This window comes from Salmonella sp. SAL04196, assembly GCF_046550835.1.
Lineage (GTDB): Bacteria > Pseudomonadota > Gammaproteobacteria > Enterobacterales > Enterobacteriaceae > Salmonella > Salmonella enterica.
On sequence record NZ_JBGDXE010000001.1, the window covers coordinates 1 to 57,462 of the forward strand.

A 57,462-nucleotide genomic window follows, 5' to 3' on the forward strand; every position below is an offset into this window, starting at 1 on the left:
CCGGGGCGTATGCGAACGCCTGCCGCCTGGACCCGGAAAACAGCGATGCGGCGCTGGGCTACGCGGAGGCGCTGACGCGCTCGTCCGACCCGGAGGATAACCGCCGCGGCGGGGAGCTGCTGCGCCGGCTGGTGAGCCGCGACCACACGGATATCCGGGTGTTAAGCCTGTATGCGTTCAGCGCCTTTGAGCAGCAGCGCTTTGGCGAGGCGGTGGCGGCCTGGGAGATGATGCTGAAGCTGCTGCCGGCGGGTGACGCCCGGCGGGCGGTGATAGAGCGCAGTATCCGGCTGGCGCAGGAGAAATAAGACCCTGACGGCCCGGTGGCGTGGCGCCACCGGGCCTGGCTTGTTACTGCATTCCGCGTGTTTGTAAAAATAGAATGGTCGCCGCGACGCGCGAGCGCACGTTTAGCTTGCGAAGTAGATTACGAATGTGCACCTTAACCGTCTGCTCAGAAATATTCAGTACTGACGCAATCTGTTTGTTAGAAAGCCCCTGCGCCAGCTCATGCAAGACATCTAACTCTCGTTCGGTCAGGATACTAAAGGGATCTTCCTGCGCGCCAAACCGTTCGCGCTCACGCAGATATTCATTGACCCGATCGCTAAAGACTTTACCGCCGTTAGCGCCTTTGCGAATGGCCTCCAGCAGCACTTCTGGATCGCTATCTTTGAGCAGATAACCGTCGGCACCGGCGTCGATCAGCGCGTAGATGTCGCTGGCGGAATCCGAGACGGTAAGAATAATAATTTGCGCCGTCACACCATCCCGGCGTAGCGCGTTCAGGGTATCTAACCCGCTCAGACCTTTCATATTCAGATCCAGCAGGATCAGATCGGGCTCAATGCGATTCGCCAGATCGATCGCACTCGCCCCGTCACCCGCTTCGGCAACGACATAAAAAGCCGGATCCAGTTCCAGTAATTGACGAATACCTCGCCGCATAAGTGGATGGTCGTCCACAATAAGCACCTGAAAAGGTGTTACTTCAGGCATGCTATATCTCCTGAGTTTTATTAGAATGATTATTGTTTTCAGCGCGGAAATCGTCCAGATTTGCCACATTGTCAAGCGCGTAAATTTTACCCTAATTAGTGCATGGGTAAGTAGTAAAACCTGTGACAGGCGAGTAATTAGCTGAACGATAGAAAGGATAAAACAACCCGTTGTGAGAGAAAACAGAATACTCCCTGAGGTTGAATACTGGTCTGGACGCTTTTTTCGGACAATGTGACATAACAGAAATGTGGCATATGTTGCTGCGCCCTTGCACCCGTAAGTCCAGACTATCTTTACTGACAGGAAATTCCTTATTAAAAGTCATGGCGTCTAAAGCTTGTCATTATTAACAAATTATTTTAATTGAATTTATTTATTGTTTTATTAATGTCAATGAAATACATCTGAGCAGAACGAATAAACCGCGACATCTGTTAAATTAAATATCAAGTCAATAGTAGAGATATTTTTATGCGATAAAGAGATTCTGACGATATTCTTATCATAAATGAAAATGTGGTCAGGAATGAGAGTCGTTCACTTATAACTTATCCTGGATGTGCCTGAACAACACTCGCGGCGTTTTGAGCACCCATTGGGGCGACTCAAGGGGAAAGCGTAGTGAGTATGTTTCGATGTCTGCACACAGTCCATGTCCAGCCTGTTTGCATCAATAATGCTGGTTGGAGTAATTATGAAAATAATATTAATACTGGCTGCTATATCAGCCGTTTCTGTGAGCGTAAGCGTGGCGTAGAAAATTTTAAATATATTAGTCGGTTAAAAATAGCTATTGACATTGAAATGGTGATGGAGTGTATATGAAGAGAATATTTATATATCTATTATTACTTTGTGCATTCGCATGTTCTGCTAATGATAATGTTTTTTTTGGTAAGGGAAACAAACATCAGATCTCTTTTGCTGGGGGAGAAAGTATAAGGAGAGGAGGGGTTGAGCACTTATATACGGCTTTTCTGACATACAGTGAACCCAGCGATTTTTTCTTTTTACAGGCAAGAAATAATCTGGAGTTAGGAGGATTTAAGGCTAAGGGGAACGATGATTGCAGTAAACATTCTGGCAGCGTTCCCTGCAATAAATATAACCAGGGCGTATTGGGTATCTCGAAGGATGTGGCGCTGGTTCATTTCGCTGGTATCTATACCGGTATTGGTCTGGGGGCTTATATAAAATCTAAGTCGCGAGATGATATGCGTGTCAATTCTGCATTTACCTTTGGGGAAAAAGCGTTTCTTGGTTGGAACTTTGGGGCTTTTTCTACAGAAGCTTATATTCGGCATTTCTCGAATGGATCACTCACGGATAAAAATTCAGGGCATAATTTTGTAGGTGCTTCAATTAGTTATAATTTCTAAAGTTGAATAACAATTAGCGAGTTGCTGGCTGAAGGAGTAATTAATCACAGTACGTTGTCTACAAAAACGTGTTGTGACTAGCCGATCGTTATCGGCCCTATGGCGACAGGGAGGCTAATTGTTAGTGACAAAGAAGTGGTAAGCCATTTACCTTACCAGAACGTTTTATTATTGCTGCGACAGATTGCTTACTCATTTACCTGCCACTGCGAACATTTCTTCCAGCATAGGGTGTAGATGCGCTTTTTCTGTTTTAGTACAAACATGGTTTACGTTATTTGCCTGCATTGACTTTACTGTGACCACTGCACAGGAAAGATGTCCGATCAGTTCATGCAAAATCAGTTCATGCAAAATAACGTCTCTGGCATCAGCTAACTTTTTAATTGCAGGCATAAAAAAACCAGCCCTGAGAGGCTGGTTTTTAAGGGGAATTTTGGTCGGCACGAGAGGATTTGAACCTCCGACCCCCGACACCCCATGACGGTGCGCTACCAGGCTGCGCTACGTGCCGACTTGTGGGTGCTAATACTACCTCTTTCCAACGCGAATGCAAGGGGAAACGGTGCTAACTGATTTATAATTAATCAGTTAGCGATAAAACGTTTCTCTTCTGTTAGCACTTGCAGCAGCAGACTGAGCTGCGGCTTCTGATCTTTGATCTTCTCGCCGTGTAAGTCATAGGTCTGATAATGACCGTTATTATTGAGCACCAGGGTCATTTGCGGCGTCGTGATTGCCAGCGTACTGCCATCTGCCGCCGTTACCCAGTTATGGCGACGTGGAACGGTAAAGATGTCCTGGCCCTGTGAATATTCGTTCGCTGGCGTGCTGACATGTAACAGGCGTTGCATCAACGTGGTCATTACATCGGTATGATCGGTAAGCGCATTAATACGCTGCGCAGGCGTCCCCGGCCAGTGGATCACCAGCGGTACTTGCAGATGACCTTGCGACCAGTCGAAGCGATTTTCTTCCGGCGTCAACGGTATGCCGCGTCCTGCGGTAATGATCACGACGGTATTGTCGAATTTACCGGCCTCTCGCAGCGCGTTCAGAACCCGATTGATTTGCGCATCCACGTCGCTGGCGGCGCTGGCGTAACGCTTAACAAAATTCTTCTGATTACTGTCATCAATGTTAGTACCGTTAAACGATACCCATGAGAACCAGCGGTTATCTTCCTGTGCGTAGCGCCCAAGCCAGTCTATCCACTGGCTGGCCGTTTGCGCATCAGACTGCGTCTGCGCTGCCGGCATCGAGAAATCGGACAGTAATGCCTGACGGTAAAGCGGGCTGGCGAAACCATCCGAAGAAAACAGTCCCAGTTGGTAGCCTTGCTGATTCAACGCGGTAATGAGCGCCGCAGGGGTTCTGGTGGATAACACGCCATCCATATAGCCTGGCGATATGCCATAGAACAGGCCGAAAATACCGTTATCAGTGGTATTCCCTGAACTCATATGACGGGTGAAGTCGATGTTTTGTTCGGCAAATTTAGCCAGCTCCGGCATCTGCTTCTCAAAGCGAGAATAGTTCAGGCCGTCTACGGTAATGAGCAGCACATTCTGACCGGTGCCCATATCGCGATAGTGCAAATTGCTGAGCGGGTACTGAACGGAGACCGCTTCCGGATTGCCTTGCTCTACCAGACGGCGCTGATATTCCTGCGCATCCAGCAGACCGTGTTTTTCAAGAAAACGTCGCGCCGTCATCGGATAAGAGAGCGGCAGGTTTGCCCGCTGCATGGTAATCGGCCGGTAAAAATTAGCGTCTGCCCAGATGTAGATAAGATGCGATGCGATAAAGGAGACGAAAAAGAATGCCGCAAGCGGCCTTGCGAAATGGCGGCGGCGCGTGAGACTGCGCAGCTTTTGCCAACTCCATGTCGCAAATAGCATCTCAATCAATAAGATAACCGGCACGCTAATAAACATAAGCTGCCAGTCGCGCGCCGTTTCGTTCTGGTCAGGGTTGATGACCAGCTCCCAGACAATGGGGTTAAGATGCAGGTGAAAACGGGTAAAGACTTCGCTGTCGATAAGCAACAACGTCATACCCGCGGTCGCCAGAATGGCTGATAAAAACCGCATCAGCCGCTGGGACATCACGATAAACGTGAGCGGAAAAAGAATAAGCAAATAGGTGGCGAACACCAGAAAGCTAAAGTGCCCGACAATGCTCAGGTAGGAGTATATGCGACCCGCAAGCGTTGTCGGCCAGTCGGCGACAAACAGGTAACGGCTGCCGAGCAACGTAGCCAACAGTATATTGAACAGAGCGAACCAGTGCCCCCAGCTAACCATCTGGGAGACTTTTTCACGGTAGCGCTGACGATGAGTTACCATACCTGTCGCTTGTTTCTCCGGAGTCGGCTTTTTAGTGCGCGTTGTCTTCGCTAATCGAAGACTGCAAGGCGCGGGCAAAAGAGTTCGCAATCGCCTGGCGTTGAGCCGGCGCAACGCTGGTGTTGATAAGGTTGGTGACCATATTTCCCAGCACCATCAGGGAAAGATCGGTCGGCGCCTTATGTTTTTCCAGTACACTGAGCAGTTCGCTCAGCAGTTGTTCAACATGTTCATCACTATAGCGGGAGAGTTGTGGCATAAATCAAAATCTGTTTGTTCATGAAAGGGCAACATATTACCGTAGCAACAGTTTTTTTTCTGCATTTTTATCCCCTAAATCATTCGCGTTACGGATAACGCCTGAAATGACAGGGCGATTGCTTGCGTCTTCCGGCAGGCGGTGGTTGAATACCGCCCGGTCTTAAAGGAGAGTTTATCATGAGTCTGGATATCAACCAGATTGCCCTGCACCAGCTTATCAAGCGCGATGAGCAAAATCTTGAGCTGGTCTTGCGCGATTCATTGCTGGAGCCGACAACCACCGTTGTCGAGATGGTGGCTGAACTGCATCGGGTCTATAGCGCCAAGAATAAGGCGTATGGCCTGTTTAATGAAGAGAGTGAACTGGCGCAAGCGCTGCGGTTGCAACGTCAGGGGGAAGAAGATTTTCTTGCCTTTAGCCGGGCGGCGACCGGACGCCTGCGTGACGAACTGGCGAAATATCCCTTTGCGGACGGCGGCATTGTATTGTTCTGCCATTATCGCTACCTGGCGGTGGAGTATCTGCTGGTTACGGTACTGAACAACCTGAGTAGTATGCGGGTCAATGAAAATCTGGACATTAACCCGACGCATTATCTTGATATCAACCATGCGGATATCGTGGCACGTATCGATCTTACCGAGTGGGAAACTAATCCGCAATCGACCCGCTATCTGACGTTCCTGAAAGGTCGGGTAGGGCGCAAGGTCGCTGACTTCTTTATGGATTTCCTCGGCGCCAGCGAAGGGTTGAACGCCAAAGCGCAGAATCGCGGCCTGTTGCAGGCAGTGGATGATTTCACCGCAGAAGCGCAGTTGGATAAAGCAGAACGTCAGAACGTGCGCCAGCAGGTGTACAGCTACTGCAACGAGCAGTTACAAGCCGGGGAAGAGATTGAGCTGGAATCGCTGTCTAAAGAGCTTTCCGGCGTCAGTGAAGTCAGCTTCAGCGAATTTACCGCCGAAAAAGGCTATGAGCTGGAAGAGAGCTTCCCGGCGGATCGCAGTACGCTACGCCAGTTAACCAAATATGCCGGCAGCGGCGGCGGGTTAACGATTAACTTTGATGCGATGCTGCTGGGCGAGCGGATTTTCTGGGACCCGGCGACCGATACCCTGACTATCAAAGGGACGCCGCCGAATTTGCGCGATCAGTTGCAGCGACGCACGTCGGGCGGGAAATAAAGTCGCTTGCCGGATGGGGGAGGAAACGCCTTATCCGGCAAGTGTGATTCATCTTTACCGCGAACTAAATTCCATAAAAAAACCCCGCCGGGGCGGGGTTTTTCTTCAACTTCCAGGCGATTACGCGCGAACGAAGTCGATGTGAGTCAGCTTCGGTTTGTAAGCGTGACGCTGTACAGCCTGAGCTTTAACTTTTACTTCTTTACCGTCAACAACGAGGGTCAGAACTTCGCTGTAGAATTCAGCTTTAGCTTGCATGTTCATCACCTGGTCGTGGTCCAGTTCGATAGCAATCGGGGCTTCAGAACCGCCGTAGATGATTGCCGGGAACTTGTTAGCGGCGCGCAGGCGGCGGCTCGCACCCTTACCCTGCTCTTTACGTACTTCTGCGTTGATAGTAAACATTTAAATCTCTCTTTAATAATTCCTGCTACAGGCGACCCAGCAACAGGTAAGTGATCTGCTTTGCGTATGCAAAGGCGGGCGGGATTCTATACTCAAATCGCCGTTACATCAATGAAAAGTACAATTAACCACGTAATTCGTGCGCCCGGCGGAAGCGGCCTTCATAGTCGAACACTTTTTCACGCACCTGCCAGTACTGGCCTTTCATCCGCGCGACCACAAAGTCGGGATGCCGCAACAGCGCCTGCTGCGCGACAATATCCGCCGCCGTGATCCAGCGTAAAGGAACGCCGGGCGTGCGGGTATGCGGGCGAATAAATAGCTGTTCGAAAGCGGTACGCTGGGCGGGCGTGTGCAAGCGGAAGCGCTCACTGACATCCGCGCCGTCCTCGTCATAGTAAGTGATTTTCAGCCATTCGCCTTTCTCATCCTGCCCATGCTGCATCGTCATTCCGCTACAGCGCAGGACTAACGCATCCTTGAGCCTGAGCGCCGCTTTTAACATATCGTCCGGGTCGACCAGAATGGCGTCACATTCCCGGCAGCGTCGGGCGGCAATATCGTTTTCGGCATTACACTGCGGGCAGTTTTTGAAGCGAAAGCGAAAATCGCACTGCTCGCGATGGCCGTCGTCATCGTCAAACCAGCCCTGGCAGCGACGGCCAAAGTGTTCAATCAGCGTGCCGTCGGCAGTGGTTTTCCCCCAGAAGGTGTTGGCAAAGCCGCAGGCCGGGCAAAATACCTGGACAGGGACGTTATCGCTTTTTCCCTTCGGGCTACCGACCTCCGGGGCATACAGGTCGTGCGGGTTGCCTGCGTAATCAAGAATCAGGCAATCGGTCTTTCCCGGCGCAAGGCGCAGACCACGCCCGACAATTTGTTGGTAAAGACTAACTGACTCGGTGGGACGTAGAATCGCGATGAGATCAACGTGTGGGGCGTCAAAGCCGGTGGTCAGCACCGAGACGTTAACCAGATAGCGAAAACGCTGCGCCTTGAAATTATCAATCAGCGCGTCGCGCTCGGGCCCTGGCGTATCGCCGGTAATCAGCGCCGCGTCGTCCGCCGGAAGCAGACCGACAATCTCTTTCGCATGTTCGACCGTGGCGGCGAAAATCATCACGCCTTTGCGCGTTTGCGCAAATTCCATAATCTGGCTGATGATGTGCGGCGTAATCCGCTGCTGCTTTTTCAGCTCGCGGTTCAGGTCGGCTTCGCTGAACAGCCCATTGCTTTGGGCCTGCAGGCGGCTGAAATCGTATTGGACCACTGGCATATCAAGCCGCTCAGGCGGCGTCAGATAGCCGTGTTTAATCATATAGCGCAGCGGCAGTTCATAAATACAGTCGCGAAACAGAGAGTTGTCGTTGCCGCGCACCATACCGTGATAATGAAATTGATAAATCCAGCCTTTTCCGAGGCGGAAAGGCGTGGCGGTTAGCCCAAGCAGACGTAAGTGAGGATTAACTTTACTCAGGTGAGTGAGGATTTGCTGATACTGACTGTCTTCATCGTCACCGATGCGGTGGCATTCATCGACAATCAACAGCGAAAACTCCTCCTGAAAGGCGTCAAGATTACGCGCCACCGACTGTACGCTGCCGAACACGACTTTGCCCTGACTCTCTTTACGTTTGAGTCCGGCGGCGAAAATATCCGCTTCCAGCCCCAGCGCGCAATATTTGGCGTGGTTCTGCGCGACCAACTCTTTCACATGCGCCAGCACCAGTACCCGTCCGCGGGCGACGCGCGCCAGTTCGGCGATCACCAGGCTTTTACCTGCGCCGGTCGGCAGAACAATCACGGCGGGCGTACGGTGGCGGCGAAAGTGGCTGAGCGTGGCGTCTACGGCTTCTTGCTGGTAGGGGCGGAGTGTAAAAATCATGGTCTCACTACGTTAAACGGTTCCGGGAATAGTATGCCATGAATCATTTCCCTTGAGGGATATAGTTAGCCCGCTATACTGAGCGGATAGCAATTCCCTTTTTTCGGGTAGAATGCCCGATTTCCGTATTATTACAGGCTAAATCACACACATGCGACTTGATAAATTTATCGCTCAGCAGCTTGGCGTCAGCCGCGCTATTGCCGGGCGTGAAATTCGTGGTAACCGCGTTACCGTCGATGGCGACATCATTAAAAATGCGGCCTTCAAACTGCTCCCGGAACATGCGGTTGCGTATGACGGCAATCCCTTAGCGCAGCAACACGGGCCACGCTATTTTATGCTTAACAAGCCGCAGGGATACGTTTGTTCAACCGATGATCCCGATCATCCAACGGTGCTGTATTTCCTGGATGAGCCGGTGGCGTATAAGCTGCATGCCGCAGGACGTCTGGATATCGATACTACCGGTCTGGTGTTAATGACAGATGACGGTCAGTGGTCGCACCGTATTACGTCGCCGCGCCATCACTGTGAAAAAACCTATCTGGTGACCCTGGAGTCGCCGGTGGCCGACGATACGGCAGCGCAATTTGCGAAAGGCGTGCAGTTGCATAATGAAAAAGATCTCACTAAACCCGCTACGCTGGAGGTGATAACGCCTGTGCAGGTCCGTCTGACCATCAGCGAAGGCCGTTATCATCAGGTGAAGCGGATGTTTGCCGCAGTAGGCAATCGCGTTGTGGAACTGCACCGCGAACGGATTGGCGCCATTACGCTGGATGAGAATCTGGCTCCCGGCGAGTACCGCCCGTTGACTGAAGAAGAAATCGCCAGCGTCGGCTAACTATCTCGTTAATTTCAGGAGTTCGATGTGACCACCCGGCAGCACTCTTCCTTTGCCATTGTTTTTATTCTTGGCCTGTTGGCCATGTTAATGCCGCTGTCGATTGATATGTATCTTCCAGCGCTGCCGGTGATTTCTGCGCAATTCGGCGTGCCTGCCGGTAGCGCGCAGATGACACTCAGCACCTATATTCTGGGGTTTGCGCTGGGTCAGCTTATCTATGGACCGATGGCGGATAGCCTCGGGCGTAAGCCGGTCATCCTGGGCGGGACGCTGGTATTTGCCGCTGCGGCGGTCGCCTGTGCGTTGGCGCAGACTATCGATCAACTGATCGTGATGCGTTTCTTTCACGGTTTGGCGGCCGCGGCGGCAAGCGTCGTCATCAATGCGCTGATGCGGGATATTTATCCAAAGGAAGAGTTTTCGCGCATGATGTCATTTGTCATGCTGGTCACTACGATAGCACCGTTAATGGCGCCCATTGTCGGCGGCTGGGTGTTGGTATGGTTAAGCTGGCACTATATCTTCTGGATACTGGCCATTGCGGCGATTCTGGCGTCAGTCATGATCTTTGCTCTGATTAAAGAGACGCTGCCCGTTGAGCGGCGTCAGCCTTTTCATATTCGTACCACAATAGGTAACTTTGCCGCGTTGTTTCGCCACAAACGCGTACTGAGCTATATGCTGGCGAGCGGGTTTAGTTTTGCCGGTATGTTCTCTTTTCTGAGCGCGGGGCCGTTTGTTTATATCGAAATTAATCATGTTCCGCCGCAGGATTTCGGCTACTACTTCGCGTTGAACATCGTATTTCTGTTTGTGATGACGATTATCAACAGCCGTTTTGTCAGACGGGTAGGGGCGCTAAACATGTTTCGGGCCGGGCTATGGATTCAGTTTGCGATGGCGGTGTGGATGGTTTTCAGCGCGCTGATGGGCATTGGATTCTGGGCGCTGGTGGTCGGCGTTGCGGCGTTTGTCGGCTGTGTGTCGATGGTTTCGTCCAATGCGATGGCGGTCATTTTGGATGAGTTTCCGCATATGGCCGGAACGGCGTCTTCGTTGGCGGGCACTTTCCGCTTTGGTATTGGCGCTATCGTCGGCGCGTTGCTGTCGCTGGCTACCTTTACCAGTGCGTGGCCGATGATCTGGTCGATTGCGCTTTGCGCCGCCTGTTCCATTCTGTTTTATCTCTACGCCAGCCGTCCCAAAAAACGGTGACGGGCGCGCTGTCCCTCAATGGCGCCGAAGAATGCGCAGGCGGCGTTGGGGGACGCTATCCGCTAGACGATGGCAAAGCCAAACGGCTTTCATAGTTGATGTATATCAATTACCAATTCATCATTTTCCTCCTTTATGTTTATTTTATGTAAAATCCATTTATGTAAAAAGTCACATCATTGTAGTTAAAAAGGTTGAGTTAGATCGCAGAAACGGGTACATATAGCCCGCCGCTATCTCCGCGTCGGTAAAACTATTTTAACTCCCGCTTGCTGTAGAGCCACTGACGGAGAGTAGGGCGTTAGCAATCTGTTTAAGGACGGGTTGTCAATGATGTGTTAATATAAATGTAATTAAATTGTGAAGTAATTGTGCTTCCGGGGAAAGAAAGTGAATACATTACAGCTCTCAATTGTTCACCGTCTGCCGCAAAACTATCGCTGGTCGGCGGGTTTTGCGGGGTCAAAGGTTGAACCGATTCCGCAAAACGGGCAGAGCACCGAGAATAGTCTGGTGGCGCTTAAACTGTTGAGTCCGGCAGGCGATAGCGCGTGGTCAGTGATGCATAAGCTCAGCCAGGCGCTAAGCGATATTGAAGTTCCTTGCTCCGTGCTGGAGTGCGAAGGGGAACCGTGCCTGTTCGTTAATCGTCAGGATGAGTTTGCCGCCACCTGTCGGCTGAAAAATTTCGGCGTGGCGATAGCGGAACCTTTTTCTAACAATAATCCTTTTTAGGCGTCAGCTTAACGCGAGTAGCTGACGCGTATAGGCCTGTTGCGGTGCGGTAAACACGCGCTCGCATTGCCCCTGTTCAACCACCTCCCCCTGCCGCAGCACAATAACCTGATGGCACAGCGCGCGTACTACATGCAGATCGTGGCTAATGAAGATATAGGCCAGACGGTGCTTTTGCTGGAGCGATTTCAGGAGGGCAAGAATCTGCGCCTGAACGGTTTTATCCAGCGATGAGGTCGGTTCATCCAGAATAATAAGCGACGGTTTTAAAATCAGCGCCCTAGCGACGGCGATACGTTGACGCTGCCCGCCGGAAAACTCAGCGGGGTAACGATGCCGCGTTTCCGGGTCCAGGCCGACTTCCATCATGACCGCTTTCACCTGCTGTTCGCGCTGCGCGCCTGAAAGCGTAGGCTGGTGGACGCGCAGGCCTTCTTCGATAATTTGCAAGACGTTTAAACGCGGGTTTAGCGATGAGTTCGGGTCCTGGAATACGACCTGGATACGGTGGCGAACAGGTAAAAGCTGGCGGCGGTTTAACGTATCCAGCGATTGACCGTCAAACACGATGCGGCCTTCGGAGCGGATAAGCCGTAACAGCGCCAGACCGGTGGTACTTTTTCCCGATCCTGACTCGCCGACCAGACCCAGCGTTTCGCCTGGATGCAGGGTGAAACTGATATTGTTAACCACCACATTATGATCCACGACGCGCTTCAGAATGCCTTTGCGGATCGGGAAGGCGACGCGCAGCCTGTCCACCTCCAGCAACGGCGTCTGCCCGGCGGGGAGCGGAACCGGATCGCCTGTGGGTTCGCTGTTGAGTAGTTTTTGCGTGTACGGATGGGTCGGCGCGGAGAGCAGCGTGTCGGCGCGTTGGTTCTCTACGCACTTGCCGTGTTGCATTACCGCCACCGAATCCGCCAGTTTTTTTACAATGCTGAGGTTATGGGTGATAAACAGCAATCCCATATTGAGCTCGCGCTGGAGTTCCCGCAGTAGAGATAAAATCTGCGCCTGTACGGAGACGTCGAGGGCGGTGGTCGGCTCATCGGCGATCAGTAATTCCGGCCGTGTTAACAGCGCCATGGCTATCATGACGCGCTGGCGTTCGCCGCCGGAAAGCTGATGCGGATAATCGCGCAGACGCTGGCTCGCCTGGCGGATACCGACCCGATCCAGACAACCGATCATCTCCGCCCTTGCCGCCTCCCGACGCATTCCCCGATGGAGCGACAGCACTTCATAGAGCTGTTTTTCCAGCGTATGCAGCGGGTTAAGTGAAACCATCGGTTCCTGAAAAATCATGGCGATTTTATTGCCGCGCACGCCGCGTAGCGTCTGCTCGCTGGCATGGAGCAATGATTCGCCGTGAAAGCGAATATCGCCGGAGAGGTAGACGGCGGGAGGGGTAGGCAAAAGACGCAGAATGGAAAGCGCCGTCACGCTTTTTCCTGACCCGGACTCGCCGACCAGCGCCAGCGTTTCCCCGGCGTTCACCTGTAACGAAATGGCGTTAACGACAGGACGTACGTGCTGTTGCTGACGGAAACCTACCGATAAATTTTCAATCGCAAGCAATGGAGATGTCATCTTATACCGCCTTAGCAGGATCAAAGGCGTCGCGTACCGCTTCGCCGATAAAAATCAGCAGCGATAGCAGAATGGCGACAGACAGAAAGGCGGCGATCCCCAGCCAGGGAGCCTGTAAGTTGTTTTTCCCCTGTAAAAGAAGTTCGCCGAGAGAAGGGGAGCCAAGCGGCAGACCAAATCCCAGAAAATCCAGCGACGTCAGGGTGGTGATGGAGCTACATAAAATGAACGGTAAAAATGTCAGGGTAGCGACCATCGCATTAGGCAACATATGGCGCAGGATAATGTCACGATCGCTGACGCCAAGCGCCTGCGCGGCGCGGATATAGTCAAAATTGCGGGTCCGTAAAAACTCGGCGCGCACCACGCCCACCAGACTCATCCAGCCAAACAGTACGGTTATGGCCAGCAGCCACCAGAAGTTAGGCTGCACTACGCTGGAAAGTAAAATAATCAGAAACAGGGTCGGCATCCCCGACCAGACTTCGATGAGACGTTGCCCCCATAAATCGACTTTGCCGCCATAATAGCCCTGTAGCGCGCCCGCCAGTACGCCCATGACGCTGGAGCAAATCGTTAACATCAGGCCGAATAAAATAGAAATGCGGGTGCCGTACAGGATGCGGGCGAAAACGTCGCCGCCATTCGCATCGGTGCCCAGCCAGTTTTTCGCCGAAGGCGGGGAGGGGAAAGGCTGCGTGGTGGCAAAATTAATGGTATTGGCGCCAAAGCGTACGGGGGCCCACAACACCCAGCCCCGATTCTCAAGTTGCCGTTGTAGCCAGGGGTCCTGATAATCTGCCGTTGTCGCCAGCGGGCCGCCGAAATCGCGCTCGCTGTAATTTTTTACCAGCGGAAAATACCACTGGCCTTCATAGCGCACCAGCAATGGCTTATCGTTAGCAATCAGTTCCGCGCATAAGCTCAGGCTGAACACGATCAGGAAAATCCATAGTGACCAGTAGCCCCGGCGATTATGGCGGAAACGCGCCCAGCGGGCCTGATTGACCGGGCTTAATCGCGGCATTATCGTCCCTCAAAATCAATGCGTGGATCGACCAGCGTATAGCTGATATCGCTCAGGATATTCAGTAATAAGCCAATCAGGGTAAAGATATAAAGCGTGCCGAACATCACCGGATAGTCGCGCGAAACGGTTGCTTCATAACCCAGCAGCCCCAGGCCGTTGAGCGAGAACATGACTTCAATTAGCAGCGAGCCGGTGAAAAACATACTGATAAAAGTGGCGGGAAACCCGGCGATCACCAGCAGCATGGCGTTACGAAAAACATGTTTCCAGAGAATGTTTTTTTCACTCACGCCTTTAGCGCGAGCGGTAACGACATACTGTTTACGCACCTCGTCGAGAAACGAATTTTTCGTCAGCATCGTCAGGGCGGCAAAACCGCCGATGACGGTCGCCAACACCGGCAGCGTAATATGCCACAAATAATCGGTGATTTTCTGGTACCACGGTAACGTGTCAAAGTTGGCGGAGACCAGGCCACGTAGCGGAAAAATATCGTAGTAGCTGCCGCCGGCAAAAAAGACGATTAATAAAATAGCGAACAGAAAGGCGGGGATCGCATAACCAATAATGATAAACGCGCTGCTCCACACATCAAAGCGACTGCCGTTATGGACGGCTTTGCGAATCCCCAGCGGGATAGACACCAGATAAATAATCAGCGTGCTCCATAATCCCAGGGTAATGGAGACGGGAAGACTATCTTTGATCAGCGTCAGTACGGATGCGCTGCGAAACAGACTGTCACCGAAGTCAAAAGAGAGATAGTCCCGTAGCATCTTGAAATAACGCTCATGCAGCGGTTTGTCGAAGCCATAGCGATGGGTGATCTCCGCGATCACCTCCGGATCGAGTCCGCGGCCGCCGCGATAATGGCTGTCGCTGATATTGCCGACGCCGGTTTGCGCATGACTGGCGCGAACGCCTTCGCCGCTGGCACCGGGCAACGCGCCGCCCTGACCAAATTCAATCGCGGCAATCGCTTGATCGACAGGGCCGCCGGGAGCGATCTGCACGATAAAAAAGTTAATGGTAATAATGGCCCATAGCGTGGGGATCACCAGTAACAGACGGCGGATAAGATAGGCGCCCATTGATTCTTACTACCTCCTGGCTGCCGGTAGTTTGGCGGCTTTGTTGACATCATACCACCAGGTATCTAACCCGATGGTATATACCGGGCGAATCGCCGGATGGGAGAATTTATCCCACCAGGCGAGCCTGTCTTGCGCCATATACCACATCGGCAGCATGTAATAGTTCCAGGTCAGCACGCGATCCAGCGCCCGTCCCAGCGGCACCAGTTTCGCTTTATCACCCTGCGCTGCGATAATTTGCGCGATCAGTTTATCCACCACCGGGCTTTGTACGCCGGGAGCGTTATAACTGGAGTCAATGTATTCCGACGCCCATGAGATTTGTAGATCGGAGCTGGGCCAGGGCATCGCCCGCCATAGCCTCGGCATCATGTCATAGTCGCGGCTACGCATCCGGTTGGTGAGTTGAGAATTATCAACCTGACGGATAGTCATCGTAATGCCCAGACGCTGAAGATTATGCTGGAAGGGCAGAACCCACTGGCTATTACTGCTGGCAGGAAGGAGAAGTTCAAACGTCAGAGGCTTACCGGTGACGCTATTGACCCGTTGCTGTCCGTTGATCACCCATCCGGCCTGCGTCAACAAGGCGTCAGCTTTAAGAAGATTTTCGCGATCGTAGCCGTCGCCGTTAGAGACCGGCGGCTGATAGATCTGAGTGAAGACTTCAGGAGGAAGATCTTTTTTCATCGGCGCGAGTAATACCAGCTCATCGGCGTCAGGATAATTTCTGGCGGCGTACTCGGTATTCTGGAAGTAACTGTTGGTTCGGCTCCAGGCATTATAGAACAGCGCTTTATTCATCCACTCAAAATCGAAGGCCAGGGTGACAGCTTCACGTACCCGCCGGTCTTTAAATACCGGGCGCTGAATATTAAAAGCCAGCCAGCGTGTGTCCTGCGCCGACTCGTTTTTCTGCTCTTCTTTAATGATGTAATGATTATCGAAATTTTTACCGATGTAGCGCGTTGCCCAGTTTTTAGCGTCGTTTTCCAGCCGTAGATCAAATGCGCCCGCTTTAAACGCCTCGAAAGCGACATTGTCATCAAGGTAGTAATCGTAGCGGATAGTGTCGAGGTTAAAACGTCCACGATTGACCGGCAGATTAGCCGCCCAGTAGTTTTTGACGCGTGAATAGACAATGTACTGGCCCATTTTCCACTGAGTAATCCGGTATGGCCCGCTGGCTAAGGGTGGCGTTGAAAGCGGATCGCTGAGTTTGTGATTTTTCCAGAATTTTTCGGGCATGATCGGTAGTGAAAACAGACTAAGCATGTCTTCTTTGCCAGGCTTCGCCAGCTCAATTCGCACGGTTAAAGGCGCAATCGCCTTCACGGTAGTACCTTTATAGACCAGACGGAACTGCGGTACGCCTTCGGTCATAAACTTATGAAAGGTAAAGGCCACATCGCGGGCGGTAATGGGCGTGCCATCGTGAAAACGAGCGCGGGGATTAATCGAGATTTCCACCCAGGAATAGTCGGCGGCATAGCGGGCATGGTCGGCAATCAGCGGATAATAGCTTCCGGGTTCATCATCTGAGGTGGTAAAAAGCGTATCGTAAAGGGCTTCGGTACGTACGCCGGGATTGCCGCGCAGCGAATAGCGATTGAAATTATCGAACGTACCAATGGCGGAAAGTGTCATCTGACCGCCTTTCGGCGCAGCAGGATTCACATAATCAAAGTGATCAAAGTTAAAAGCATACTTAGGTTCGCCGAGTACGGCGAAAGCGTAGCTTTCTTTGATTTCCTGGGCCTGGGCGCCAGCGCTAACCAGTGCGACAAGCAGAAGCATTACGCGCGCAATCATCTGAAGGCGGTTTCCTTATCGTATTGCCCGCTGCAAACCGGCAGGCGTTTCGCTGAATAATAAGTGACGTTGCGTCTGATGTGAATCCGTTAAAACCGTAAGGGGACTACCATTCAGGCACGGAAGGCGCCGACATCCACAGCACGAAATCTTTTAGGGGTAAAGGACGGCTAATCCAGTACCCCTGCAAGTAATTAACACCGTGATCGCGTAGCCAACGGGCCTGCTCCGGCGTTTCAACGCCCTCGGCCACCGTCAGCATATTCAGGCGTCTGGAGAGCGTCAGCACGGTATCCAGAACCGGAGACGTGACGGTTTCCGTGCCGATCGCCTGGATAAAGCCGCGATCGATTTTCAGATAATCTAAAGTAAATCGCTCCAGATAAATCAGGGCGCTATGGCCTGTACCGAAATCATCTATAGCGATTTCAAACCCGGCGGAATGCAGCCATTCGAACAGTTTGGCCGCTTCATACTGCTGGAGCATATCGCGTTCAGTGATTTCCAGCACGATATGAAAATGGTGCGCGGGCAGGGCGTCCCTGAGCCGGTGCATATCCTCTTTAAAACTGTCGCTGTGCAGATGTTCCGGCGCGATATTAATGCCAAATTTGGCACCGACGGGCATCACCTTCTGTAGCGTGGGCGCGTCGCGGGCGATCAGCTCGAACAGATGCTGCGTTAACGGTACGATAAGTTGCTGCGCTTCGGCATAGTGGATAAAGGCATCCGGCGGAATCTCTCCTGCCGTAGGGTGACGCCAGCGCAGTAGGACTTCAAGCCCGGTGACGTTCAGCGTACGAGTATCGACGACGGGCTGATAAACCACATAAAACTGCTCGTGTTTGATCGCCGTTAAAATCTCTTTGCCCGGTCGCGTCCGGAGGGCATAGATAAAGTAACAGATAAACCCCGCTACGATGCCGCTAATGCAGCCCAGCATCAACGCATACCATAAGTCATTGTAGGTCCAGCTATCGGCATAAAGCTGTATTTTAAGCGGCAGGCCGTTGATAGTTGTCTGTCGTGATGGCGAACCCGGCAGCTCCGCGACGGTCAGCAGACGCGAAGAAAAAGTCGACAGCGCGGTATTGCCGACAATCAGCGCGATGCCGTTAAAATCGTCCTGGCGCGTGGTATAGAGTAAGTAGGGCGTCAGGTTAATATTCAGCGATGTGAATACGCCGCTGTCATTTAATAATGGGTTCCGATACCAAATCACCATTGTCGGTTTGTTGGGCATCATTGGCGTGCCGGGCAGAATCGCCATAGCAACGTCTTTGCGGATATCTATATCCGGTACCAGTTGCTGAAGCGGCATATTCATGGCGCCAGTGGCGGAAGAGCAAAACACTTTTTTATCTTTAATCAATAAGAAGGCGCGGACATTAAGGCTAAAAGCGGCTCTTGAGGTAAGTTCTGCGCCAACCTGCTGACAGGTGTTGATCGTCAACGGCTGAAGAATATCGGTGGTGGCTTTCAGGTCGGCGAAATAGCTGGCCAGGTAATGTTGTACATCAGAAAGGAGCGTATTGTATTTAACATCCCGTTTATGCCACGACAGGAAAAATTGCAGGCTACCAATAAGTAATGCTGCTGCCATCCCCGTAATGATACAGGTAAGCAGGATTTTCCGACCGGAAGAGGAGTCGCGTGTAAGCATAATTCCTGGTGTGACCTGAAAAGGCGGATGCCGGTTAATCTGGTTGATTTATAAGACTATAGCCTGGATTACCCCGGATAGTCATGCTTTTCTGTGATGCGCAGGAAAGCGTATTGTCGCAGTAGGCGTTGGGGGAAACGACCTGAATGCCTGATGGCACTATGTTTATCAGGCCTACGTTCGTGTGTGGTAGGCTGGATAAGAGGCCACACGTCGCTATTCGGCAAAACGGGTTCAGAAGGGATAATAAGCAAAAGCACTGCCGAAGCAGTGCTTTTTATGTCGTCTCATCAGGTAAGCCAAGGGAGGTGCTGCCTGATGAAGATTAACTGCGGCTCAGAACTCGACGTGCTTCATTGTAGCGTTTTTTCCAGTACGGTTCGTTCATACTGGAGATAATGACGCCGCTACTGGTAGACGCATGGACAAACTGGTTATTGCCGATATAAATACCGACATGACGACCAGTGGAACCGGCGCGGAACAGAACCAGATCGCCCGTACGCAGGTTATTGCGTGAAACTGCTTTGCCCATTTCCTGCTGTTCATAGGTTGAACGCGGAAGCTCTAAACCAAACTGTTCACGGAAGGTGCGCTGTACAAAGCTGGAACAGTCGACGCCTTTCTTAGTGCTGCCGCCCAGGCGGTAACGCACGCCTTTCCAGTCAGCATACTGATCCATAATCCGCGACTTAACGTCGAGGTTACGCACCATATTTTCAAATTCATCCTGAGAGGCTTGCAGTGAAGAGCTATCGCTATTGCCCACAGCATGCGTCTCAGAATGCATATTCTTTGCGGTATTGGTGGTTGTGCTACAAGCAGAAAGCAGAACCGCAACTGCAATCGCAGGAATCCCGCGCAAAATATATCTCAAAATCGGTTGAGATTTGACCATGTTGTTTGTTTTCCCTTGAAGTCCTTAACGATAAATATCGTTATAAAAATGCCAAACGTGATGAGACTAATTACCTGCACAGCTTGAGACAATTCTTTGTGCACAAATCTGTGGCGGAACGCACAAATTTATTCGCAATGAGAATAATTATCTGGCGAGGCAAAACGAGTTTGAGATTACCCGATTGTTGCTGTCATTGCGAGCGATTTCGCGTGATTTTTTATAAGAATTTATGATACGAAAAGTGAACTATCAGCACGGGTCAAATTAAGCGCAGATCGTTTAAAAATCGTGCAACCTGTTCATTTTGCAGAGGAATAATATGACCGAAAAATGATGGGCTGGGGGAATATCATCATAAATTACCTTCAACGATGTAAAACTATCGCTGAAGGTAATGTTAATTACATGGGTTATTTGTTTAAAATTTGTTTATTTCCGCCCGGGAGATAATTCTCAAAAAGCGCTATCGCCCGGTCGCTGAGCGGGGTCATCAGCCACCAGGGGAGGCCAATCAAAATAACCGTGAGCGACCCGACCACAATATCGGTGAACCAGTGAGCGCCAATCATAACGCGCGGAAACGCGAAAACCACAAATATAATAAGGGCGATAATCCCCGCCGTTTTGCCGAAATAACGCAGCATAAAGGCGGAAAATATCAGCAGCATCATACCGTGATCGCCTGGGAAACTGTCTTTTGACGCGTCTTTTGTCGGGATGTGCAGCAACTCGCTGACGCGATAAATATGCTCAAAAGAGAGCGTTGGGCTGGCGCGCTTGACGGGGATCAGCGCCTGACCGAGTTGGTTAAGCACCACCGCTGTTAGCAGCATGACCAATCCGATTATCACAATGCGCCGCCGACCCGACGCGTCTTCTTTTAGCCAGAAACTGAGCATCAGTCCGCCCATCGCCAGCAGCGAACACCCATCAAACGCCCGATTATTGGTAATAGCGACCCACCAGAGGAACGCGTGGCTTTCCACCAGTTTCTGGTTAAAGAAGTGGAATATGCCGGAATCAATGGTGAACCAGAAACCGTGATTGACGGGGAGATACCATGACAAAAACAGCGCCAGACCGGCGGCATTAAGCAGAATTATCAAGGAATAGCGGGTTTTCATCGTCATTTCGCCATAGTTTTTAAACGGTGGCAACCTTACGCGTGCGTCGCTAAACGAAGCTTCAACAAGGCCGTCTGTAACGTATTCCAGTCGGTTTCTGTGTTTGAGATAAGTTCAACCCGGCTATCCGGCGGCGCGACACTCTGTGTTTCGATGTGTAGGTCATCGCCCTGGCGATTGATGCGTACCAGCCCCTCTTGTATGCGCATAACGCCTTTCACCCGGCCCACCGGCGCCAGACGCGCCCATTCGAGTAGGCCAATGGTGTCAAACACGGTATCGGCATCGAAAATCCAGCCGCAGGCCTGATGACCTTGTCCGCTATTGAGGCTGCGTCGCCAGCGCTGCTGTGCGGGCAGATTTAGCGCGGCGAGTCCTTTTTTACTGGCATGAGTGTGAGAATGCGCGGCGCTGGCTGGCAGTTCCGCCAGATTTTGTCGCGGTAAATCCAGAAGCTTACCGTCTATCTGTCCATGTTCGGCATGAATCAGTTGGCGATCGCCGCCGTACTGTCGCCACCACTGTTGCAGGGCGGCATCGCTCTGCGCCGTGGCGCGATCGGTTTTATTGGCGATGATAATATCGGCTGAGGCGAGCTGATCGCGGAAATTTTCATTGGCGACGCTCTGTTGGTCCAGTAGCAGGCGAGGGTCAAGGATGCAGAGCGTAGCGCGTAAATCAATCCACGGCTCATAAACCGGCGCAGTTAATAAATCCAGAATCTGTTTTGGGTGCCCCAGTCCGGTTGGTTCAATCAGCAACCGGTCAGGTTTGCCTTGGCGTAGCAGCGTGTTGAGCCCCACCTGCATAGGCAATCCATTGACGCAGCACATGCAGCCGCCGGGGATCTCTTTTAGCAGTGCGCCGCTGTCGGCAAGCAGCGCGCCGTCAATACCCACTTCGCCAAATTCATTGACCAGGACGGCCCACTTTTCAGCCGGATCTTTATGGGCTAATAAATGAAGGATAGAGGTGGTTTTTCCGCTACCGAGAAATCCAGTAATAAGATTGGTTTTGGTCACGTCAGCTCCAGAATATTGATACAACATAACAACTTTAATAATCCTGGCGAATAAACGTGAAAAAGAGAAGCGCTGAGTTGACGAAGTCGTGCTTCTGCCATCTTAAGAGCAGAAAATGTTAAATTTTTAACGTTTCTCTTTCCTGGCGCAGAACAGTCAATAAAGAAAAGGGTCAGGCTGCGCCCCAGGGCGCAGCCGAAAAATGCGAAACTTAATCCGCGCGCCCCATATAACGGCGCTCTTCGATATGAATGCGGATTTTCTCACCTGCGCTCAGGTATTCGGGAACCTGAATCACCAGACCGGTGCTTAATGTCGCGGGTTTGTTACGTGCGCTGGCGGACGCTCCTTTAATACCCGGCGCGGTTTCGACGATTTCCAGATCCACGGTCTGCGGAAGCTCTAGCGCCAGCAGTTGGCCGTCCCAGGTCAGAACCTGCATATCCGGCATTCCGCCTTCAGGCATAAACAGCAACTCTTCTTCAATCTGATCTTTGGTGAAGGTATACGGCGTATAGTCTTCTTTATCCATGAACACATATTCGTTGCCATCGACATAAGAAAAGTCAACGCCGCGACGGCTCAGGGTGACGGTATCAACGATATCGTCGCCTTTGAAACGTTCTTCCACTTTCAGACCGGTGCGGACATCAGAAAAACGCATTTTATACAGTGTGGCGGCGCCACGGGCGGTAGGCGACTGAATGTCGATATCTTTCACAATCAGCAATTTGCCGTTGTAGTTCAGTACCATACCTTTTTTGATTTCGTTCGCTCTTGGCATCGAGGAGATCCTGTTGTAGAGATTATCTAAAATATCGCGTAAAACTACTCGCGCCGGGCCGTCCAGGCAAGTGGAATTGTCACTTTTGCTGGTGCAAAAAAGGTGATACTGTTCGCCCGCTTTCCGCTCCGCGTTCAACGAGAATACGCGATGGCATGTCGCCCGGAGGGGGGAGGTGTGCTGTGTTGTCCCTTCTGTTTCCAGCCTTGTCTTCGGAATGTCTGAGGGCAGGCCTGATCATGATGACGTCCATATTTTAAATCTGGATTTTTCTTTGGACAAATTCTGTTATCTTTCATTTGGTTATAAATAGAGGGGCTGAGCATGGACTGTCGTAGCGGTTGTGGCGCTTGCTGTATTGCGCCTTCAATTTCGTCGCCGATACCCGGAATGCCGAATGGCAAGCCGATGAATACCAGATGCGCGCAGCTTTCGGAAGATAACTTGTGCCTTATCTTTGGCTCGCCTTTACGCCCAAAAGTGTGCTCTGGTTTGCAACCGACAGGGGACATGTGTTTAACGACCCGGGAAGAGGCCATTATTTATTTGCTGGAACTCGAACAGAAAACTTTACCATGAGCTAAGCCGCTTTTGATAAATGCGTAGGGGCTTATGTTATATCCCGAAATAGTCTGAAAAAGCTGCGCATCAAATTACCTCCTTTTACCATTAAATAGCGTAATACATGCTTCCCTTATTTCGTGGCTTCTGAAGCGGTAGATGTCGCCGCTCAACCCCGTTGGTGACTGAGCGTGTACCGAATAAACCGTCACACAAAACAAAAACGATCAATTTTATTTATATGATAGTTTCTATCTATTAAAAAGAGGGATTTTGATCGATTTTAATTATTTATAACGATCGATATCGTGAATTTGATAGTTTGTATCTATCATTGATGTATTTACCGATCGATATAACCAGTGTGAATGTGTTGTTATTTTCCTTTAAAATACTCGAATTCTTATGTGTGGGTTTTATCTTATGAAGAAATATACGTTCGCAGCCAGGGCGTTTATTTTTACGCTGGTGTTGCTTTTTGTTATTTCAGTATTCGGGTTGACTATTAGCGTTTTAAAAGGGATGTGAAATGCGGGGAGAAAATAGTGAAATTGATTTAGTCGACGTTTCCTTATTCCTTATAAGAAAATGGCTAAGTATCGTGATCGCTACCTTTATTTTTGTTGCCATTGGCTATGTTTTTGTGAGCGTGCAGCATGATACAAAGGTTGTGAGTATGACAATCAAACCTAATCTGGATACGCCTGCTACCTATGCGTTATGTGGCTATGCTAATGATATTCAATGTAAAACAACGGTTATCCTTAACCAGTTTAGCCGTTTCTTGCCTGCGAAATATAAAAATAAAATAAGTTTTGACGCGAAAAATCAGCTTGTCCTTTTTAAGGCGCAGGGGAGGGAGGAAAGCGTCAATAATATTATTTCTACCCTGAAAAATAGTGTCGATAAAATGGCAGCATGGTATATCGATGATGGTGACATTAAACGCTATAGCGTGCATAGAAATATGTTACAAACGGAAACATATGCAAAGCTATCATTGTTGTCGGAGGCGGTTAAAAATAATGCTAACATTGAAGTGATAGATGTTGCTGTAACACCAAAATATAAGATGCGGCTGGTGTTGGTCCTTTGCGGGCTGATGGGCGTAATTTTCTCAATAACCGGTCTTTTATGTAAGAGGGCGCTTACAGAATATCGTATTGAGAAAAAGACAATGAATGACCGCGCATGAACATTGCGCAGAGATAAACTCTGCGCTGAAATGTGTCGAAGAGTAAAAGTATCAGGCTTGCAAGTTAAACATCTTTAATACGCGCCAGGCAGAACATGGTGGCGACAATCATAACTAACGCAAACCAGAAGACCGCATGATAATTCCAGATTTCTGCAGCGATTCCCGCCAGCGAACCGGCAATGATCCAGCCGACGCGAATGGTATTGGTATACAGCGTGGTGGCTGAACCCGCCTGGCCTGGCATGAGATCCTGAAAATAGAGCATGCCAATCCCGCCAAGAATGCCGATGTAAATCGCGTTCAGCAACTGCAAGCCGAGCAACGTCGCCGGTGCGTGCGCCAGCAACATACCCGCATAAAAGCACAGTCCGGCGACAACGGCGATGCACATTAACAGGCGTTTTCCCAACCGTTTGGCGAAGTAACCTGCAATCAGCATTGTGGGAATCTCCAGCCCGGCGGCGGTGCCCATCATCACGCCTGCAAGTTTTTCCGGAAGATGCAGCTCATTGATGATAAACAGCGGCATATTAATGATATACAGGCTGTTAGTTCCCCACATTAACGTACAGATGACAAACAACAACAGCGTATCGCGGCGATTACGACGCGGTGCTTCCAGCGTACCGGTTGCCAGCGGCGCATCTTTGCGCATTGACGGTAAAAAGAACCACACCATGACGCCGCAGACGATAAAAGCTACCGCCGCGCTCAAATACATCACCGTAAAGCTAAAACCCATCGCCAGAGCATAGGCCAGCGGCGGCCCAATGACCCAGGCCAATGAGACCTGGGCGCGGAGGATTGAGCTGAACATCACCGCTTCACGACCTGTACGATCGGCATGTTCACGGGCCAGCGCAAACATCTGCGGGTTGGCGGTAGAGCCGAAGCTACTGAGAAAGACGCCGATGAACAGCAAAATAAAGTAGTTGCGGTTCCAGGCAAACAACACGCAGGCCAACATGCCCAGCACACAACAGAAAACGATCAGTTTTTTGCGATCGCCTTTTTTATCTGAGCGACCGGCCAGAAACTGGCTCACGATAATGCCGATAACCGCGCTGCCGGTAAAAAAGAATCCCACCATGCCGGGACGGGCGTGAACCTCATCCGTCAGAAAAATACTGAGCGTCGGCGTCTGTAACGCACCGGCAATACCGGTGAGAAAAGCGACGATCAAAAAGGCGGTAGACGTCAGGTCAAATGATTTAGGCGCAGCGGCGGCGGGACTGTTGTGCATGTTTCTATATCAGTGGTGTGAAGAGAGGCGGAGTTTACGCTGCCCGTCAGAAAATAAACAGGCGTCTGAATCAAAATCGACACGAAAAATCAAAATAGCATTCCAATTTGTTACCAGGGTGTGCTGACGCAAGCTGAAAGAAAAAAGCTGAAGCCTTTTATGCGTCAGCTATTGAGGGGCTGTTGGAGAAAAAATGTGCTTCACCTCAAAAAATTGCTACAAAACCGGTAACTTTTCTTGCGTGCTGAAGCAGAAAGATCCAGACTTCTTGAAACGTTTCAGCGCGATCTGGTTTTTTTTGATAACTCAGATTGGCGCTTTTTTTCTCATAGTGGCTGAATCGTTTCAATTCAGCAGGAGAGGAGACACATGTTCCAGTTATCGGTTCAGGACATTCATCCGGGCGAGCAGGCCGGAAATAAAGAAGAGGCCATTCGGCAAATCGCCGCCGCGTTAGCGCAGGCGGGGAATGTGGCGGGCGGCTATGTTGACGGTATGCTGGCGCGCGAACAGCAAACCTCGACCTTTCTTGGCAATGGTATTGCGATTCCCCATGGCACAACAGACACGCGCGATCAGGTGCTGAAAACCGGCGTCCAGGTCTTTCAATTCCCGCAGGGCGTTACCTGGGGAGAAGGCCAGGTCGCCTATGTGGCGATTGGTATTGCCGCCAGTTCGGACGAACACCTCGGCCTGCTGCGTCAGCTGACGCATGTGCTGAGCGATGACTCCGTGGCTGAACAGCTGAAATCCGCGACAACGGCAGAAGAGCTGCGCGCATTGCTGATGGGCGAGAAGCAAAGTGAACAATTAAAACTTGATAACGAGACGATGACGCTGGATGTCATCGCCAGCTCGCTGATCACATTGCAGGCGCTAAATGCGGCGCGTCTGAAAGAGGCGGGAGCGGTTGATGCGGCGTTCGTCGCAAAAACGATTAACGACAGTCCGATGAATTTGGGACAAGGTATCTGGCTGAACGACAGCGCGGAAGGCAATTTGCGCAGCGCTGTTGCGGTAAGCCGTGCGACCCAGGCGTTTGACGTAGAGGGTGAAAAAGCAGCCTTATTAGTCACTGTCGCGATGAACGACGAGCAGCCGATTGCCGTGCTAAAACGCCTCGGCGACCTGTTGCTGAACAATAAAGCCGATCGTCTGCTGAGCGCCGACGCCGCGACGCTGCTGGCGTTGCTGACCAGTGATGATGCGCTGACGGATGACGTACTGAGCGCGGAATTTGTAGTGCGTAATGAGCATGGTCTCCATGCCCGTCCGGGCACCATGCTGGTGAATACGATTAAACAATTTAACAGTGAAATTACCGTGACAAACCTTGATGGAACCGGCAAACCGGCAAACGGACGTAGTCTGATGAAAGTGGTGGCATTAGGCGTGAAGAAAGGCCATCGTCTGCGCTTTACCGCGCAGGGTGAAGATGCTGAACAGGCGCTGAAAGCGATTGGCGATGCGATCGCCGCCGGTCTCGGGGAGGGCGCATAATGAGCAGGCGTGTTGCCACCATTACCCTTAATCCGGCTTACGATCTGGTTGGGTTTTGCCCTGAAATCGAACGCGGCGAAGTGAACCTGGTGAAAACCACGGGTCTGCACGCGGCGGGCAAAGGCATTAACGTTGCCAAGGTGCTGAAAGACTTAGGCATCGACGTCACCGTCGGCGGTTTTCTCGGTAAAGATAACCAGGACGGTTTTCAGCAATTGTTCAGCGAACTGGGCATCGCTAACCGCTTTCAGGTGGTTCAGGGCCGGACCCGCATCAACGTGAAGCTGACGGAAAAAGATGGCGAAGTGACCGACTTCAACTTTTCCGGCTTTGACGTGACCCCCGCAGACTGGGAACGCTTTGTTAACGACTCCCTGAGCTGGCTGGGTCAGTTCGATATGGTCTGCGTCAGCGGTAGCTTACCGGCTGGCGTGAGCCCGGAAGCGTTCACCGACTGGATGACGCGTCTGCGCAGCCAGTGTCCATGCATTATCTTTGATAGTAGCCGTGAAGCGTTAGTCGCCGGTCTTAAAGCTGCGCCGTGGCTGGTGAAACCGAATCGCCGCGAACTGGAAATTTGGGCGGGTCGTAAGCTCCCGGAAATGAAAGATGTGATTGATGCGGCGCACGCGTTACGCGAACAGGGTATCGCCCATGTGGTGATTTCGCTGGGGGCGGAAGGCGCGCTGTGGGTTAACGCCTCAGGAGAATGGATCGCTAAACCACCGGCAGTTGACGTGGTAAGTACCGTCGGCGCAGGCGATTCCATGGTTGGCGGATTGATTTACGGCCTGCTGATGCGCGAGTCCAGCGAACATACGCTGCGTCTGGCGACGGCGGTTGCCGCGCTGGCGGTCAGCCAGAGCAATGTGGGTATTACCGATCGTCCTCAGTTGGCCGCAATGATGGCGCGTGTCGACTTACAACCGTTTAACTGACAGCAGGAGAGGCATAATGAAAACGCTGCTGATAATTGACGCTAATCTCGGCCAGGCTCGCGCTTACATGGCGAAAACCCTGCTTGGATCGGCGGCGCATAAAGCAAATCTGGAAATTATCGACAATCCGAATGATGCTGAGCTGGCGATCGTGCTGGGCGAATCTCTGCCGAACGACAATGCTCTGAACGGCAAAAAGGTTTGGCTGGGGGATATTGGTCGCGCCGTCGCGCATCCGGAACTGTTTCTGAGTGAAGCCAAAAGCCATGCGACCCCTTACAGCGCTCCTGCTGCGGTTGCTCCTGCGGCGAGCGGCGGTCCGAAACGCGTGGTCGCGGTAACGGCCTGCCCGACCGGCGTCGCCCATACTTTTATGGCGGCTGAAGCCATTGAAACCGAAGCGAAAAAACGCGGCTGGTGGGTAAAAGTCGAAACGCGCGGCTCCGTGGGGGCCGGCAATGCCATCACCCCGGAAGAGGTGGCGGAAGCGGATTTAGTGATTGTGGCGGCGGATATCGAAGTGGATCTGGCGAAGTTTGCCGGTCTCCCGATGTACCGCACGTCGACCGGCCTGGCGCTGAAAAAGACGGCGCAGGAGCTGGATAAAGCCGTAGCGGAAGCAACGCCGTATCAACCGGCGGGTAAGGCATCGCAAGCGGCGACCGAAGGGAAGAAAGAGAGCGCTGGCGCATACCGGCATCTGTTGACGGGCGTTTCTTACATGCTGCCTATGGTGGTTGCCGGGGGACTGTGTATCGCGCTTTCCTTCGCCTTTGGTATTGAAGCCTTTAAGGTGCCGGACACGCTGGCGGCGGCGCTGATGCAGATTGGCGGCGGTTCGGCGTTTGCGCTGATGGTGCCGGTACTGGCGGGTTATATCGCTTTCTCCATCGCGGATCGCCCAGGCCTTACGCCAGGTCTGATTGGCGGTATGCTGGCGGTTAGCACCGGTTCCGGTTTTATCGGCGGGATCATTGCCGGCTTCCTTGCCGGGTATATGGCGAAGCTTATCAGTACCAAACTGAAACTTCCGCAAAGTATGGAAGCGCTGAAGCCAATCCTGATCATCCCGTTAATTTCCAGTCTGGTGGTGGGGCTGGCGATGATTTACCTGATCGGTAAACCGGTTGCCGGGATTCTGGAAGGGCTCACCCACTGGCTGCAAACCATGGGGACGGCAAATGCGGTGCTGCTGGGCGCGATTCTCGGCGGGATGATGTGTACCGACATGGGCGGCCCGGTGAACAAAGCGGCGTATGCGTTTGGCGTTGGTCTGCTGAGTACGCAAACTTACGCGCCGATGGCGGCGATCATGGCCGCAGGTATGGTACCGCCGTTAGCGCTGGGTCTGGCGACGATGGTGGCGCGTCGTAAGTTCGACAAAGCGCAGCAGGAAGGCGGTAAAGCGGCGTTGGTGCTGGGGCTGTGCTTTATCACTGAAGGCGCTATTCCGTTTGCGGCGCGCGACCCGATGCGTGTACTGCCGTGCTGTATCGTTGGCGGCGCGTTGACCGGGGCTATTTCTATGGCGGTAGGCGCAAAATTGATGGCGCCGCATGGCGGTCTGTTTGTTCTGCTTATCCCAGGCGCAATTACGCCGGTATTGGGATACCTGCTGGCAATTGTGGCCGGTACGCTGGTGGCAGGGCTGGCTTATGCCGTCCTGAAACGTCCGGAGACGGAAGTCGCGGCAAAAGCGGCGTAAGAGAAACACGCTAAAAAAGGCAGAGCGCGCTCTGCCTTTTTTATTGCCTGAAGAACATTGCGCGTCAGGCCACCGCTTCGGCAATTTGCTGGGCTTTTAACCACGCAATCTCTTCCGCCCAGATATCAGGATTGATGGTCTCCAGTATCAGCGGAATACCGTCAAAACGCGCATCCTGCATAATCCAACGAAACGCATCGTGGCCGATATTGCCTTCACCCAGACTGTGATGGCGGTCAACGCGGCTACCGAAGGCGCTTTTGGCGTCGTTCAGGTGCATTCCGCGCAAATACTGAAATCCGACAATTTTCCCGAATCCGGCGAACGTTTTTTCGCACGCCTCTGGCGTACGCAGATCATATCCGGCGGCAAAGGCATGGCAGGTATCGATACAGACGCCAACGCGCGACTTATCTTCCACGCCGTCGATGATGGCGGCTAACTGTTCAAACTCAAACCCCAGATTACTGCCCTGACCGGCTGTATTTTCGATAACCGCCGTAACGCCCTCGGTCTGCGCGAGGGCAATATTGATGGATTCCGCGATCCGCGCCAGGCAATCCTCCTGTGCAATCTGCATCAAATGGCTACCGGGATGAAAATTAAGCAAGGTTAAGCCGAGTTGTTCACAGCGTTGCATTTCATCGAGAAAGGCATCACGTGATTTTTCCAGTGCTTCACTGACCGGATGGCCCAGATTAATCAGGTAACTATCGTGGGGAAGAATTTGCGCCGCCGAGAAATGATACTTTTCACAGGCGATTTTAAAGTCATCAATGACCTGGGGAGTAAGGGGGGCGGCACGCCACTGACGCTGGTTTTTTGTGAAAAGCGCAAAGGCCGTTGCGCCAATTTCAGCCGCGCGGGCAGGGGCGTTAGCCAGACCGCCAGCAGCGCTGACGTGCGCTCCGATGTATTTCATAAAAGACTCCTGTTAAACCCGCTAACGGTTCATTACGAACGCTATGATAACGGGTTAACAGGCGTGAAACGTAATAATTTATGCGATAAGGCTATGGATTAGGACGTTAATGGCGCCACCGCCAATAATCAGCCAGGCGAATAATGCCAGCGCCATCAGCAGCGGTTTCGCCCCCGCTTTTTTCAATGCGCTAACGTGAGTGGTCAGACCCAACGCCGCCATCGCCATCGCCAGCAGTACCGTGTCCAGCGTCACCAGCATATCCACCACGGCTTTCGGCAGCAGGTGGAAAGAGTTGAAGATCGCCACTACGATGAAGAAAATAGCAAACCACGGAATGGTAATTTTGCTTTTTTCCGCGCCGGTCGCCGGGGAAAGCTGTTTAACGCGTGCTGCCAGAATGATCAGGAACGGCGCCAGCATCATGACACGCAGCATCTTAGCGATAACTGCCGCATTTTCCGCATCCGGGCTAACGGCGTGACCCGCTGCGACCACTTGCGCGACTTCATGCATGGTTGAGCCGATATAGATGCCGTAAGTTTCCGGGCTGAACCAGTGCGCCAGCAGCGGATACATTGCCGGGTAAAGGAAAATAGCGATGGTGCCGAAAATAACGACAGTCGCGACGGCTACAGTAACCTTACTGGCTTCCGCTTTTACCACCGGTTCTGTCGCCAGTACCGCCGCCGCGCCGCAGATACTGCTACCGGCGCCAATCAGCCAACTGGTGTGCCTGTCCAGACCAAAGACTTTTTGGCCTAAGAAGCAGGCCAGCATGAACGTGCTGGAAAGCGTTAATACGTCAATCACAATACCGCTAATGCCCACATCGGCGATTTGTGAAAAGGTAAGGCGGAAGCCGTAAAGGATAATCCCTAAACGCAGCAGATGTTGTTTTGCAAACAGCACGCCGCCGTCGCATTGTTTCCATATTTGTGGATAGACGGTATTCCCGATAACCATACCTAGCAGGATAGCCAGGGTCAGGGCGCTGAACCCCGCGCCTGCAACGGCAGGGATAGCGCCGCCCCACAGGGCGACTCCTGTAATGACGGCGCTCAGAGCGAGCCCCGGTATAAAATGCCACATTGTACGACGATGATTCTGCAAGGTGAGTTCTGTCATAACCTTCTCCTGTATATGGACAATAAGGTTACGGTGATCTGGTTTAAAAATAAAATTGATTATATATTTATAATTAATCTTTATAAGTGGTAAGTGAAACGCTATCGGTGGGATACGACTATGCATATTACGCTACGACAACTTGAAGTGTTTGCTGAAGTACTGAAAAGCGGTTCAACAACCCAGGCGTCGGTCATGCTGTCATTATCGCAGTCCGCCGTTAGCGCCGCGCTCACCGATCTGGAAGGTCAGCTCGGCGTACAGTTGTTTGATCGGGTGGGGAAACGGCTGGTGGTCAACGAACATGGGCGCTTGTTATACCCGCGCGCTCTGGCATTGCTGGAGCAAGCGGTAGAAATTGAGCAGCTATTTCGTGAAGATAACGGCGCGATACGGGTTTATGCCAGTAGCACCATCGGCAATTACATTTTACCCGCCATGATTGCCCGCTATCGCCAGCATTATCCGGCCTTGCCGCTGGAACTCAGCGTGGGAAACAGCCAGGACGTGATTAACGCGGTGCTGGATTTTCGGGTTGATATCGGCCTGATTGAAGGACCATGTCACAGTACAGAGATTATCTCTGAGCCGTGGCTGGAAGATGAGCTGGTGGTCTTTGCCGCGCCGTCCTCGCCGCTGACGCAGGGGCCGGTGACGCTGGAACAGCTTGCGGCATCCCCATGGATTTTACGCGAGCGCGGTTCCGGTACGCGGGAAATTGTCGATTATTTACTGTTGTCGCACTTGCCGCGCTTTCATATGGCGATGGAGTTGGGGAATTCAGAAGCGATCAAACATGCGGTGCGTCACGGACTGGGGATAAGCTGTTTATCGCGCCGGGTGATTGCTGAACAACTCCAGGCGGGAACCCTGGGCGAAGTCGCGGTGCCGTTACCGCGCCTGGTGCGCACGTTGTGGCGTGTTCATCATCGGCAGAAACATCTTTCTAACGCGTTGCAGCGTTTTTTGAGTTACTGTGAATAAAGGTGAAGAGGAGGGCTGCCCGGGCGGCATCGCCATTTTTAGTATCCGCTTACGTATACGTTATTCTCTGCTTTACTTATAATCCGTGGCCGGTCATGAAGGTCTCTTATAACCGCGCATTTGTGTCGGAAGGATAGTATTTCGTCTGTTACAATCGCGCCTCATTTTTTGGATGGATAGCATTTTCACATGGGTTCCAAAACTAAAACCACAGAAGCGCCCGCGCTACGTCGCGAATTAAAGGCGCGTCACCTGACGATGATTGCCATTGGCGGCTCCATCGGGACAGGTCTTTTCGTTGCATCTGGTGCGACAATTTCTCAGGCGGGGCCAGGCGGCGCGCTGTTTTCTTATATTCTGATTGGTTTGATGGTCTACTTCCTGATGACCAGTCTTGGCGAGCTGGCGGCCTATATGCCGGTATCTGGCTCGTTTGCGACATATGGTCAGAACTATGTGGAAGAAGGCTTTGGTTTCGCGCTGGGCTGGAACTACTGGTACAACTGGGCGGTGACTATCGCTGTTGACCTAGTTGCCGCACAATTGGTGATGGGCTGGTGGTTCCCGGATACGCCGGGCTGGATCTGGAGCGCGCTATTCCTCTGCGTCATTTTCTTGCTGAACTACATTTCCGTACGCGGTTTTGGCGAGGCGGAGTACTGGTTCTCGTTAATTAAAGTCGCGACCGTTATTATCTTCATCATCGTTGGCGTAGCGATGATTATCGGCATCTTTAAAGGTGTCGAGCCGGTCGGCTGGAGCAACTGGACGACGGGCGATGCGCCTTTTGCTGGCGGTTTTGCGGCAATGATTGGCGTCGCGATGATCGTGGGCTTCTCTTTCCAGGGAACTGAGCTGATTGGTATTGCCGCCGGGGAATCTGAAAACCCGGAGAAGAATATTCCGCGCGCGGTGCGTCAGGTGTTCTGGCGTATTCTGCTGTTTTATGTTTTCGCGATTTTGATTATCAGCCTGATCATTCCTTATACCGATCCAAACCTGCTGCGTAACGACGTCAAAGACATTAGCGTCAGTCCGTTTACCTTAGTGTTCCAGCATGCGGGCTTGTTGTCTGCGGCGGCGATAATGAATGCGGTTATCCTGACGGCGGTACTGTCTGCGGGCAACTCCGGAATGTATGCCTCGACCCGTATGCTCTACACCCTGGCCTGTGACGGTAAGGCCCCGCGTATTTTTGCGAAATTGTCCCGCGGCGGCGTACCGCGCAATGCGCTTTATGCCACCACCGTGATTGCCGGTCTTTGCTTTTTGACCTCAATGTTCGGCAACCAGACGGTCTATCTGTGGCTGTTGAACACCTCCGGTATGACGGGCTTCATCGCCTGGCTGGGGATTGCCATTAGCCATTATCGCTTCCGTCGCGGTTACGTGATACAAGGGTATGATGTGAATGATTTGCCGTACCGTTCCGGGTTCTTCCCGCTGGGGCCGATTTTCGCCTTTGTACTGTGCCTGATTATTACGTTGGGGCAGAACTATGAAGCGTTCCTGAAAGATACCATCGACTGGGGCGGCGTCGCGGCGACCTATATCGGTATTCCGCTGTTCCTGCTTATCTGGTTCGGCTACAAGCTGATAAAAGGCACGCATTTCGTGCGCTATAGCGAAATGCACTTCCCGGAACGCGTTAAAAAGTAACGCGGTATTCTCGTCATGGCCGGATAGGCTTTATACCGCTATCCGGCACTGACTGCCTGAACCTGACCCTTCTAACCCTCTCATTCGAGAGGGTTTTTTGTTTTTTCTTCATGATTGGTTCAAATGACATAATTATTAACAATTAAATTGATAATTATTATCGTTTGCTTTATCGTTACGCTCGAAATCAGAAAGGATGAAGATTCGGGCGCGACCGTCACTCATGAGCCCGACTCGCCTGCATAAAAAGAGTTCGCCGTGATAACTGTTATCGTAGGCGAAACGTAATGCGTTGTGAGCGATAACCGATTTTTTTGTCGTATTTACCTCATGGAGAAATGGAATGTTTAGGTTTAACCCTTTCGTTCGGGTAGGGCTTTGTATGTCCGCAGTTACGTTGGCCTGGCCGGTTGCCGCGGCAACGGATGATGGTGAAACCATGGTCGTTACCGCGTCCGCTATTGAACAAAATCTGAAAGATGCGCCAGCAAGTATCAGCGTCATTACCCAGCAAGATTTACAGCGCAGGCCCGTGCAAAACCTGAAAGATGTCCTGAAAGAGGTGCCGGGCGTACAGCTCACTAACGAAGGGGATAACCGTAAAGGCGTGAGTATTCGTGGTCTGGACAGCAGTTATACGCTGATCCTGATCGACGGTAAGCGCGTTAACTCCCGTAACGCGGTCTTCCGCCATAATGATTTTGATCTGAACTGGATACCGGTTGACGCTATCGAACGCATTGAAGTGGTGCGTGGCCCCATGTCCTCGCTGTATGGCTCCGATGCGCTGGGCGGCGTGGTCAACATTATTACCAAAAAAATTGGTCAGAAATGGCACGGTAGCGTCACGGTTGACTCCACTATTCAGGAACATCGCGACCGTGGCGATACCTATAACGGCCAGTTCTTTACCAGCGGTCCGCTGATCGACGGCGTGCTGGGAATGAAAGCCTACGGTAGCCTGGCGAAACGCGGAAAAGACGAGCAGCAGAGTTCCGCCACCACCGCTACGGGTGAAACGCCGCGCATTGAAGGATTTACCAGCCGGGATGGAAACGTCGAGTTTGCCTGGACACCAAACGAAAATCATGACGTTACCGCAGGCTACGGTTTTGATCGCCAGGACCGGGACTCCGACTCGCTGGATAAAAACCGTCTGGAACGGCAAAACTACGCGTTGAGCCATAACGGACGTTGGGATCTCGGTAACAGCGAGCTCAAGTTCTACGGCGAAAAAGTGGAAAACAAAAACCCCGGCAACAGTAGCCCTATCACGTCAGAAAGCAATTCGATTGACGGGAAATACGTTCTGCCGTTAGCGTCTGTCAACCAGTTCCTCACCTTCGGCGGCGAATGGCGTCACGATAAACTGAGCGATGCGGTCAACCTGACCGGCGGTTCCAGTACTAAAACCTCCGCCAGCCAGTATGCTCTGTTCCTTGAAGATGAGTGGCGCATCTTCGAACCGCTGGCGCTGACCACCGGTATTCGTATGGATGACCATGAAACCTATGGCGATCACTGGAGCCCGCGTGCTTATCTGGTCTATAACGCAACGGATACCCTGACGGTGAAAGGTGGGTGGGCCACGGCCTTTAAAGCGCCGTCGCTATTGCAATTAAGTCCGGACTGGGCGACCAACTCCTGCCGTGGAGGATGCCGCATTATCGGTAGCCCGGATCTGAAACCTGAAACCAGTGAAAGCTGGGAGCTCGGCCTTTACTACCGTGGCGAAGAAGGCATACTGGAGGGCGTGGAAGCGAGCGTTACCACGTTCCGTAACGATGTGGACAATCGCATCAGCATTAGCCGTACCGCTGACGTTAACGCCGCGCCCGGCTATTCCAACTTTGTCGGTTTCGAAACCAATAGTCGGGGACAGCGCGTTCCGGTCTTCCGTTATTACAACGTGAATAAAGCGCGTATTCAGGGCGTGGAAACCGAGTTGAAAGTTCCGTTTAACGAGGCGTGGAAACTGTCGTTGAATTACACCTATAACGACGGACGCGACGTCAGTAATGGCGGGAACAAGCCGCTTTCCGATCTGCCGTTCCACACCGCGAACGGTACGCTGGACTGGAAACCGGTGCAGCTCGAAGACTGGTCATTCTACGTATCAGGGAATTATACCGGGCGTAAGCGGGCCGACAGCGCAACGGCGAAAACGCCGGGTGGGTACGTGGTCTGGGATACCGGCGCGGCATGGCAGGCGACGAAAAATGTTAAACTGCGTGCGGGCGTTCTGAACGTGGGCGATAAAGATCTCAAACGCGACGACTACGGTTACACCGAAGACGGACGTCGTTACTTTATGGCGGTGGATTACCGTTTCTGACAGAGACTGGCGACAGCCGCGTTTTGCCGCTGTCGCCAGAATGTTATAACCGATGCAGCCTGGAGAGCAGCGCCAGCGACAGAGTCGTTAACAGAATGGCGATTAACGCATAGATATAAACGCCCGACCACGCCCAGCTATTTTTCACCATAATTACCGGCACACCGGCCATTGCCGCGCCGACATAGCTGAACAATCCCCGAAAGCCGGTAATCGATCCCGCCGCATCCTTATGGGTCATATCCAGACAGCCGACGGCAAAAAGCATATGCGGTCCGTATAAGGCGAAGCCCATGATGGTGAACAGAATCGCGGTGAGGGTGTAAGAGGTATCCTGAACCAGCGGCACCAGCACGATGCATATGCACAGCGCTAACGCGAAGATTAACCCTGTCATCCAGCGGTTACTTTTGAACATAAAGTCAGACAAGTAGCCTGCCAGCAACCCACCTGCCAGTCCGCCCGCCTCAAACCAGGAAATAATCGAGTTCGCTTTTATCAGGCTCCAGCCGTGAACCTGCGAATAGTAAATCTGCGGCCAGTCGTTAAGGATGGTGCGCGCAATATAAACCGACATATCACCGATAATAATGATCCATACCAGTGGATTGGTCAGGATATATTTCACAAAAATCTGCCAGAAGCTCAGGTTGACCGGGCTGGCCTTGACCTGGGCCAGTTCCGTCGGGTCGTTACGCCACTGCCCCACGTTGGGCAAACCTAACGTACCGGGACGATCTTTAATGGTAAATAGCGCCACTATCCCCATCAGCAGCGAAATGGCGCCGGGAACATAAAACCCCATTTTCCAGCTACCGCTAAAGGCGATAGCAAAACTGGTCAGCAGCGGCGCGAGGCTGCCGCCGATATTGTGCGCCGCTTCAACGATAGCCCACCAGCGTCCCCGTTCGTTTTTCGAAAACCACGAGGCCATAATTTTCGCCATCGGCGGAAAGCTGGTGCCCTGTAATATCGCGTTGAGGCTGTACAGTACGTAGAATGCCGCCACGCTATCGGAAAAGCCGAACAGAATATTTACAATCCCCACGCCAATCAGCACCGGGCCGGTCATGGCTTTCGGGTTAATTTTATCGACCAGCATCCCGCCGACAAACTTCATCGCGCCATAAAGAATGTAAAAAATAGAAGACATAATGGCGAAGTCTTCTGCGGTCAGCGACGTTTGCGTCAGCATGGCCGGCATCGCGGCGGAGAAGTTTTTACGGGTAAGATAAAAGACGGCATAAGAGATAAAGACCGAGGCGATAATCTCAAAACGAAATTTTTTATAGGTCTGGTCTATCTCTTTTTTCTCTTTTACAATCGGCTTATCGGGCTGGCTGAAAATAAATGTTTTTATACTCATTTTAAAATTCCCTTCCGGCGAGGTGAGTCGCGTTATAATTCATCTTCAATAAGAAAAAGAAGCAATTCGAAACCGTGATAATTAATCTGATGGTGGATTTTTTCCCGTACAACCGGCTTCGCTTTCCAGGCAATACCGGTGCCGGCATGTTCTAACATCGGCAGATCGTTGGCGCCATCACCGCAGGCAATAATGTTCTCTGTGGCAATATTTAACCGGGCAGCCAGGTCAACCAGCGTCTGTTTTTTGTTTGCGGCGTTCATAATCGGTAAGGTAATGTTATCCGTCAGAACGTTATCGCGTATTTCAACTGTATTCGAAAAGGCATAATCCAGTTGATATCGCGCTTTTAGACGCTGGGTGAATATATCCAGTCCCCCGGAGATAATCGCGGTTTTAAATCCTTTGGCCTTGATGACTGGTAGAATAGTTAACAGGCCTGGCGAAAGGGTCATGCGATCGCATACGGCGTTCAGCACTGCTTTCGGTGTGCCTTTCAACATTCCGATACGTCGGGTAAAACTGGCGTTAAAATCAAGCTTGCCCTCCATCGCCTGTTGGGTAATGGCGGTGATTTGCGTCGACATGCCAAGCTCGCGGGCAATTTCATCCACGCCTTCTTCCGCAATAAATGTCGAGTCCATATCAAACACGATAATACCGTTAGCAGGCAGTGGCTGCGGCTTAATAAAAAAATCAAACTGCCATTGCAATGAGAGTTCGCGTAAATAGCGATAAAATTCAGGCGTCAGACATTCCGCTGGCAGCGTAAGCTTTAAATAAACGGTATTGATAAGCGCGGCATAACGTTTATCAAATAATAGCGGAAACGGCATGGTGACGGCATTAAATAACGTTTCCTGTAATTTTTTCTGAAACGTATCGATATCCTGTGTAGTAATAAAATAAATAATGCTCATATGATAACTCCCTTAATTTACGGGTATTATAATGGCTCTTTTGCGGCGTGGAATCTCGTGCTATCACAGATATCACAGCCAGAAAAGGGCTAAAAAAGCGTTGTTTTTGATACCAGGTAAAGTTCAGACACAAAAGGTATCACTTTTGATATGCCAACTGTGCGAGGATGTTATTTATTACTGAACGCGAATGAGACTGAAAGGATTGATATAACGATGGAGAGTTGCCTTGATATATTCAAAATAGTAATAGGTCCATCCAGCTCACGTACCGTAGGGCCGATGCGCGCCGCCTGTCACTTTATTTCATTGCTCAGAGAACAAGAGACGTTGCCGCTAATTCGGGAAATAGAAATCGAGCTGTATGGCGCGTTATCGTTAAGCCGCAAGTGCCACAATGTGGATACCGCCCTTTATCTTGGGCTGCTGGGCTACCAGCCGGAGAATGTCGATCTCCGTTCGCATATGGCGGTGATTAAGCGTGCGGAAAATGAAAACAAAATCGAACTCCCGCTCTCCGACGCGGGCGGAATCACGATAAAAGTCAAGATTATCGCCAATCACCAGGCGCATCCAGGCCATCCTTATGCCATGACGTTTCGCGCCAGAGATGATTATTTCACGGTGTATGAAGAGACCTGGTTTTCGACCGGCGCCGGGCAGGTCCGCAAACATGGCGAGCCGCTGACGCCATCGCTTCCTTTGCGTACAGTGTCGCCCTTTGAATTTAGTCATGCCGCGCAGTTGCTGGCGCTGTGTCGGCGTAACGGCCTGTCCGTGGCGGCGCTGATGATGAAAAATGAGCTGTGCCGCCACTCGCCACAGACGTTGCAGAATTATCTGGCGCAAATATGGAACGTGATGCAGCAGGCGGTTTATCGCGGCCTGCATACTGAGGGGGTATTACCCGGTCCCTATCAGGTACCGCGGCGCGCCTGTGCGTTACATAAGACGTTACAGGCTAACCGCTCCGCCAGCGATTTTTTAACCGCGCTGAACTGGGTCAATGCCTTCGCGATTGCGGTAAGCGAAGAAAATGCCAGCGGCGGACAGATTGTTACCGCGCCAACCAATGGCGCGTGCGGCATCATTCCGGCAGCGCTCTGCTGGTATGATAAATTTGTCACGCCGCTGGAACCCGGTGCTCTGACCCGTTTCTTCCTGACCGCCGCCGCTATCGCGATGTTGTTTAAACAAAACGCCTCTATTCTGGGATCTGAAGTTGGCTGTCAGGGGGAAATCGGCGTGGCGTGCTCAATGGCGGCGGCGGGCCTGGCTGAACTGATGGGCGCATCCGTGGAGCAAACGCTGAGCGCCGCTGAAATTGCCATGGAACATCATCTGGGATTGACCTGCGATCCGCTGGGCGGGCAGGTACAAATTCCCTGCATAGAGAGAAATGCCATCTCTGCCGTGAAAGCGATAAACGCGGCGACGATGGCGATGAGTCGCGTAAGCGAACCCTGTATTTCGCTCGATGAGATCATTGCTGCGATGTACGAGACCGGTAAAGACATGAGCGCTAAATACCGTGAAACGTATCATGGTTCGCTGGGGAAAATTCAGCCGCGCAAGAGAGGGTAACAGCGTGAAATACAATACGATGAATAACGACGAGATTATCCTGTCGTTGTGCGCTCGCTTAAAGGAGACGCGTCTGTCTCTTTCGATGACCCAGCAGCAGCTTGCCGATCGCGCGCACGTTGGCATCGCCACCATCAAGCGTATCGAGAAGGGGGGAGGGCTCAATCTTGATACGTTAATTTCTTTCCTGCGGGCGCTGGATAAGTTGCATAATCTTGATGCGGTGCTGTTTGAATCCGAGCTGCGTAATTTTCACGAAAGTTATGAAGGCGGAGAGGGGAGCGGCCGCCTTCAGGTACGCCAGCAGGCCGCGGATTTAAATAATAAATCTTCCGCGCCGCAGTCGGAGGAGGTGAATTACAGCGCGGCGCTGGAAAATTCATTATGTTGGTGACGTCTCACGCTCGCCCCGTAAATACCGGGCATGAAAGCGCAGATGGTCCTCGATGAAGGACGCAATAAAATAATAGCTATGATCGTAACCGGGCTGGATTCGTAGCGTCATCGGCCAGGCGGTTTGCCGCGCGGCTTCCGCCAGTACGGCGGGCTGAAGCTGATCGGCGAGGAACTGATCGCTGTCGCCCTGATCGATGAGCACAGGAATGGCGTCCTGCGGCTGGCTGGCCAGCATTAATTCGCAGCTATCCCACTCAGTCCAGGCTGATTCATCTTCGCCGAGATAAGCGGTAAGCGCTTTGATTCCCCACGGCACGCGGCTGGGGTTGACGATGGGCGCAAAAGCAGAGACGCTGGTATATTTGCCCGGATTTTTCAGCGCCATGATTAATGCGCCGTGGCCGCCCATCGAGTGCCCGCTGATGGCGCAACGGTCGCTGACGTTAAACTGTGTCTGGATGAGCGCCGGAAGCTCATCGCGCAGGTAATCGTACATGCGATAATGGCTGGCCCAGGGCGGCTGTGTGGCATTGAGATAAAACCCGGCGCCGTGGCCTAAATCGTATCCGCTATCGTTGGCGACCTGTTCACCGCGTGGACTGGTATCCGGCATCACCAATACAATGCCCAGTTCTGCTGCGATACGCTGCGCGCCTGCTTTGGTGGTAAAGTTCTCATCATTGCAGGTCAACCCGGACAACCAGTACAGTACCGGAGGCGGTTCATTATCCTGAGTCGGCGGAAGAAAAATGCTGAATGTCATGGCGCAGTTTAGCGTGGCGGCATGATGACGCCAGCGCTGCTGCCAGCCGCCAAAACATCGGTGCTCTTCGAGCATTTCCATGCGGGGGCTCCTTTTATAGTGAACCTGATAAGGTATGCAGATTCTTCATAATACAGATTATTCACCGCGTTGTGAGTAACTTTCACTTCCGTAATACATAAACATGCTTCATCATTTAAATAACGTTGCGTTAACAAATATGCCCTTTGTCCTGCCATCATTCCCGCACCGGAAAAGATGTCATGAAAGGCAGCGACAATTTCAACAATTATGGGCGTGAATACTGGATTATGTGCGCTACCTCACGCACAATAATCACACTGTCACAATATTGACAAACTTTGCCCCATGCAGGGCAGAGGCGCCACACCTGCAGGAGAACACGATTAATGCCATCACTCAGTAAAGAAGCGGCCCTGGTTCATGACGCGCTGGTTGCCCGGGGGCTGGAAACGCCGCTGCGCCCGCCTATGGATGAACTGGATAATGAAACGCGAAAAAGCCTTATCGCAGGGCATATGACTGAGATTATGCAGTTGCTGAATCTCGATTTGAGCGATGACAGTCTGATGGAAACGCCGCATCGTATCGCTAAGATGTACGTTGACGAGATTTTCGCCGGCCTCGACTACGCCAATTTCCCGAAAATTACCCTCATTGAAAATAAAATGAAGGTGGATGAAATGGTCACCGTCCGCGATATCACGCTGACCAGCACCTGTGAACATCACTTCGTGACCATTGATGGCAAAGCGACTGTCGCGTATATCCCCAAAGATTCCGTGATCGGCCTGTCGAAAATTAACCGTATCGTGCAATTCTTCGCCCAGCGTCCGCAGGTTCAGGAACGTTTGACCCAACAAATTCTGACGGCGCTGCAAACCTTGCTCGGCACCAATAATGTAGCGGTATCGATTGATGCGGTGCATTACTGCGTGAAAGCGCGCGGTATTCGTGACGCAACCAGCGCCACGACGACGACATCGCTGGGCGGATTGTTTAAGTCCAGCCAGAATACGCGCCAGGAGTTTCTGCGTGCCGTTCGCCATCATCCATGATTAAGGCGGAGACGATGGAGCGTAATGTCACGCTGGATTTTGTACGTGGCGTCGCCATCCTCGGTATCCTGCTTCTTAACATTAGCGCCTTTGGATTGCCGAAGGCGGCTTATCTCAATCCCGCCTGGTACGGCGCGATCGTTCCCGAAGACGCCTGGTCCTGGGCGATTCTCGATATTGTGGCGCAGGCTAAGTTTCTTACGCTGTTCGCGTTGTTGTTTGGCGCGGGGCTACAAATGCTGCTTCCGCGTGGTAAACAGTGGATTCAGTCGCGCTTAACGCTATTGGTACTGTTAGGTTTTATCCATGCGTTATTCTTTTGGGACGGCGACATTCTGCTGGCCTACGGTCTGGTCGGGTTAATTTGCTGGCGACTGGTACGCGACGCGCCTTCGGTAAAAAGCCTGTTCAATACCGGCATACTCCTTTATCTGGTCGGGATTGGCGTGCTACTGCTGCTGGGCGTGGTATCGAGTAGCGAAACCAGCCGCGCCTGGACGCCGGATGCGTCGGCAATATTGTATGAAAAATACTGGAAGCTGAACGGCGGCATGGAGGCTATCAGCAACCGGGCAGAGATGCTGTCGAATAGTTTACTGGCGCTCGGCGCGCAGTATGGCTGGCAACTGGCGGGTATGATGCTGCTGGGCGCCGCGCTAATGCGTAGCGGCTGGCTGAAAGGTCAGTACAGTCTGCGGCACTATCGCCGTACCGGGATTCTGCTGGTGGCGTTAGGGCTAATGATCAACCTGCCTGCGGTCATCTTACAATGGCGGCTGGACTGGGCGTACCGCTGGTGCGCCTTCTTATTGCAGGCGCCGCGCGAACTGAGCGCGCCGTTGCAAACGCTGGGCTATGCCGCGCTGATGTTTGGCTTCTGGCCGCAGCTTAGCCGATGCAGACTGACGCTTGCCATTGCCTGCGTAGGGCGAATGGCGCTGACCAATTATCTGCTGCAGACGATCATCTGTACCACACTGTTTTATCAGTTTGGCTTATTTATGAAATTCAATCGACTGGAACTCTTGTTCTTTGTCGTTCCGGTATGGGCAATAAACCTTCTCTTTTCCGTCATCTGGCTACGTTTCTGGCGACAGGGACCGGTCGAGTGGTTATGGCGTCAACTCACGTTGCGCGCGTCAGGATCGCTCAGATAACGATCTGGATCACATTCATTAACAAAATGGCTGTAACCGTTTCCATCCCTGTGATGTTTCTCACGCAGCCCTGGGCAGGGTGCTGACAAAATAGCCGCCTGCTAACGGGGCATTTGTGAGCATTTTTGAACTCAAACAGGGCAGTGAATATGATCACCATTCGTGATGTAGCGCGCCAGGCTGGCGTGTCTGTAGCGACCGTTTCCCGCGTACTGAATAACAGCGCGTTGGTCAGTCCCGACACCCGTGACGCCGTTATGCAGGCCGTCACCCTGCTGGGATATCGGCCAAATGCGAATGCGCAAGCGCTGGCCACCCAGGTGAGCGATACCATCGGTGTCGTGGTCATGGATGTTTCCGATGCCTTTTTCGGCGCTCTGGTGAAAGCCGTAGATCTGGTCGCGCAGCAGCACCAGAAATATGTTCTCATTGGCAACAGTTATCATGAGGCGGAAAAAGAGCGTCATGCGATTGAAGTCTTGATCCGTCAGCGTTGTAACGCATTGATTGTTCACTCAAAAGCCTTAACCGATCGCGAGCTGAGCGACTTTATGGATCAGATCCCTGGTATGGTGCTGATTAACCGTATCGTGCCGGGTTATGCGCACCGTTGTGTCTGTCTCGACAATGTGAGCGGTGCCAGAATGGCGACCCGAATGTTGCTGAATAATGGACATCAACGCATCGGCTACCTGGCCTCCAGCCACCGTATTGAAGATGACGCGATGCGCAGAGAAGGGTGGTTACACGCGCTGCAAGAGCAGGGGGTTGCTGCGTCGGAGAGCTGGATTGGCACCGGCACGCCGGATATGCAGGGCGGCGAGTCGGCAATGGTTGAGTTGCTGGGACGCAATCTGCAACTGACGGCGGTATTTGCCTATAACGATAACATGGCGGCGGGCGCGCTGACGGCGTTAAAAGATAACGGCATCGCCATTCCCTTGCATCTGTCTGTCATCGGTTTCGATGATATCCCTATTGCTCGTTATACCGATCCTCAGCTGACTACCGTGCGCTATCCTATTGCTTCTATGGCGAAAATCGCGACCGAGCTGGCGTTACAGGGGGCCGCAGGCACCCTGGATATCACGGCGACGCACTGCTTCATGCCGACACTGGTGCGGCGCCATTCGGTGGCGTGGCGACAGAATGCGGTACTGATCACTAACTGATTACGCACCGCATGTAACCGTTTTCAATCTGTGAGTAAATTCACAGTTTATTAACATTGTGATAGCTATGATGACAACGTTTGTCGCACTGTAACTAATGTGTAACAGTTAGTTGTCAGTTTTGCTGGGGTATTTCGCTTATAAAAACCGTTAACACAATATCCCGCGACTACCGGACAAAAATAAAGAGTTGAATAAGAGCCTATCCCATTAGGGCTATTTTACTTGCCATTTTGGACCTGGGCAGTGCTCGCCAAAACGCGTTAGCGTTTTGAACGCCGCTAGCGGCGGCCCGAAGGGCGAGCGTAGCGAGTCAAACCTCACGTACTACGTGTACGCTCCGGTTTTTGCGCGCTGTCCGTGTCCAAACTGGCTGCGCCAATAACGCCTGGTGGGATAGGCTCTAAATACGCTTCGGCGTTCAGTAACACGCGTTAACGTGCTGAACAGCCGGGCATTTTTTTACGCTATACCCTACATAATAAAACCGGAGCTACCATGAATAAGAAGGTACTGACCCTTTCTGCCGTGATGGCAAGTCTGTTATTCGGCGCGCACGCGCACGCGGCTGATACTCGTATTGGCGTGACGATTTATAAATATGACGATAACTTTATGTCCGTGGTGCGTAAGGCTATTGAAAAAGATGGCAAATCCGCGCCGGATGTTCAGCTACTGATGAATGACTCGCAAAACGATCAGTCCAAACAGAATGATCAAATTGACGTTTTATTGGCGAAAGGGGTTAAAGCTCTGGCGATTAACCTGGTCGACCCGGCAGCCGCCGGTACGGTGATTGAGAAAGCGCGCGGGCAAAATGTGCCGGTGGTGTTCTTTAACAAAGAGCCTTCCCGCAAAGCGCTGGACAGCTATGACAAGGCGTATTATGTCGGGACTGACTCTAAAGAATCCGGTGTGATTCAGGGCGACTTGATTGCCAAACACTGGCAGGCGAATCAGGGTTGGGATCTGAATAAAGACGGTAAAATTCAGTATGTTCTGCTGAAAGGCGAGCCGGGGCACCCGGATGCGGAAGCCCGTACGACGTATGTGGTGAAAGAGTTAAATGCTAAAGGTATTCAGACCGAGCAACTGGCGTTAGACACCGCCATGTGGGATACCGCGCAGGCAAAAGATAAGATGGATGCCTGGCTGTCTGGCCCGAACGCTAACAAGATTGAAGTGGTTATCGCGAATAACGATGCGATGGCGATGGGCGCGGTAGAGGCGCTGAAAGCGCATAATAAATCGTCGATTCCGGTCTTTGGCGTCGATGCGTTACCGGAAGCTTTGGCGCTGGTGAAATCGGGCGCGATGGCCGGTACGGTACTGAATGACGCCAACAATCAGGCGAAAGCGACATTCGATCTGGCGAAAAACCTCGCCGAAGGCAAGGGCGCGGCTGACGGCACCAACTGGAAGATTGAGAATAAAATCGTGCGCGTGCCTTATGTCGGCGTGGACAAAGACAATCTGAGCGAATTTACCCAAAAATAACTTTTCCGTCTGTGGGCGCAATTTTGTTGCGCCCTGAAACCGTGGAAGGGTGACGCGCCGCGGACCGGATAACGTATTTCTTTTGCCATCCGGCGCGGATAGTCATAATTAAAAAGGCCGACAGGGTATCATTATGGGCAGCACGATCTCTCCGTCGTCGGGTGAATATTTGTTGGAAATGCGTGGCATTAACAAATCATTTCCCGGCGTGAAAGCGCTTGATAATGTCAACTTAAACGTTCGTCCGCACTCTATTCATGCATTAATGGGCGAAAACGGCGCAGGCAAATCAACATTATTAAAATGTCTTTTCGGTATTTATCAAAAAGATTCCGGCAGCATTGTATTTCAGGGGAAAGAAGTGGACTTCCATTCGGCGAAAGAAGCGCTGGAGAATGGGATTTCGATGGTACACCAGGAGTTAAACCTGGTATTACAACGTTCGGTCATGGATAACATGTGGCTGGGGCGTTATCCCACCAAAGGTATGTTTGTCGACCAGGATAAAATGTACCAGGATACCAAAGCGATATTTGATGAGCTGGATATCGATATTGACCCGCGCGCGCGCGTGGGAACGTTATCCGTTTCGCAAATGCAGATGATCGAAATTGCGAAGGCGTTTTCCTATAACGCTAAGATCGTTATTATGGATGAACCGACCTCATCGTTAACTGAGAAAGAGGTTAATCATCTGTTCACCATTATTCGCAAGCTGAAAGAACGCGGCTGCGGTATTGTTTATATCTCGCATAAAATGGAAGAAATTTTTCAATTGTGCGATGAAATTACTATTTTGCGCGACGGTCAGTGGATTGCCACCCAGCCGCTGGAAGGGCTGGATATGGATAAGATCATTGCGATGATGGTCGGGCGATCCCTGAACCAGCGCTTCCCGGATAAAGAAAATAAGCCGGGCGACGTGATTCTGGAGGTACGTAACCTGACCTCGCTGCGCCAGCCTTCCATTCGCGATGTCTCCTTTGATTTGCACAAGGGCGAAATTCTGGGCATTGCCGGCCTGGTTGGGGCAAAGCGTACCGATATCGTCGAAACGCTGTTTGGCATTCGTGAGAAGTCGTCCGGGACAATCACTTTACATGGCAAGAAAATTAATAATCACACTGCGAACGAAGCGATTAACCACGGTTTTGCGCTGGTGACGGAAGAACGTCGTTCCACCGGAATTTACGCCTATCTGGATATCGGATTTAACTCATTAATTTCGAATATCCGTAATTATAAAAATAAAGTGGGGTTATTGGATAATTCCCGGATGAAAAGCGACACCCAATGGGTCATTGACTCCATGCGGGTAAAAACGCCGGGGCATCGCACGCAAATTGGTTCGCTTTCCGGCGGCAATCAGCAAAAGGTGATCATTGGTCGTTGGCTATTAACGCAGCCGGAAATATTAATGCTGGATGAACCGACCCGTGGCATTGATGTCGGCGCAAAGTTTGAAATTTATCAGCTTATTGCGGAACTGGCGAAAAAAGGCAAGGGGATCATCATTATCTCTTCTGAAATGCCGGAGCTGTTAGGGATTACCGATCGTATCCTGGTGATGAGTAACGGTCTCGTTTCCGGCATTGTCGATACTAAAACAACAACGCAAAACGAAATTTTGCGTCTTGCTTCTTTGCACCTTTAAGATCAGGGGCTCCTTATGAGTGCGTTAAACAAGAAAAGCTTTTTGACCTGGCTGAAAGAGGGCGGAATTTACGTCGTTCTTTTAGTGTTGCTGGCGATTATTATTTTCCAGGACCCGACTTTTTTAAGTTTGCTGAATTTAAGTAATATTCTGACGCAATCTTCGGTACGTATTATTATCGCGCTGGGCGTGGCGGGACTCATCGTCACCCAGGGGACAGACCTGTCGGCGGGGCGTCAGGTAGGGCTGGCGGCGGTCGTGGCGGCCACATTACTGCAATCAATGGAAAACGCCAATAAAGTGTTTCCGGAAATGGCGACCATGCCGATTGCGCTGGTCATCCTGATTGTCTGCGCGATTGGCGCGGTGATTGGCCTGGTGAACGGCATCATTATTGCTTACCTGAACGTGACACCGTTTATTACCACGCTTGGCACGATGATTATCGTTTATGGGATCAACTCCCTTTACTATGACTTTGTCGGCGCTTCGCCCATTTCCGGCTTTGACAGCGGCTTTTCCACCTTTGCGCAGGGCTTTGTGGCGATGGGCAGTTTCCGGCTCTCCTACATCACTTTTTACGCCCTGATTGCGGTAGCGTTTGTCTGGGTGCTGTGGAATAAGACCCGTTTTGGTAAAAACATTTTTGCTATTGGCGGCAACCCGGAAGCGGCAAAAGTTTCTGGAGTAAACGTGGCGCTGAACCTGCTGATGATTTATGCGCTCTCCGGCGTGTTTTATGCCTTCGGCGGCTTACTGGAAGCAGGGCGTATTGGTTCTGCCACCAACAACCTCGGCTTTATGTATGAACTGGATGCGATTGCCGCGTGCGTTGTCGGGGGCGTATCGTTTAGCGGCGGAGTGGGTACGGTCTTCGGCGTGGTGACCGGCGTCATTATCTTTACCGTCATCAACTACGGCCTGACCTATATCGGGGTAAACCCGTACTGGCAGTACATTATCAAAGGCGGCATTATCATTTTCGCCGTGGCGCTGGACTCGCTGAAATACGCGCGTAAGAAGTAGTTTTCCAGACCTGTTGCCTTGCTTATCAGATAACCCGGCGCAGCGAAACTGCGCGCCGGGCTTCATACCGCGAGCTACAGCGTTAACGCGTGCTCTTTTTCGCCTTTTTTAAATTTGACCTCGCCTAAATCAATACAGGCGACCGGGCAGACATGACCGCACAGCAGACAACCGACGCATTTTTCCGTATTGCAATGCGGCGTGCGGCTGTGTTCATCCCACTCCATCGCCTGATGGCCGCCGTCATAGCAGGAGATATAGCAACGTCCGCAGCCGACGCATTTCTCCTGATTAATCCGCGGATAGACGATATAGCTGCGATCCAGGTCTTCCGCCGGGATAATATTGCCATTCGCCAGCCCGATCATCTCCTGTAATGAGGCAAATCCCTGATCGGCCAGATAGTGGCTGAGGCCGCTCGCCATATCTTCTACAATGCGGTAACCGTATTGCATAATGGCTGTCGTCACCTGTAGGGTCGCCGCGCCCAGCAGCAGAAATTCGGCAGCGTCTTCCCAGGTTTCAATGCCGCCGATACCGCTAATCGGGAAATCGCGCAGTTCAGGGTGCATTCGCAACTGCTGGATAAAACGCAGCGCAATGGGTTTCACCGCTTTTCCTGAATAACCGGAGATGCTGGATTTACCGTTAACCACCGGCATCCCGATTTTGCGGTTCAGGTCGATGTTAGTAATGGATTTCACGGTGTTGATGGTGGCGATACCGTCGGCTCCGCCGCGTTTGGCGGCCAGCGCGACTTCGCACATATCGCCAATATTCGGCGTCATTTTCGCCAGCATTGGCAAAGATGAACCGTGTTTTACGGCGCGACAGTATTTTTCAACCAGCTCCGGGCTTTGCCCTACATCGCTTCCCATGGCGTGCGAGGTCATCTGCGGGCAAGAGAAGTTACACTCAATCATATCTGCGCCGGCTTCTTCAACCAGACGCGCCAGTTCCTGCCACTGCTGCTCATTTTCCCCCATGATGGAAGCAATCAGCACCTTATCCGGATAATCCTGTTTTAGCCGTCGAATGGCGGCCAGATTCTCTTCCAGCGGATGTTCAGCAATTTGCTCCATGTTTTTGAAACCAATAAAACCGGTATCTTCTTTTGTCAGGTGATCAAAACGTGGAGAGACTTCGTTGGCAATAAAAAAACCAATGGTTTTAAAAACGATCCCGCCCCAGCCGGTATCATAGGCTTTGGCGCACATCTCATAACAGTTGCCTACCGGAGAAGAAGAAAGACAAAACGGATTGGGAAACTTAACGCCGCAAAAGGTAACAGACAAATCTTTTGTTAACATGAGCAGGCCTCCTCTAAATAATGATGAATAGCCTGAGCGGCTTCTTTTCCGGTTTTTACCGCATAAACGACGGTCTTATCGCCTTTAACAATATCGCCAGCGGCAAAGATCGCCGGGTCGTCGGTTTGATAATTGTGCGTGTCGATAATATTATGCTGCGCTTTTATCTCCGCAAAGGTATCCAGTCGCGCGTGCTGCCCCACGGCCAAAATAATATTTTCCGCTTCCAGCGTCAGTTCTCCTGAATGGCGTACATGGTGGAAGGTCACTTTATTTCCGCTGACGGCGACAGGCGTAAAACCATCAATAATCGATACGCCTAATGCCTGCGTGCTGGTAAATTCTTTTTCGCTGGCGGGGAATTCGGCTAATTCTTCCCGTGCCACGCAGGTGACGGAAGGACAGCCGAGAATTTTTAACGTACTGGCGACATCCATCGCTACGTCGCCGCCGCCAATAATTAATGCGCTACGCGGAACGCTAATATCGCCGTCGGCCTGACGGGCGCGCTGTAAAAAATCAACGGCAATCTCTACGTGACTGGCTTGCTCAAATAACGGTAAATCAGAGCCACAGGACATCCCGACGGTCATCAGCACGGCGCGATATTCGGCTTTGAGTTGCGCAAGCGATAGCGACCCGCCCACGTCATAATTACATTTAATATTGACGCCCATTTCTACAATGCGGGCAATTTCCTGATCGAGTACGCTTTGCGGCAGACGAAATGCCGGGATGCCGTGACGCAGCCATCCGCCGGGCTGCGGCTGTTTTTCGTAAATGGTGACGTCATAGCCTAAATGCGTGAGCGTCACGCTTGCCTGCAAACCTGCCGGACCCGCGCCAATAATCGCGACTTTTCCGCGTGTTTTACTCCCGGGCTGATAAATCTGCATGGCAGTCTGCTGTTCAAAATCGGTAATAAAACGTTGCAGGCGTGCAATATCAATAGGTTTATCTATTCCGGAACGTGTACATCCGCGCTGGCATAATTTTTCCGTCGGACAGACTCTGGCGCAGACGGCGCCAAGCGCGTTATTTTCCCGGATAGTTTCCGCTGCGCCTTTAAAATTGCGAAAGTAAATAGAACGAATAAATTTCCCCGGATCGGTTTGCGCCGGGCAAGCCTGACTACAGGGCGCATCGTGACATAATAAACAACGGGAAGCCTCTTTTATTGCCAGTAATGGCGTAAAACCAGGCGTGAGTTCATCCAGATAATTTTGTTGCGGCATATAATCTTCCTTAATGCTTGAATAAATTAAGGCGAAACGCAAATAACGCGTTTTAATGATCCAAAATCTACCGCCAGCCTAAGCATTGAAAGAAGGGTATTCTGTGAAAGAATTCACAAAAAAATGAAACCAGAATGCAAAACAGCATTTGTTCCTTATATCATAATAATAACTATTCTCAATTTTAAAGGAGTAATAAATAGATTAACGATAAAAAAGAAGATAAATAATCATTCCAGTAAATAAAAAACCGCAACCGGTATAAAGAAAAAGATAAGACCAATATTGTACGGGATCGGCATGGCGATAAACATAAACCGGTTTTCGCGCATTTTTGACAACTTTATCTACCGCGCCGGTTCGCCAGCCTTTCCAGGCCTCACGGAAGCAAAAAAGCGGGAGTAGCAGAAAGGCTAATATGACAAATATCGTCTGTACATCCATGATCATTTCCCTTTTTTCTTTTCCAGTTCAAGCAATTGTTCCGGCGTAACGGCCGGATACCCCTGGGCGTCATTCGGCACCTGATGCTGCGTGGGAATAGGTACCAGCGGGCCTAAAAAACGCGGTTCGCGTTTAAAAATATAGAGATCCGCCAGCGCGCTAAAGCGGGCGCCAAATTCGCGCAGGCGCACTGTCAGCATATTTTTGGGCGAAGGTACCGCGTAACACTGCGCCTGAATGCCCATATGCAACGCAATAAACAAGGCGCGTTCGCAGTGGAAGCGCTGAGTGATGATAATAAAGTCGTTGGTATCAAACACTTTGCGGGTACGCACAATGGAGTCAAGCGTACGGAAGCCAGCGTAATCAAGCACAATGTCCGCAGGATCGACGCCCGCCGCGATAAGGTCTTTGCGCATGGTCATCGGTTCGTTATAGCTTTGCAGGGCATTGTCGCCGCTGAGCAGCAGGTAATTGACTTTACCGCTATTGTAAGCGTTTAACGCGCCCTGGATACGATAACGATAGTACTGATTAATGACACCCTTGCGATAGTATTTGGCTGTCCCTAACACGACGCCAACCTGGCGGTAGGGGAGATCCTGTAGCTCGTCATAGATATAGGGCGCTGTTTTCCAGCTCATCCACCGATCGAGGCCAAGCACCGTCAACAGCAGCAAGCCTACCAGGACCAACAGGCTGTAAAACACGCGCTTTAACATGCAGGAAACTCGATACCAGGATGAAAGTACGATCAGGCTACTGTACCCGAAGACGTAGCGCAAGAAACCGCCGTCTGATTGCGGAGATTTTCAGCATGATTTCCCTTGTATCGGGTCGCGGGAGAGGAGAGTCAGGCCGGATAAGACGCCAGTGCGTCGCTATCCGGCACATTTGCTTAGCCGAGAAGCACGCGGTCAATATTATGGCAACCTAACGCTTTCAGCGTTGCGGCGGTGGCATCCCATTGAATTAATGCCGCATCGCCTTTTTCCGCCAGAATCGCGCGCTGAATATCCGCATAGTCATAGCCATTGAGACTCAGCAGGTTTAGCGCGCCTTGCAGTGGGGGAAGCGTAGGGTTAAAGGCGGCGTTTTCCGCATAGCTGCCGGTGAAAATACGGCCATCTTTACATTCCAGCGCCACGCCGCTCGGTGAGTGGCTATAAGGCATATGGCTCTTATTGGCTGCCGTAATCGCCGCTTGCGTTAGCGTATCGCCCGTTAACCTAAAGCCATGATCCTGCTCGTCCATCAGCAGCGTTTTGATCTCCAGATCTTTTGGCCCGAAAGCGTCAGGCAGATAATCGCGTAACGTATGCGGCGCGCGGCCCGGCAGATGAATGCGCAGATCCAGACCGCTGTTCAGCTCGTTCATAAACTGGCGACAGTGGCCGCAAGGCGTGTAGTTAACGGTGACGGCGGCGAGCCCTTTTTCGCCGCGTAGCCAGGCGTGGCTAATCGCGCTTTGTTCAGCATGCACAGTTTGTTGCATGGTGGCGCCCAGGAACTCCATATTCGCGCCGAAATACCAGTTGCCGCTAACGCCGCGCGCAATCGCGCCGACGTTAAAATGGGACAAATCGGTACGGGCGCAGGCCGCCGCCAGAGGTAACAGTGCGAAAGCCAGCGCGTCTTCGTCCAGTCCCGCCGTATTTTTAAGCGTCGAGACCTGCTCTGCGGTCAGCATGGCGGGAAAATGGTGGTCCGCCAGGATAGGGGCCAGCGCTGATTGCAAATTATCCGCAAGCTGGGCAAAAGCAGTTTGAAAACGTGGATGCATGGCGTTGCCTCATAACAATGTAATGGAACCGTAGTTTACGGGCCTGCTATGTCTTAATATGTGATCTAAATCTCATTGCTTATGCAACTTGTGAAACTTAAATGAAAAATGCGCGACGTATCGCAAATTTTAACCCGGTCTTTTGTCCCGTCGTTAGCGCATTACCGCCAGAATGAGCGGAAACAAAAAGGGCGCTACCAGCGAGGTAATAATGCCGCAGATCACCAGCGCCAGGGAGCTAAACGCGCCTTCCTGGTAATCCAGCTCGGCGCAGCGCGCAGTACCGAGCGCATGTGAGGCGGTCCCCATTGCCAGCCCGCGTGCGGCCTTAGTACGGATGTGCATCGCGTTTAACAGCGTGTGGCCAAACACCGCGCCCAGAATACCGACAAAAATTACGCATACCGCGCTGATCGCAGGGATGCCGCCGATGCTGCCGCCCACCGCCATCGCGATAGGCGTAGTCACGGATTTAGGCAGTACCGATGCCGCGATTTCAGGCGTTGCGCCCATCAGCAAGGCAACGGATGTCCCGGTAATCATCGCTACCAGACTGCCGACAAAACAGATGCTAATAATGGATTTCCAACGCGCGCGAATCTGGTGCAACTGTTCATAAAGGGGATAGGCCAGCGCCACCACCGCCGGTTGCAGCAGATCGTTAAGTACTTCGCTGCCTTTGAAGTAGTGCTCGTAGGGAATACCGGTCAGCAACAGAAAAGGAATAATGACTACCATTGCCACCAGCAGCGGATTCAGCAACGGCATTTTAAAATGCGCCGCCAGTCTGCGGGCGGCGAAAAATACCGCCAGCGTCAGCGGTAACGACCACCAGATATATGTCATCATTTTTTCGTTCCCTTCTGCCCAACCACTTTACGCTCACCGTGTATCAGATGTGAACTCCAGCTTACGACCACAAAAACGACCAGCGTACTGATAGCGCAAGAGACCACCACCGGGCCGAATTGCGCGCGCAGTAAATCAAAATATTGCATGACCCCAACGCCAATCGGCACAAACAGCAACGCCATATAACGAATCAGCACATAACAGCCGGGGTTAACCCACTTTGCCGGCAGAATTTGCAGCGCCAGCAACACAAACAGAATTAACATCCCGATAATGCTGCCGGGAATAGTGATAGGAAGCAGTGATGCAAGAAAAATGCCTGCGTACAAACAGGCATAAATCAATACAAAAGCGCGTATATATTGCCAGATAATATTCAGTGACTTACTCATGTTTAAAGCCCTTGATGAGATGGATTCATCATACAATTAAACGTTAAAACGTGCTACCGATCACATCATGAATTCTTAGCATAGTGGGTATAGACAGCAGGAACATCGGGCAATGCCCCTGGTCGGCGGCGTTAAACCTGGGCTAAAAAATACAAAAAGCGACTCAGGGCCAAAGACGGCGTCTCATTCTTACGCCAGAACATCCCTACGCTGCCTTTTTGCTCAATTTTTGGTAAGTTTAAAATCGCCAGTTGCCCCTGGCTGGCATAGCGTTGCGCCAGCCGTAAAGAAAGAATAGAGATCATATCGCTGCTTTGCAGCAAATTGGTGCTGACGTTCATTGACGCTGACTCAATGGTGTTTTCCGGGAGCATGACGCCATTATCGACGAGGGCGTTATCAATACTGATGCGAATAGGGGTGCCGGTTGGCCAGACTATCCACCGCCAGTGCGCCAGATCGCTCCAGGCGATCTGCGCTCGCGCGGCCAGCGGATGGTGCGGACGCGCCACAAAGCAGACCGGCTCGGTATAAAGTACCTGATAATTAAGCGGCAGTTGCAGGGCGCGGCCGCCGACACGCCCTACCACCACATCCACCTGACCGGCAAGCAAATCGTGCAGCAGCGGCGTCATTACCTTCTCTTCAATATTCAGATGCAGCGTCGGCATTTCGTTAAGCAGGCTCAGAATCGCCTGTGATACGCAGTCAGTCGCCACGGGCGAACAGCCGATCTTCAGGCTGCCAACCAGGCCGCCCTGCTTGAAACGGGCGATTTCATACTGTGAACGCTCCAGATCGTTAATTAGGCGCTGGGCGTGCTGGAGCAGTAATTTACCGCCTTCCGAGGGGCGTAGCCCTTTACTGTGGCGCTCAAAAAGCGTGATGCCTATCTCATCTTCGAGTTGAGATAGCCACTTCGATAGCGCCGGCTGGGAGATATTCATCATCCGGGCGACGTGCGTCAGGTTGCCCTGTTCGCCCAGCGCAACCAGCGTTTGTAGGTGATGTAATTTCAATTTCTGCGCCCAGTTCGCCATTCGCTATAACCTCCAGGTTATGTCTCTGCCTGAAAAGCCATTGTACATTTTATCGCTCACTCTACAAACTCGTAACATAGCAAACATAAAAACAACATCTATCTCCCTGCACTGAGGCATTAGCTATGACTCAACGACGTGATCTACAAGCCCTTATTGATGCCGCGCCCGTCGGCAAAATGCAGTGGCGCGTTATCATCTGCTGTTTTCTGGTGGTTATGCTCGACGGTTTTGACACCGCCGCGATTGGCTTCATCGCCCCGGATATTCGTACTCACTGGCAGCTAAGCGCCAGCGAACTTGCGCCGCTGTTTGGCGCAGGGCTGCTGGGGCTTACAGCCGGCGCGCTGCTATGCGGGCCGCTGGCGGATCGCTTTGGCCGCAAGCGGGTCATTGAGCTTTGCGTGGCGCTATTCGGCGCATTGAGCCTGCTTTCCGCTTTCTCGCCGGATATAGAAACCCTGGTGTTGCTGCGCTTCTTAACCGGTCTGGGACTGGGCGGAGCGATGCCGAATACCATCACCATGACGTCGGAATACCTTCCCGCTCGTCGACGCGGAGCGCTGGTCACGCTGATGTTCTGCGGTTTTACCCTGGGGTCGGCGATGGGTGGGATTGTGAGCGCGCAACTGGTGCCGCTGATTGGCTGGCACGGAATTCTGGCGCTAGGCGGCATCTTGCCTTTGATGCTGTTTTTCGGCCTGCTGTTCGCGCTGCCGGAATCTCCCCGCTGGCAGGTACGTCGCCAACTACCGCAAGCCGTTGTCGCCCAGACGGTCAGCGCCATTACCGGCGAACGCTATCACGATACGCACTTCTTTCTGCATGAGACGGCAGCCGTCGCCAAAGGCAGTATTCGCCAGCTTTTTGCCGGGCGACAGCTTGTCATTACCCTGATGTTATGGGTGGTGTTCTTTATGAGCCTGCTCATTATCTATCTGCTTTCCAGCTGGATGCCGACGTTACTTAACCATCGCGGTATTGATCTGCAACAGGCGTCGTGGGTGACTGCCGCATTCCAGGTTGGCGGCACGCTTGGCGCGCTGTTACTCGGCGTGTTGATGGACCGGCTTAACCCGTTCCGGGTACTGGCGGTGAGCTATGCGCTGGGCGCGGTTTGCATTGTCATGATAGGCCTGAGCGAAAACGGCCTTTGGCTGATGGCGCTGGCGATTTTTGGTACTGGCATCGGTATTAGCGGTTCCCAGGTAGGGCTGAATGCTCTGACGGCGACGCTGTACCCCACCCAAAGCCGGGCGACGGGCGTGAGCTGGTCGAACGCCATTGGACGCTGCGGGGCGATTGTCGGTTCGCTCTCCGGCGGCATGATG

General features: G+C 51.9%; 53 protein-coding genes, 1 tRNA gene and 1 pseudogene (1 of these 55 only partly in view). 24 read left to right on the forward strand and 31 right to left on the reverse strand.

Going from position 1 to position 57,462, the window contains the following annotated elements; translation table 11 throughout:
- The coding region (locus ACLJPE_RS00005; RefSeq protein ID WP_182408325.1) for a tetratricopeptide repeat protein at positions 1-308 on the forward strand (308 nt) is incomplete at its 5' end.
- A gap of 43 nt (positions 309-351) precedes the next feature.
- Here ACLJPE_RS00005 and narP read toward each other — a convergent pair.
- Positions 352-999, reverse strand: coding sequence for a nitrate/nitrite response regulator protein NarP (narP, locus tag ACLJPE_RS00010; protein WP_001115500.1), 648 nt, complete (start codon positions 997-999; stop codon positions 352-354).
- Positions 1,000-1,817: 818 nt separating this feature from the next.
- On the opposite strand from narP, the gene pagL reads away from it, so the two are divergent.
- Complete coding sequence (gene pagL, locus ACLJPE_RS00015; RefSeq protein ID WP_000281871.1) at positions 1,818-2,381, forward strand: lipid A 3-O-deacylase PagL; 564 nt, start codon at positions 1,818-1,820, stop codon at positions 2,379-2,381.
- A gap of 192 nt (positions 2,382-2,573) precedes the next feature.
- Here the strand turns inward: pagL and ACLJPE_RS00020 are convergent, their stop codons facing one another.
- From ACLJPE_RS00020 to ACLJPE_RS00040, 5 genes and pseudogenes are all read right to left on the reverse strand, one after another.
- Entirely contained in the window at positions 2,574-2,777 is a 204-nt protein-coding gene (locus ACLJPE_RS00020) for a DinI-like family protein (protein ID WP_001110923.1), read from the reverse strand.
- A pseudogene (locus tag ACLJPE_RS00025) lies at positions 2,771-2,863 on the reverse strand (hypothetical protein); the annotation flags it as partial. The gene ACLJPE_RS00020 and the pseudogene ACLJPE_RS00025, both read right to left, overlap by 7 nt.
- Positions 2,819-2,895, reverse strand: a tRNA-Pro gene (locus ACLJPE_RS00030). The gene ACLJPE_RS00030 and the pseudogene ACLJPE_RS00025, both read right to left, overlap by 45 nt.
- A 73-nt stretch (positions 2,896-2,968) precedes the next feature.
- Positions 2,969-4,729, reverse strand: a complete 1,761-nt coding sequence (gene yejM / locus ACLJPE_RS00035; RefSeq protein WP_000256158.1) for an LPS biosynthesis-modulating metalloenzyme YejM — start codon at positions 4,727-4,729, stop codon at positions 2,969-2,971.
- A gap of 31 nt (positions 4,730-4,760) precedes the next feature.
- Positions 4,761-4,988 (reverse strand): YejL family protein, encoded by a 228-nt coding sequence (locus ACLJPE_RS00040; protein ID WP_001135904.1) that lies wholly within the window; start codon positions 4,986-4,988, stop codon positions 4,761-4,763.
- Between the two features lie 179 nt (positions 4,989-5,167).
- On the opposite strand from ACLJPE_RS00040, the gene yejK reads away from it, so the two are divergent.
- Positions 5,168-6,175, forward strand: a complete 1,008-nt coding sequence (gene yejK / locus ACLJPE_RS00045) for a nucleoid-associated protein YejK (RefSeq protein WP_000050806.1) — start codon at positions 5,168-5,170, stop codon at positions 6,173-6,175.
- A 120-nt stretch (positions 6,176-6,295) separates the two neighbouring features.
- Here the strand turns inward: yejK and rplY are convergent, their stop codons facing one another.
- A complete protein-coding gene (gene rplY / locus ACLJPE_RS00050; protein ID WP_000494192.1) occupies positions 6,296-6,580 on the reverse strand; it encodes a 50S ribosomal protein L25 in 285 nt (94 codons plus the stop codon).
- A 124-nt stretch (positions 6,581-6,704) separates the two neighbouring features.
- A complete protein-coding gene (locus ACLJPE_RS00055) occupies positions 6,705-8,465 on the reverse strand; it encodes a DEAD/DEAH box helicase (RefSeq protein ID WP_000578131.1) in 1,761 nt (586 codons plus the stop codon).
- A gap of 151 nt (positions 8,466-8,616) precedes the next feature.
- Between ACLJPE_RS00055 and rsuA the strand changes: the two genes are divergently transcribed.
- The 3 genes from rsuA to ACLJPE_RS00070 all read left to right on the forward strand — a co-directional run bounded on the left by rsuA (position 8,617) and on the right by ACLJPE_RS00070 (position 11,265).
- The gene (rsuA, locus tag ACLJPE_RS00060) at positions 8,617-9,312 is read left to right on the forward strand and encodes a 16S rRNA pseudouridine(516) synthase RsuA (RefSeq protein WP_001234836.1); all 696 of its coding nucleotides are present in this window, start codon (positions 8,617-8,619) and stop codon (positions 9,310-9,312) included.
- Positions 9,313-9,339: 27 nt separating this feature from the next.
- A complete protein-coding gene (locus ACLJPE_RS00065) occupies positions 9,340-10,530 on the forward strand; it encodes a Bcr/CflA family multidrug efflux MFS transporter (RefSeq protein ID WP_000213349.1) in 1,191 nt (396 codons plus the stop codon).
- A 390-nt stretch (positions 10,531-10,920) separates the two neighbouring features.
- Positions 10,921-11,265 (forward strand): YejG family protein, encoded by a 345-nt coding sequence (locus ACLJPE_RS00070; RefSeq protein ID WP_001094639.1) that lies wholly within the window; start codon positions 10,921-10,923, stop codon positions 11,263-11,265.
- A 3-nt stretch (positions 11,266-11,268) separates the two neighbouring features.
- Here ACLJPE_RS00070 and yejF read toward each other — a convergent pair whose 3' ends face one another.
- The 9 genes from yejF to yeiP all read right to left on the reverse strand — a co-directional run bounded on the left by yejF (position 11,269) and on the right by yeiP (position 22,288).
- Entirely contained in the window at positions 11,269-12,858 is a 1,590-nt protein-coding gene (gene yejF, locus ACLJPE_RS00075; protein ID WP_000203619.1) for a microcin C ABC transporter ATP-binding protein YejF, read from the reverse strand.
- Position 12,859: 1 nt separating this feature from the next.
- A complete protein-coding gene (locus tag ACLJPE_RS00080) occupies positions 12,860-13,885 on the reverse strand; it encodes an ABC transporter permease (RefSeq protein WP_001137748.1) in 1,026 nt (341 codons plus the stop codon).
- A complete protein-coding gene (locus ACLJPE_RS00085) occupies positions 13,885-14,979 on the reverse strand; it encodes a microcin C ABC transporter permease YejB (protein ID WP_000501623.1) in 1,095 nt (364 codons plus the stop codon). The genes ACLJPE_RS00080 and ACLJPE_RS00085 overlap by 1 nt, the downstream gene beginning before the upstream one ends.
- A gap of 9 nt (positions 14,980-14,988) precedes the next feature.
- A complete protein-coding gene (locus ACLJPE_RS00090) occupies positions 14,989-16,794 on the reverse strand; it encodes an extracellular solute-binding protein (RefSeq protein WP_000561742.1) in 1,806 nt (601 codons plus the stop codon).
- A 106-nt stretch (positions 16,795-16,900) separates the two neighbouring features.
- Positions 16,901-18,457, reverse strand: coding sequence for a cyclic di-GMP phosphodiesterase (locus tag ACLJPE_RS00095; protein WP_000957762.1), 1,557 nt, complete (start codon positions 18,455-18,457; stop codon positions 16,901-16,903).
- A gap of 325 nt (positions 18,458-18,782) precedes the next feature.
- Positions 18,783-19,355 carry a bifunctional murein DD-endopeptidase/murein LD-carboxypeptidase gene (mepS, locus tag ACLJPE_RS00100; protein ID WP_000241015.1) on the reverse strand — a complete coding sequence of 191 codons (573 nt, stop codon included), beginning with the start codon at positions 19,353-19,355 and terminating at the stop codon, positions 18,783-18,785.
- 413 nt (positions 19,356-19,768) lie between these two features.
- Positions 19,769-20,488 carry a phosphatase PAP2 family protein gene (locus ACLJPE_RS00105; RefSeq protein WP_000178091.1) on the reverse strand — a complete coding sequence of 240 codons (720 nt, stop codon included), beginning with the start codon at positions 20,486-20,488 and terminating at the stop codon, positions 19,769-19,771.
- A 29-nt stretch (positions 20,489-20,517) separates the two neighbouring features.
- Positions 20,518-21,504, reverse strand: coding sequence for a CobW family GTP-binding protein (locus tag ACLJPE_RS00110; RefSeq protein WP_000169350.1), 987 nt, complete (start codon positions 21,502-21,504; stop codon positions 20,518-20,520).
- 211 nt (positions 21,505-21,715) lie between these two features.
- Positions 21,716-22,288, reverse strand: a complete 573-nt coding sequence (gene yeiP / locus ACLJPE_RS00115) for an elongation factor P-like protein YeiP (protein ID WP_001136822.1) — start codon at positions 22,286-22,288, stop codon at positions 21,716-21,718.
- A 324-nt stretch (positions 22,289-22,612) separates the two neighbouring features.
- Between yeiP and ACLJPE_RS00120 the strand changes: the two genes are divergently transcribed.
- The 3 genes from ACLJPE_RS00120 to ACLJPE_RS00130 all read left to right on the forward strand — a co-directional run bounded on the left by ACLJPE_RS00120 (position 22,613) and on the right by ACLJPE_RS00130 (position 24,044).
- Positions 22,613-22,867, forward strand: coding sequence for a YkgJ family cysteine cluster protein (locus ACLJPE_RS00120; RefSeq protein WP_001528509.1), 255 nt, complete (start codon positions 22,613-22,615; stop codon positions 22,865-22,867).
- Between the two features lie 387 nt (positions 22,868-23,254).
- The gene (locus ACLJPE_RS00125; protein WP_001519564.1) at positions 23,255-23,377 is read left to right on the forward strand and encodes a membrane protein; all 123 of its coding nucleotides are present in this window, start codon (positions 23,255-23,257) and stop codon (positions 23,375-23,377) included.
- A 1-nt stretch (position 23,378) separates the two neighbouring features.
- The gene (locus ACLJPE_RS00130; RefSeq protein WP_039513939.1) at positions 23,379-24,044 is read left to right on the forward strand and encodes a GNVR domain-containing protein; all 666 of its coding nucleotides are present in this window, start codon (positions 23,379-23,381) and stop codon (positions 24,042-24,044) included.
- Between the two features lie 64 nt (positions 24,045-24,108).
- Here ACLJPE_RS00130 and setB read toward each other — a convergent pair whose 3' ends face one another.
- Positions 24,109-25,290, reverse strand: a complete 1,182-nt coding sequence (gene setB, locus ACLJPE_RS00135; protein ID WP_000551934.1) for a sugar efflux transporter SetB — start codon at positions 25,288-25,290, stop codon at positions 24,109-24,111.
- Between the two features lie 369 nt (positions 25,291-25,659).
- Here setB and fruB point away from each other — a divergent pair, with 369 nt between their 5' ends.
- The 3 genes from fruB to fruA are packed head-to-tail and all read left to right on the forward strand — an operon-like array spanning position 25,660 to position 29,433.
- Positions 25,660-26,790 carry a fused PTS fructose transporter subunit IIA/HPr protein gene (fruB, locus tag ACLJPE_RS00140; protein WP_000487284.1) on the forward strand — a complete coding sequence of 377 codons (1,131 nt, stop codon included), beginning with the start codon at positions 25,660-25,662 and terminating at the stop codon, positions 26,788-26,790.
- A complete protein-coding gene (gene fruK, locus ACLJPE_RS00145) occupies positions 26,790-27,728 on the forward strand; it encodes a 1-phosphofructokinase (RefSeq protein ID WP_000091249.1) in 939 nt (312 codons plus the stop codon). The genes fruB and fruK overlap by 1 nt, the downstream gene beginning before the upstream one ends.
- A 16-nt stretch (positions 27,729-27,744) precedes the next feature.
- Positions 27,745-29,433, forward strand: coding sequence for a PTS fructose transporter subunit IIBC (gene fruA, locus ACLJPE_RS00150; protein WP_000854488.1), 1,689 nt, complete (start codon positions 27,745-27,747; stop codon positions 29,431-29,433).
- Between the two features lie 64 nt (positions 29,434-29,497).
- On the opposite strand, the gene nfo is transcribed toward fruA, so the two are convergent.
- Both nfo and ACLJPE_RS00160 read right to left on the reverse strand, forming a co-directional pair.
- A complete protein-coding gene (nfo, locus tag ACLJPE_RS00155; protein WP_000873912.1) occupies positions 29,498-30,355 on the reverse strand; it encodes a deoxyribonuclease IV in 858 nt (285 codons plus the stop codon).
- A gap of 78 nt (positions 30,356-30,433) precedes the next feature.
- On the reverse strand, positions 30,434-31,483 hold the full coding sequence (locus tag ACLJPE_RS00160; protein ID WP_000137966.1) for a YeiH family protein: 1,050 nt from the start codon (positions 31,481-31,483) through the stop codon (positions 30,434-30,436).
- A gap of 120 nt (positions 31,484-31,603) precedes the next feature.
- Here ACLJPE_RS00160 and yieE point away from each other — a divergent pair, with 120 nt between their 5' ends.
- The 3 genes from yieE to cirA all read left to right on the forward strand — a co-directional run bounded on the left by yieE (position 31,604) and on the right by cirA (position 36,461).
- Positions 31,604-32,467 carry a DNA-binding transcriptional regulator YeiE gene (gene yieE / locus ACLJPE_RS00165; RefSeq protein ID WP_000548316.1) on the forward strand — a complete coding sequence of 288 codons (864 nt, stop codon included), beginning with the start codon at positions 31,604-31,606 and terminating at the stop codon, positions 32,465-32,467.
- A gap of 189 nt (positions 32,468-32,656) precedes the next feature.
- Positions 32,657-34,126, forward strand: a complete 1,470-nt coding sequence (lysP, locus tag ACLJPE_RS00170; protein ID WP_000534999.1) for a lysine-specific permease — start codon at positions 32,657-32,659, stop codon at positions 34,124-34,126.
- Positions 34,127-34,469: 343 nt separating this feature from the next.
- Complete coding sequence (gene cirA / locus ACLJPE_RS00175; RefSeq protein ID WP_000488259.1) at positions 34,470-36,461, forward strand: catecholate siderophore receptor CirA; 1,992 nt, start codon at positions 34,470-34,472, stop codon at positions 36,459-36,461.
- 43 nt (positions 36,462-36,504) lie between these two features.
- Here the strand turns inward: cirA and ACLJPE_RS00180 are convergent, their stop codons facing one another.
- Positions 36,505-37,827, reverse strand: a complete 1,323-nt coding sequence (locus tag ACLJPE_RS00180; RefSeq protein ID WP_039513941.1) for an MFS transporter — start codon at positions 37,825-37,827, stop codon at positions 36,505-36,507.
- A 32-nt stretch (positions 37,828-37,859) separates the two neighbouring features.
- Positions 37,860-38,747 carry a phosphoserine phosphatase SerB gene (gene serB, locus ACLJPE_RS00185; RefSeq protein WP_000022917.1) on the reverse strand — a complete coding sequence of 296 codons (888 nt, stop codon included), beginning with the start codon at positions 38,745-38,747 and terminating at the stop codon, positions 37,860-37,862.
- Positions 38,748-38,963: 216 nt separating this feature from the next.
- Here serB and ACLJPE_RS00190 point away from each other — a divergent pair, with 216 nt between their 5' ends.
- Both ACLJPE_RS00190 and ACLJPE_RS00195 read left to right on the forward strand, forming a co-directional pair.
- Positions 38,964-40,331: an L-serine ammonia-lyase gene (locus tag ACLJPE_RS00190; RefSeq protein ID WP_023212313.1), complete on the forward strand. Its 1,368-nt coding sequence runs from the start codon at positions 38,964-38,966 to the stop codon at positions 40,329-40,331.
- Between the two features lie 4 nt (positions 40,332-40,335).
- Entirely contained in the window at positions 40,336-40,725 is a 390-nt protein-coding gene (locus ACLJPE_RS00195; RefSeq protein ID WP_023212312.1) for a helix-turn-helix domain-containing protein, read from the forward strand.
- Here ACLJPE_RS00195 and fghA read toward each other — a convergent pair.
- On the reverse strand, positions 40,714-41,571 hold the full coding sequence (fghA, locus tag ACLJPE_RS00200) for an S-formylglutathione hydrolase (RefSeq protein WP_023197104.1): 858 nt from the start codon (positions 41,569-41,571) through the stop codon (positions 40,714-40,716). The genes ACLJPE_RS00195 and fghA overlap by 12 nt on opposite strands.
- A 329-nt stretch (positions 41,572-41,900) precedes the next feature.
- Between fghA and folE the strand changes: the two genes are divergently transcribed.
- The 6 genes from folE (at position 41,901) to mglC (ending at position 49,075) form a co-directional block, all read left to right on the forward strand.
- Entirely contained in the window at positions 41,901-42,569 is a 669-nt protein-coding gene (folE, locus tag ACLJPE_RS00205) for a GTP cyclohydrolase I FolE (protein ID WP_001139611.1), read from the forward strand.
- A gap of 14 nt (positions 42,570-42,583) precedes the next feature.
- Entirely contained in the window at positions 42,584-43,726 is a 1,143-nt protein-coding gene (gene yeiB / locus ACLJPE_RS00210) for a DUF418 domain-containing protein YeiB (RefSeq protein WP_001612136.1), read from the forward strand.
- Between the two features lie 149 nt (positions 43,727-43,875).
- On the forward strand, positions 43,876-44,898 hold the full coding sequence (galS, locus tag ACLJPE_RS00215; RefSeq protein WP_000628634.1) for an HTH-type transcriptional regulator GalS: 1,023 nt from the start codon (positions 43,876-43,878) through the stop codon (positions 44,896-44,898).
- A 498-nt stretch (positions 44,899-45,396) separates the two neighbouring features.
- Entirely contained in the window at positions 45,397-46,395 is a 999-nt protein-coding gene (mglB, locus tag ACLJPE_RS00220) for a galactose/glucose ABC transporter substrate-binding protein MglB (protein WP_001036937.1), read from the forward strand.
- Positions 46,396-46,528: 133 nt separating this feature from the next.
- Positions 46,529-48,049 (forward strand): galactose/methyl galactoside ABC transporter ATP-binding protein MglA, encoded by a 1,521-nt coding sequence (gene mglA, locus ACLJPE_RS00225; protein ID WP_000535914.1) that lies wholly within the window; start codon positions 46,529-46,531, stop codon positions 48,047-48,049.
- A gap of 15 nt (positions 48,050-48,064) precedes the next feature.
- On the forward strand, positions 48,065-49,075 hold the full coding sequence (gene mglC / locus ACLJPE_RS00230) for a galactose/methyl galactoside ABC transporter permease MglC (RefSeq protein WP_001275101.1): 1,011 nt from the start codon (positions 48,065-48,067) through the stop codon (positions 49,073-49,075).
- A gap of 74 nt (positions 49,076-49,149) precedes the next feature.
- On the opposite strand, the gene preA is transcribed toward mglC, so the two are convergent.
- The 8 genes from preA to ACLJPE_RS00270 form a co-directional block, all read right to left on the reverse strand.
- Entirely contained in the window at positions 49,150-50,385 is a 1,236-nt protein-coding gene (gene preA, locus ACLJPE_RS00235) for an NAD-dependent dihydropyrimidine dehydrogenase subunit PreA (protein ID WP_000956092.1), read from the reverse strand.
- On the reverse strand, positions 50,379-51,620 hold the full coding sequence (locus ACLJPE_RS00240; RefSeq protein ID WP_001136412.1) for an NAD(P)-dependent oxidoreductase: 1,242 nt from the start codon (positions 51,618-51,620) through the stop codon (positions 50,379-50,381). The genes preA and ACLJPE_RS00240 overlap by 7 nt, the downstream gene beginning before the upstream one ends.
- Positions 51,621-51,824: 204 nt before the next feature.
- Positions 51,825-52,070 carry a DUF2542 family protein gene (locus ACLJPE_RS00245; protein ID WP_000605187.1) on the reverse strand — a complete coding sequence of 82 codons (246 nt, stop codon included), beginning with the start codon at positions 52,068-52,070 and terminating at the stop codon, positions 51,825-51,827.
- Positions 52,067-52,786: an outer membrane permeability protein SanA gene (sanA, locus tag ACLJPE_RS00250; protein WP_000920081.1), complete on the reverse strand. Its 720-nt coding sequence runs from the start codon at positions 52,784-52,786 to the stop codon at positions 52,067-52,069. Before sanA ends, ACLJPE_RS00245 begins: the two co-directional genes overlap by 4 nt.
- A 176-nt stretch (positions 52,787-52,962) precedes the next feature.
- Complete coding sequence (cdd, locus tag ACLJPE_RS00255; RefSeq protein WP_001528350.1) at positions 52,963-53,847, reverse strand: cytidine deaminase; 885 nt, start codon at positions 53,845-53,847, stop codon at positions 52,963-52,965.
- Between the two features lie 153 nt (positions 53,848-54,000).
- Complete coding sequence (locus tag ACLJPE_RS00260; protein WP_000989296.1) at positions 54,001-54,696, reverse strand: CidB/LrgB family autolysis modulator; 696 nt, start codon at positions 54,694-54,696, stop codon at positions 54,001-54,003.
- Positions 54,693-55,091 (reverse strand): CidA/LrgA family protein, encoded by a 399-nt coding sequence (locus ACLJPE_RS00265; protein ID WP_000045719.1) that lies wholly within the window; start codon positions 55,089-55,091, stop codon positions 54,693-54,695. Before ACLJPE_RS00265 ends, ACLJPE_RS00260 begins: the two co-directional genes overlap by 4 nt.
- 131 nt (positions 55,092-55,222) lie before the next feature.
- Positions 55,223-56,131, reverse strand: a complete 909-nt coding sequence (locus tag ACLJPE_RS00270; protein ID WP_000024658.1) for a LysR substrate-binding domain-containing protein — start codon at positions 56,129-56,131, stop codon at positions 55,223-55,225.
- A 125-nt stretch (positions 56,132-56,256) separates the two neighbouring features.
- Here ACLJPE_RS00270 and ACLJPE_RS00275 point away from each other — a divergent pair, with 125 nt between their 5' ends.
- Positions 56,257-57,462, forward strand: the 5' portion of a protein-coding gene (locus ACLJPE_RS00275) for an MFS transporter (RefSeq protein ID WP_000194216.1). Its footprint extends 153 nt past the window's final position; only the first 1,206 of its 1,359 coding nucleotides appear in the window; its start codon is at positions 56,257-56,259; its stop codon lies beyond the right edge, outside the window.

What these genes read in the sequence shown, in the direction of transcription:
- narP (WP_001115500.1), bottom strand. Translation starts at nt 999, where the DNA reads ATGCCTGAAGTAACACCTTTTCAGGTGCTTATTGTGGACGACCATCCA.
- ACLJPE_RS00020 (WP_001110923.1), bottom strand. Translation starts at nt 2,777, where the DNA reads ATGCCTGCAATTAAAAAGTTAGCTGATGCCAGAGACGTTATTTTGCAT.
- yejM (WP_000256158.1), bottom strand. Translation starts at nt 4,729, where the DNA reads ATGGTAACTCATCGTCAGCGCTACCGTGAAAAAGTCTCCCAGATGGTT.
- ACLJPE_RS00040 (WP_001135904.1), bottom strand. Translation starts at nt 4,988, where the DNA reads ATGCCACAACTCTCCCGCTATAGTGATGAACATGTTGAACAACTGCTG.
- yejK (WP_000050806.1), top strand. Translation starts at nt 5,168, where the DNA reads ATGAGTCTGGATATCAACCAGATTGCCCTGCACCAGCTTATCAAGCGC.
- rplY (WP_000494192.1), bottom strand. Translation starts at nt 6,580, where the DNA reads ATGTTTACTATCAACGCAGAAGTACGTAAAGAGCAGGGTAAGGGTGCG.
- ACLJPE_RS00055 (WP_000578131.1), bottom strand. Translation starts at nt 8,465, where the DNA reads ATGATTTTTACACTCCGCCCCTACCAGCAAGAAGCCGTAGACGCCACG.
- rsuA (WP_001234836.1), top strand. Translation starts at nt 8,617, where the DNA reads ATGCGACTTGATAAATTTATCGCTCAGCAGCTTGGCGTCAGCCGCGCT.
- yejF (WP_000203619.1), bottom strand. Translation starts at nt 12,858, where the DNA reads ATGACATCTCCATTGCTTGCGATTGAAAATTTATCGGTAGGTTTCCGT.
- ACLJPE_RS00080 (WP_001137748.1), bottom strand. Translation starts at nt 13,885, where the DNA reads ATGCCGCGATTAAGCCCGGTCAATCAGGCCCGCTGGGCGCGTTTCCGC.
- ACLJPE_RS00085 (WP_000501623.1), bottom strand. Translation starts at nt 14,979, where the DNA reads ATGGGCGCCTATCTTATCCGCCGTCTGTTACTGGTGATCCCCACGCTA.
- ACLJPE_RS00090 (WP_000561742.1), bottom strand. Translation starts at nt 16,794, where the DNA reads ATGATTGCGCGCGTAATGCTTCTGCTTGTCGCACTGGTTAGCGCTGGC.
- ACLJPE_RS00095 (WP_000957762.1), bottom strand. Translation starts at nt 18,457, where the DNA reads ATGCTTACACGCGACTCCTCTTCCGGTCGGAAAATCCTGCTTACCTGT.
- mepS (WP_000241015.1), bottom strand. Translation starts at nt 19,355, where the DNA reads ATGGTCAAATCTCAACCGATTTTGAGATATATTTTGCGCGGGATTCCT.
- ACLJPE_RS00105 (WP_000178091.1), bottom strand. Translation starts at nt 20,488, where the DNA reads ATGACGATGAAAACCCGCTATTCCTTGATAATTCTGCTTAATGCCGCC.
- yeiP (WP_001136822.1), bottom strand. Translation starts at nt 22,288, where the DNA reads ATGCCAAGAGCGAACGAAATCAAAAAAGGTATGGTACTGAACTACAAC.
- ACLJPE_RS00120 (WP_001528509.1), top strand. Translation starts at nt 22,613, where the DNA reads ATGGACTGTCGTAGCGGTTGTGGCGCTTGCTGTATTGCGCCTTCAATT.
- ACLJPE_RS00125 (WP_001519564.1), top strand. Translation starts at nt 23,255, where the DNA reads ATGTGTGGGTTTTATCTTATGAAGAAATATACGTTCGCAGCCAGGGCG.
- ACLJPE_RS00130 (WP_039513939.1), top strand. Translation starts at nt 23,379, where the DNA reads ATGCGGGGAGAAAATAGTGAAATTGATTTAGTCGACGTTTCCTTATTC.
- setB (WP_000551934.1), bottom strand. Translation starts at nt 25,290, where the DNA reads ATGCACAACAGTCCCGCCGCCGCTGCGCCTAAATCATTTGACCTGACG.
- fruB (WP_000487284.1), top strand. Translation starts at nt 25,660, where the DNA reads ATGTTCCAGTTATCGGTTCAGGACATTCATCCGGGCGAGCAGGCCGGA.
- fruK (WP_000091249.1), top strand. Translation starts at nt 26,790, where the DNA reads ATGAGCAGGCGTGTTGCCACCATTACCCTTAATCCGGCTTACGATCTG.
- fruA (WP_000854488.1), top strand. Translation starts at nt 27,745, where the DNA reads ATGAAAACGCTGCTGATAATTGACGCTAATCTCGGCCAGGCTCGCGCT.
- nfo (WP_000873912.1), bottom strand. Translation starts at nt 30,355, where the DNA reads ATGAAATACATCGGAGCGCACGTCAGCGCTGCTGGCGGTCTGGCTAAC.
- ACLJPE_RS00160 (WP_000137966.1), bottom strand. Translation starts at nt 31,483, where the DNA reads ATGACAGAACTCACCTTGCAGAATCATCGTCGTACAATGTGGCATTTT.
- yieE (WP_000548316.1), top strand. Translation starts at nt 31,604, where the DNA reads ATGCATATTACGCTACGACAACTTGAAGTGTTTGCTGAAGTACTGAAA.
- lysP (WP_000534999.1), top strand. Translation starts at nt 32,657, where the DNA reads ATGGGTTCCAAAACTAAAACCACAGAAGCGCCCGCGCTACGTCGCGAA.
- cirA (WP_000488259.1), top strand. Translation starts at nt 34,470, where the DNA reads ATGTTTAGGTTTAACCCTTTCGTTCGGGTAGGGCTTTGTATGTCCGCA.
- ACLJPE_RS00180 (WP_039513941.1), bottom strand. Translation starts at nt 37,827, where the DNA reads ATGAGTATAAAAACATTTATTTTCAGCCAGCCCGATAAGCCGATTGTA.
- serB (WP_000022917.1), bottom strand. Translation starts at nt 38,747, where the DNA reads ATGAGCATTATTTATTTTATTACTACACAGGATATCGATACGTTTCAG.
- ACLJPE_RS00190 (WP_023212313.1), top strand. Translation starts at nt 38,964, where the DNA reads ATGGAGAGTTGCCTTGATATATTCAAAATAGTAATAGGTCCATCCAGC.
- fghA (WP_023197104.1), bottom strand. Translation starts at nt 41,571, where the DNA reads ATGGAAATGCTCGAAGAGCACCGATGTTTTGGCGGCTGGCAGCAGCGC.
- folE (WP_001139611.1), top strand. Translation starts at nt 41,901, where the DNA reads ATGCCATCACTCAGTAAAGAAGCGGCCCTGGTTCATGACGCGCTGGTT.
- yeiB (WP_001612136.1), top strand. Translation starts at nt 42,584, where the DNA reads ATGGAGCGTAATGTCACGCTGGATTTTGTACGTGGCGTCGCCATCCTC.
- galS (WP_000628634.1), top strand. Translation starts at nt 43,876, where the DNA reads ATGATCACCATTCGTGATGTAGCGCGCCAGGCTGGCGTGTCTGTAGCG.
- mglB (WP_001036937.1), top strand. Translation starts at nt 45,397, where the DNA reads ATGAATAAGAAGGTACTGACCCTTTCTGCCGTGATGGCAAGTCTGTTA.
- mglA (WP_000535914.1), top strand. Translation starts at nt 46,529, where the DNA reads ATGGGCAGCACGATCTCTCCGTCGTCGGGTGAATATTTGTTGGAAATG.
- mglC (WP_001275101.1), top strand. Translation starts at nt 48,065, where the DNA reads ATGAGTGCGTTAAACAAGAAAAGCTTTTTGACCTGGCTGAAAGAGGGC.
- preA (WP_000956092.1), bottom strand. Translation starts at nt 50,385, where the DNA reads ATGTTAACAAAAGATTTGTCTGTTACCTTTTGCGGCGTTAAGTTTCCC.
- ACLJPE_RS00240 (WP_001136412.1), bottom strand. Translation starts at nt 51,620, where the DNA reads ATGCCGCAACAAAATTATCTGGATGAACTCACGCCTGGTTTTACGCCA.
- ACLJPE_RS00245 (WP_000605187.1), bottom strand. Translation starts at nt 52,070, where the DNA reads ATGATCATGGATGTACAGACGATATTTGTCATATTAGCCTTTCTGCTA.
- sanA (WP_000920081.1), bottom strand. Translation starts at nt 52,786, where the DNA reads ATGTTAAAGCGCGTGTTTTACAGCCTGTTGGTCCTGGTAGGCTTGCTG.
- cdd (WP_001528350.1), bottom strand. Translation starts at nt 53,847, where the DNA reads ATGCATCCACGTTTTCAAACTGCTTTTGCCCAGCTTGCGGATAATTTG.
- ACLJPE_RS00260 (WP_000989296.1), bottom strand. Translation starts at nt 54,696, where the DNA reads ATGATGACATATATCTGGTGGTCGTTACCGCTGACGCTGGCGGTATTT.
- ACLJPE_RS00265 (WP_000045719.1), bottom strand. Translation starts at nt 55,091, where the DNA reads ATGAGTAAGTCACTGAATATTATCTGGCAATATATACGCGCTTTTGTA.
- ACLJPE_RS00270 (WP_000024658.1), bottom strand. Translation starts at nt 56,131, where the DNA reads ATGGCGAACTGGGCGCAGAAATTGAAATTACATCACCTACAAACGCTG.